General features: G+C 61.7%; 53 protein-coding genes (1 of these 53 cut by a window edge). 30 read left to right on the top strand and 23 right to left on the bottom strand.

From position 1 onward, the window contains the following. Positions 1-480: the 5' portion of a hydroxymethylpyrimidine/phosphomethylpyrimidine kinase gene (locus tag AD666_RS11330; RefSeq protein WP_053151740.1), read on the bottom strand. It extends 318 nt beyond the left edge of the window; 480 of the gene's 798 nt are visible here — the first part of the coding sequence; it begins with the start codon at positions 478-480; its stop codon lies off the left edge, out of view. 314 nt (positions 481-794) lie between these two features. Between AD666_RS11330 and AD666_RS11325 the strand changes: the two genes are divergently transcribed. From AD666_RS11325 to AD666_RS11310, 4 genes are all read left to right on the top strand, one after another. Next, positions 795-3,173, top strand: coding sequence for a hybrid sensor histidine kinase/response regulator (locus AD666_RS11325; protein WP_053151738.1), 2,379 nt, complete (start codon positions 795-797; stop codon positions 3,171-3,173). A 74-nt stretch (positions 3,174-3,247) separates the two neighbouring features. Then, positions 3,248-4,897: an acyl-CoA dehydrogenase family protein gene (locus tag AD666_RS11320; protein WP_053151736.1), complete on the top strand. Its 1,650-nt coding sequence runs from the start codon at positions 3,248-3,250 to the stop codon at positions 4,895-4,897. A 183-nt stretch (positions 4,898-5,080) separates the two neighbouring features. Beyond that, complete coding sequence (amn, locus tag AD666_RS11315; protein ID WP_172679621.1) at positions 5,081-6,580, top strand: AMP nucleosidase; 1,500 nt, start codon at positions 5,081-5,083, stop codon at positions 6,578-6,580. Positions 6,581-6,725: 145 nt separating this feature from the next. Further along, on the top strand, positions 6,726-7,292 hold the full coding sequence (locus tag AD666_RS11310; RefSeq protein ID WP_172679623.1) for a pseudouridine synthase: 567 nt from the start codon (positions 6,726-6,728) through the stop codon (positions 7,290-7,292). On the opposite strand, the gene AD666_RS11305 is transcribed toward AD666_RS11310, so the two are convergent. Both AD666_RS11305 and AD666_RS11300 read right to left on the bottom strand, forming a co-directional pair. Further along, the gene (locus AD666_RS11305) at positions 7,287-7,496 is read right to left on the bottom strand and encodes a DUF2788 domain-containing protein (RefSeq protein ID WP_039594082.1); all 210 of its coding nucleotides are present in this window, start codon (positions 7,494-7,496) and stop codon (positions 7,287-7,289) included. The two genes, AD666_RS11310 and AD666_RS11305, sit on opposite strands and share 6 nt — an antisense overlap. Before the next feature lie 216 nt (positions 7,497-7,712). Continuing rightward, entirely contained in the window at positions 7,713-8,192 is a 480-nt protein-coding gene (locus tag AD666_RS11300; RefSeq protein WP_053151732.1) for an Lrp/AsnC family transcriptional regulator, read from the bottom strand. 408 nt (positions 8,193-8,600) lie between these two features. Here AD666_RS11300 and AD666_RS11295 point away from each other — a divergent pair, with 408 nt between their 5' ends. Continuing rightward, positions 8,601-9,644, top strand: a complete 1,044-nt coding sequence (locus tag AD666_RS11295) for a DUF6515 family protein (RefSeq protein WP_053151730.1) — start codon at positions 8,601-8,603, stop codon at positions 9,642-9,644. A 25-nt stretch (positions 9,645-9,669) separates the two neighbouring features. Here the strand turns inward: AD666_RS11295 and AD666_RS11290 are convergent, their stop codons facing one another. Further along, positions 9,670-10,566 carry a cation diffusion facilitator family transporter gene (locus tag AD666_RS11290; protein WP_053151728.1) on the bottom strand — a complete coding sequence of 299 codons (897 nt, stop codon included), beginning with the start codon at positions 10,564-10,566 and terminating at the stop codon, positions 9,670-9,672. A 28-nt stretch (positions 10,567-10,594) separates the two neighbouring features. Then, positions 10,595-11,014, bottom strand: a complete 420-nt coding sequence (locus tag AD666_RS11285; protein ID WP_053151726.1) for a hypothetical protein — start codon at positions 11,012-11,014, stop codon at positions 10,595-10,597. Positions 11,015-11,269: 255 nt separating this feature from the next. Here AD666_RS11285 and hrpB point away from each other — a divergent pair, with 255 nt between their 5' ends. Continuing rightward, the gene (gene hrpB / locus AD666_RS11280) at positions 11,270-13,786 is read left to right on the top strand and encodes an ATP-dependent helicase HrpB (RefSeq protein ID WP_053151724.1); all 2,517 of its coding nucleotides are present in this window, start codon (positions 11,270-11,272) and stop codon (positions 13,784-13,786) included. Between the two features lie 122 nt (positions 13,787-13,908). Here the strand turns inward: hrpB and AD666_RS11275 are convergent, their stop codons facing one another. Continuing rightward, positions 13,909-14,988, bottom strand: coding sequence for an endonuclease/exonuclease/phosphatase family protein (locus tag AD666_RS11275; RefSeq protein WP_053151722.1), 1,080 nt, complete (start codon positions 14,986-14,988; stop codon positions 13,909-13,911). Beyond that, positions 14,985-15,644 carry a YciC family protein gene (locus AD666_RS11270; protein ID WP_053151720.1) on the bottom strand — a complete coding sequence of 220 codons (660 nt, stop codon included), beginning with the start codon at positions 15,642-15,644 and terminating at the stop codon, positions 14,985-14,987. The genes AD666_RS11275 and AD666_RS11270 overlap by 4 nt, the downstream gene beginning before the upstream one ends. A gap of 177 nt (positions 15,645-15,821) precedes the next feature. Between AD666_RS11270 and AD666_RS11265 the strand changes: the two genes are divergently transcribed. From AD666_RS11265 to AD666_RS11245, 5 genes are all read left to right on the top strand, one after another. After that, positions 15,822-16,583 (top strand): DUF2076 domain-containing protein, encoded by a 762-nt coding sequence (locus tag AD666_RS11265; RefSeq protein ID WP_053151718.1) that lies wholly within the window; start codon positions 15,822-15,824, stop codon positions 16,581-16,583. A 140-nt stretch (positions 16,584-16,723) separates the two neighbouring features. Then, positions 16,724-17,203, top strand: a complete 480-nt coding sequence (locus AD666_RS11260; protein ID WP_053151716.1) for an NYN domain-containing protein — start codon at positions 16,724-16,726, stop codon at positions 17,201-17,203. 23 nt (positions 17,204-17,226) lie between these two features. Continuing rightward, positions 17,227-17,838: a PolC-type DNA polymerase III gene (locus tag AD666_RS11255; RefSeq protein WP_053151713.1), complete on the top strand. Its 612-nt coding sequence runs from the start codon at positions 17,227-17,229 to the stop codon at positions 17,836-17,838. 220 nt (positions 17,839-18,058) lie between these two features. Further along, a complete protein-coding gene (gene yedA / locus AD666_RS11250; RefSeq protein ID WP_053151711.1) occupies positions 18,059-18,952 on the top strand; it encodes a drug/metabolite exporter YedA in 894 nt (297 codons plus the stop codon). Positions 18,953-19,009: 57 nt separating this feature from the next. Beyond that, a complete protein-coding gene (locus AD666_RS11245; protein ID WP_053151709.1) occupies positions 19,010-20,347 on the top strand; it encodes a DEAD/DEAH box helicase in 1,338 nt (445 codons plus the stop codon). A 40-nt stretch (positions 20,348-20,387) separates the two neighbouring features. Here AD666_RS11245 and AD666_RS11240 read toward each other — a convergent pair whose 3' ends face one another. Beyond that, the gene (locus tag AD666_RS11240; protein ID WP_053151707.1) at positions 20,388-21,629 is read right to left on the bottom strand and encodes a TIGR03862 family flavoprotein; all 1,242 of its coding nucleotides are present in this window, start codon (positions 21,627-21,629) and stop codon (positions 20,388-20,390) included. A gap of 278 nt (positions 21,630-21,907) precedes the next feature. After that, positions 21,908-22,828, bottom strand: coding sequence for a histone deacetylase (locus AD666_RS11235; protein ID WP_053151705.1), 921 nt, complete (start codon positions 22,826-22,828; stop codon positions 21,908-21,910). A 72-nt stretch (positions 22,829-22,900) separates the two neighbouring features. Here AD666_RS11235 and AD666_RS11230 point away from each other — a divergent pair, with 72 nt between their 5' ends. The 3 genes from AD666_RS11230 (at position 22,901) to AD666_RS11220 (ending at position 25,034) form a co-directional block, all read left to right on the top strand. Further along, positions 22,901-23,470, top strand: a complete 570-nt coding sequence (locus tag AD666_RS11230) for a GNAT family N-acetyltransferase (RefSeq protein WP_053151703.1) — start codon at positions 22,901-22,903, stop codon at positions 23,468-23,470. A gap of 104 nt (positions 23,471-23,574) precedes the next feature. After that, positions 23,575-24,444: an acyl-CoA thioesterase II gene (gene tesB, locus AD666_RS11225; RefSeq protein WP_053151701.1), complete on the top strand. Its 870-nt coding sequence runs from the start codon at positions 23,575-23,577 to the stop codon at positions 24,442-24,444. After that, entirely contained in the window at positions 24,441-25,034 is a 594-nt protein-coding gene (locus AD666_RS11220; protein WP_053151699.1) for an HAD family hydrolase, read from the top strand. Before tesB ends, AD666_RS11220 begins: the two co-directional genes overlap by 4 nt. 57 nt (positions 25,035-25,091) lie before the next feature. Here AD666_RS11220 and AD666_RS11215 read toward each other — a convergent pair whose 3' ends face one another. Further along, a complete protein-coding gene (locus tag AD666_RS11215; RefSeq protein ID WP_053151696.1) occupies positions 25,092-26,039 on the bottom strand; it encodes a hypothetical protein in 948 nt (315 codons plus the stop codon). After that, positions 26,040-26,924 carry a neutral zinc metallopeptidase gene (locus tag AD666_RS11210; protein WP_053151694.1) on the bottom strand — a complete coding sequence of 295 codons (885 nt, stop codon included), beginning with the start codon at positions 26,922-26,924 and terminating at the stop codon, positions 26,040-26,042. It abuts the gene before it with no gap. Positions 26,925-27,121: 197 nt separating this feature from the next. Here AD666_RS11210 and AD666_RS11205 point away from each other — a divergent pair, with 197 nt between their 5' ends. Next, complete coding sequence (locus tag AD666_RS11205) at positions 27,122-28,000, top strand: DMT family transporter (protein ID WP_053151692.1); 879 nt, start codon at positions 27,122-27,124, stop codon at positions 27,998-28,000. An 86-nt stretch (positions 28,001-28,086) separates the two neighbouring features. On the opposite strand, the gene AD666_RS11200 is transcribed toward AD666_RS11205, so the two are convergent. Continuing rightward, a complete protein-coding gene (locus AD666_RS11200) occupies positions 28,087-29,424 on the bottom strand; it encodes an MFS transporter (RefSeq protein WP_053151690.1) in 1,338 nt (445 codons plus the stop codon). Between the two features lie 272 nt (positions 29,425-29,696). Here AD666_RS11200 and quiC point away from each other — a divergent pair, with 272 nt between their 5' ends. Both quiC and AD666_RS11190 read left to right on the top strand, forming a co-directional pair. Then, a complete protein-coding gene (gene quiC / locus AD666_RS11195) occupies positions 29,697-31,598 on the top strand; it encodes a 3-dehydroshikimate dehydratase QuiC (protein WP_053151688.1) in 1,902 nt (633 codons plus the stop codon). Between the two features lie 102 nt (positions 31,599-31,700). Continuing rightward, positions 31,701-32,378, top strand: coding sequence for a TetR/AcrR family transcriptional regulator (locus AD666_RS11190; protein ID WP_053151686.1), 678 nt, complete (start codon positions 31,701-31,703; stop codon positions 32,376-32,378). Between the two features lie 116 nt (positions 32,379-32,494). On the opposite strand, the gene AD666_RS11185 is transcribed toward AD666_RS11190, so the two are convergent. The 4 genes from AD666_RS11185 to AD666_RS11170 form a co-directional block, all read right to left on the bottom strand. After that, complete coding sequence (locus tag AD666_RS11185; RefSeq protein WP_053151963.1) at positions 32,495-33,346, bottom strand: shikimate dehydrogenase; 852 nt, start codon at positions 33,344-33,346, stop codon at positions 32,495-32,497. 5 nt (positions 33,347-33,351) lie between these two features. After that, on the bottom strand, positions 33,352-33,792 hold the full coding sequence (gene aroQ / locus AD666_RS11180) for a type II 3-dehydroquinate dehydratase (protein ID WP_053151684.1): 441 nt from the start codon (positions 33,790-33,792) through the stop codon (positions 33,352-33,354). A 191-nt stretch (positions 33,793-33,983) separates the two neighbouring features. Continuing rightward, positions 33,984-35,063 carry a tRNA (uridine(54)-C5)-methyltransferase TrmA gene (gene trmA, locus AD666_RS11175; protein ID WP_053151682.1) on the bottom strand — a complete coding sequence of 360 codons (1,080 nt, stop codon included), beginning with the start codon at positions 35,061-35,063 and terminating at the stop codon, positions 33,984-33,986. Beyond that, positions 35,060-36,355 (bottom strand): NCS2 family permease, encoded by a 1,296-nt coding sequence (locus AD666_RS11170; RefSeq protein ID WP_053151680.1) that lies wholly within the window; start codon positions 36,353-36,355, stop codon positions 35,060-35,062. The genes trmA and AD666_RS11170 overlap by 4 nt, the downstream gene beginning before the upstream one ends. Before the next feature lie 203 nt (positions 36,356-36,558). Here AD666_RS11170 and AD666_RS11165 point away from each other — a divergent pair, with 203 nt between their 5' ends. Then, positions 36,559-37,014, top strand: a complete 456-nt coding sequence (locus AD666_RS11165) for a DUF4879 domain-containing protein (protein ID WP_053151677.1) — start codon at positions 36,559-36,561, stop codon at positions 37,012-37,014. Positions 37,015-37,086: 72 nt separating this feature from the next. After that, positions 37,087-37,653: a DJ-1 family glyoxalase III gene (locus AD666_RS11160; protein ID WP_053151675.1), complete on the top strand. Its 567-nt coding sequence runs from the start codon at positions 37,087-37,089 to the stop codon at positions 37,651-37,653. 6 nt (positions 37,654-37,659) lie between these two features. On the opposite strand, the gene AD666_RS11155 is transcribed toward AD666_RS11160, so the two are convergent. Together AD666_RS11155 and AD666_RS11150 are read right to left on the bottom strand one after the other, a co-directional pair. Beyond that, positions 37,660-37,947 carry a HigA family addiction module antitoxin gene (locus AD666_RS11155; protein ID WP_053151673.1) on the bottom strand — a complete coding sequence of 96 codons (288 nt, stop codon included), beginning with the start codon at positions 37,945-37,947 and terminating at the stop codon, positions 37,660-37,662. Between the two features lie 15 nt (positions 37,948-37,962). After that, on the bottom strand, positions 37,963-38,241 hold the full coding sequence (locus AD666_RS11150) for a type II toxin-antitoxin system RelE/ParE family toxin (RefSeq protein WP_053151961.1): 279 nt from the start codon (positions 38,239-38,241) through the stop codon (positions 37,963-37,965). Between the two features lie 204 nt (positions 38,242-38,445). Between AD666_RS11150 and AD666_RS11145 the strand changes: the two genes are divergently transcribed. Genes AD666_RS11145 through AD666_RS11135 form a run of 3 tightly spaced genes read left to right on the top strand, consistent with a single transcriptional unit; the run spans position 38,446 to position 42,160 of the window. Next, a complete protein-coding gene (locus tag AD666_RS11145) occupies positions 38,446-38,976 on the top strand; it encodes a (2Fe-2S)-binding protein (protein ID WP_053151671.1) in 531 nt (176 codons plus the stop codon). Continuing rightward, positions 38,973-39,962, top strand: a complete 990-nt coding sequence (locus AD666_RS11140) for a xanthine dehydrogenase family protein subunit M (RefSeq protein WP_053151669.1) — start codon at positions 38,973-38,975, stop codon at positions 39,960-39,962. Before AD666_RS11145 ends, AD666_RS11140 begins: the two co-directional genes overlap by 4 nt. Then, entirely contained in the window at positions 39,962-42,160 is a 2,199-nt protein-coding gene (locus tag AD666_RS11135; RefSeq protein ID WP_053151667.1) for a xanthine dehydrogenase family protein molybdopterin-binding subunit, read from the top strand. The genes AD666_RS11140 and AD666_RS11135 overlap by 1 nt, the downstream gene beginning before the upstream one ends. On the opposite strand, the gene AD666_RS11130 is transcribed toward AD666_RS11135, so the two are convergent. Further along, positions 42,157-43,392, bottom strand: coding sequence for an MFS transporter (locus AD666_RS11130; protein ID WP_053151665.1), 1,236 nt, complete (start codon positions 43,390-43,392; stop codon positions 42,157-42,159). The genes AD666_RS11135 and AD666_RS11130 overlap by 4 nt on opposite strands. A 477-nt stretch (positions 43,393-43,869) precedes the next feature. Between AD666_RS11130 and AD666_RS11125 the strand changes: the two genes are divergently transcribed. From AD666_RS11125 to AD666_RS25960, 3 genes are read left to right on the top strand one after another with little or no spacing between them, the layout of a single operon-like run. Continuing rightward, positions 43,870-45,309, top strand: coding sequence for a cytochrome ubiquinol oxidase subunit I (locus tag AD666_RS11125; protein WP_053151663.1), 1,440 nt, complete (start codon positions 43,870-43,872; stop codon positions 45,307-45,309). Between the two features lie 3 nt (positions 45,310-45,312). Continuing rightward, positions 45,313-46,320 (top strand): cytochrome d ubiquinol oxidase subunit II, encoded by a 1,008-nt coding sequence (gene cydB, locus AD666_RS11120; protein ID WP_053151661.1) that lies wholly within the window; start codon positions 45,313-45,315, stop codon positions 46,318-46,320. A 21-nt stretch (positions 46,321-46,341) separates the two neighbouring features. Beyond that, on the top strand, positions 46,342-46,506 hold the full coding sequence (locus AD666_RS25960; RefSeq protein WP_082339747.1) for a DUF2474 domain-containing protein: 165 nt from the start codon (positions 46,342-46,344) through the stop codon (positions 46,504-46,506). A 148-nt stretch (positions 46,507-46,654) separates the two neighbouring features. On the opposite strand, the gene AD666_RS11115 is transcribed toward AD666_RS25960, so the two are convergent. Continuing rightward, complete coding sequence (locus tag AD666_RS11115) at positions 46,655-47,779, bottom strand: methyltransferase (RefSeq protein ID WP_053151659.1); 1,125 nt, start codon at positions 47,777-47,779, stop codon at positions 46,655-46,657. Between the two features lie 181 nt (positions 47,780-47,960). Then, positions 47,961-48,674: an autoinducer binding domain-containing protein gene (locus AD666_RS11110; protein ID WP_053151657.1), complete on the bottom strand. Its 714-nt coding sequence runs from the start codon at positions 48,672-48,674 to the stop codon at positions 47,961-47,963. Between the two features lie 292 nt (positions 48,675-48,966). On the opposite strand from AD666_RS11110, the gene AD666_RS11105 reads away from it, so the two are divergent. Beyond that, positions 48,967-49,743, top strand: a complete 777-nt coding sequence (locus AD666_RS11105; RefSeq protein ID WP_053151655.1) for a ferredoxin--NADP reductase — start codon at positions 48,967-48,969, stop codon at positions 49,741-49,743. A 40-nt stretch (positions 49,744-49,783) separates the two neighbouring features. Here AD666_RS11105 and mscL read toward each other — a convergent pair whose 3' ends face one another. Then, entirely contained in the window at positions 49,784-50,197 is a 414-nt protein-coding gene (gene mscL / locus AD666_RS11100; RefSeq protein WP_053151653.1) for a large-conductance mechanosensitive channel protein MscL, read from the bottom strand. 283 nt (positions 50,198-50,480) lie between these two features. Here mscL and AD666_RS11095 point away from each other — a divergent pair, with 283 nt between their 5' ends. The 3 genes from AD666_RS11095 (at position 50,481) to radA (ending at position 54,166) form a co-directional block, all read left to right on the top strand. After that, complete coding sequence (locus AD666_RS11095; RefSeq protein WP_053151651.1) at positions 50,481-52,022, top strand: catalase; 1,542 nt, start codon at positions 50,481-50,483, stop codon at positions 52,020-52,022. Positions 52,023-52,204: 182 nt separating this feature from the next. Continuing rightward, entirely contained in the window at positions 52,205-52,756 is a 552-nt protein-coding gene (locus AD666_RS11090; protein ID WP_053151649.1) for an ankyrin repeat domain-containing protein, read from the top strand. Between the two features lie 42 nt (positions 52,757-52,798). Beyond that, on the top strand, positions 52,799-54,166 hold the full coding sequence (radA, locus tag AD666_RS11085; RefSeq protein ID WP_053151648.1) for a DNA repair protein RadA: 1,368 nt from the start codon (positions 52,799-52,801) through the stop codon (positions 54,164-54,166). Between the two features lie 55 nt (positions 54,167-54,221). Here the strand turns inward: radA and AD666_RS11080 are convergent, their stop codons facing one another. Continuing rightward, positions 54,222-54,578: a PilZ domain-containing protein gene (locus tag AD666_RS11080; protein WP_053151646.1), complete on the bottom strand. Its 357-nt coding sequence runs from the start codon at positions 54,576-54,578 to the stop codon at positions 54,222-54,224. A 159-nt stretch (positions 54,579-54,737) separates the two neighbouring features. On the opposite strand from AD666_RS11080, the gene AD666_RS11075 reads away from it, so the two are divergent. Further along, on the top strand, positions 54,738-56,365 hold a 1,628-nt coding region (locus AD666_RS11075), incomplete at its 3' end, for a carbon starvation CstA family protein (protein ID WP_053151644.1).

Below are 56,365 nucleotides of genomic sequence, written 5' to 3'. Positions count from 1 at the left end.
TTCATCGGCGCTGCCTTCGGGCAGTTCAGCGAGGATGCGGGCTTCGGGCAGGTTGGGGGTCGCAATGATCGAAAGGGGCAGCAAGCGTTCGCGCATGGCGTAGCCGACTTCATCCTTGCCCAGCCGTCCGCCACCGCCAGCGCGCAGTACCGGATCGCAGACCATGGGCAGGTGCGGGTGGGCCAGGAGCAGTTCGACCACCGTGTCGACCATTTCCAGTGAACCGAGCATGCCCAGCTTGACCGCCGCCACCGGCGAATCGTTGAGCACGGCATTGGCTTGCGCCAGGACCCACTCCCGATCGAGGACGCGGAAATCGCTCACGTTCACTGTGTCTTGCACGGTCAACGCGGTAACGGCCGGGGCGGCATGGCAACCCTGGGCGAGCAGGGCTTCGATATCTGCCTGCAAGCCGGCGCCACCACTGGGATCGTGGCCGGAGAGACAGAGGACAACGGGGCGAGAGCTGTAGGTATTCATGGTGCGCGAGCTTACCACCAAACCTGCCGCTGGAGCGTAAGCGAAGTCAATTGTGGAGTGAGCTTCGCTCCCACAGAAAGATCGCTTGGTGCAGCCAGTTTTTTATCTGACCAAGGCAACAGCTCTATCTCAATGCTTGGCGCTGAAACGCCCGTTCTAGAGCGCTCCGCAAGAAAAAATTTCCGTGGTGCAAGTTGGCCATCAACGGCTATGCTAAATATGGATCCAACTCATAACAGGTAATGCCGGTTTTACGTCTACTCAGGGAATGGGGGGCTTCCTGACTCAACCGGACAGGCCACGCTGGGGCTTAAATGCGCTATTTGCTGATGTTTCTATTGTGCTTGTCCCCTTTGGCAAGCGCCCTCGAATTCGATGAATTCACCCAAAGCCTGCCCCTGGGCCAAGCCTTGCAAGTGTTCGAAGATGTGGACGGCACGGCCACCATTGACGATGTCGTGACCCAGGCCGTCGCCCGCCAATTCAAGCCCCATGGCAAGGACACGCTGAACGCCGGTTATTCACGTTCGGCGTTCTGGCTAAAAATCGACTTGCACTACCGCCCCGGCAATTCGGATGCCCAGCGTACCTGGCTGCTGGAACTGGCGTATCCGCCGCTGGACCACCTCGACCTGTATCTGCCGGACGCCACGGGCGCGTATCGTCTGGCTCGCCGGACGGGCGATGCGTTGCCGTTCGCCGCCCGTGAAATTCGCCAGAACAATTACCTGTTCAGCCTGGACTTCAAGCCCGATCAACGCCAGACCGTCTATTTGCGCTTGCAAAGCCAGGGCTCGATCCAGGCACCGCTGACGCTGTGGTCCAGCACCGCCTATCTCGAACAGCAGCCGTTGCGTTTGTACGTGCTGGGAATCATTTATGGCGTGCTGCTGGGCATGCTGGTTTACAACCTGTTCATTTATCTAAGCGTGCGCGATACCAGTTATCTCTATTACATCGTCTATATTGCCTCGTTCGGCTTGTATCAGCTGTCGGTCAACGGGGCCGCGGTGGAATATTTCTGGCCGGACAGCCCATGGTGGGCCAATGCCGCGACGCCGTTTTTCATCGGTTGCGCGGGCCTGTTCGGCAGCCAGTTTGCCCGCAGCTTCCTGCAAACCGCACAACACAGTCGCTGGCTGGACCGATTACTCCTGGTATTGATTGCCTACAGTGCAGTGGTGGTGGGCCTGTCGTTGATGACCAGCTACGCCCTGGCGCTGCGCCTGGCGACGGCGCTGGCGCTGATGTTTACCGTGGTGGTTTTCGCTGCCGGGTTGTTTGCCTGGTGGCGAGGGTTGCGGGTCGCGCGTTATTTCATCATTGCCTGGTCGGCGTTTTTGCTGGGAGGCGCGGTCAACACGCTGATGGTGCTTGGTTATCTGCCGAACGTCTTCCTGACCATGTACGCCAGCCAGATTGGCTCGGCCATCGAGGTGGCCCTGCTGTCCCTGGCTCTGGCGGACCGCATCAATGCCATGCGTGAACAACAGGCCCAGACCCTTTTCGACGCCGGGCAGAAGCTGGAGGTGCTCAACCAGCAACTGGCCCAGGGCAACAAACTCAAGGACGAATTCCTTGCCACCCTGACCCATGAACTGCGCACGCCCATGAACGGTGTGATCGGCTCTCTGGAGTTGATGGAAACCGTCGAAATGAATGAAGAACTGATCCAGTATCAACAGACCGCCGCCGGTTCGGCGCGGGACATGATGCGCATGGTCAACGGCATGCTCACGCTCACCGAGCTGCAGGCAGGCAAGCTCAAGGTGGCTGCGGCGCCGTTTAGCCTGCGAGGGATGATCGATGCCTTGCAGATGCAGTTCGGCGGTAACGCGGCGGTCAAGGGGCTGGATTTCAGGGTGGATGTGGCATCCGACCTGGCGGACCGCCTGTTGGGCGACAGCGGCAAGCTGGCGCAATGCCTGGAATGCCTGTTGGACAATGCCATCAAGTTCACGCGGGTGGGCGGCCTTGCGCTGCGGGTCAGCGGCAGGCCGATGGGGCTTGATCGGTGGGGGCTGTCCTTCGCGGTGATCGATACCGGCATTGGCTTCACCGATCTGGGAGAGGCGACCTTGTACCAGCGGTTTTTCCAGCTCGACGGATCGATGACCCGCGAGTTCGGTGGCCTCGGTGTGGGCCTGGCGATTTGTCGGCAATTGGTGGAGTTGCTCGGTGGCCGCTTGACCCATACCTCTGAGCCCGGGCGCGGCAGCCGTTTCCAGCTGGACGTCGAGTTCGAGACGGCATCGCCCGTGCCCGCGCCGTTTTCGTTCGACACGCGGGAAGAGACGCGTCGACCCCAGGACTGTACGGTGCTGCTGGCCGATGACAACAGCGTCGATCAGTTGGTCATGCGCGGCATGTTGCTCAAGCTTGGCTATCGAGTGCGTACGGCTGACAACGGTCACGCGGCGCTGGAACTGTTGCAGCAGGACAGCTTTGACGCGGTGCTGCTCGACTGCCAGTCGCCTCCGTTGGACGGCGTGGCGATCTGTTGCCGGATTCGCACCCTGGCCGGATGTGAAGATGTGCCGGTGTTGGTGGTCAGTTCGAACCTTGAACCGACTTACTGTCCGTCCGGCGCCTTGATCGATTACCTGAGCAAACCCGTGAAATTCGAAGTGTTGCAAACGATTCTGCAGCGACGGGTACTGTGTCCGAAGCAGGGTGAAAGCGCCGACATTTAGGCGCATATGACACTTTGTTCGGCCTGGAGGCGGTGCTTAACTGAATCCCTGCTGGCCGACCGAGGAGCCCTGTCATGAACCTGCACCAGTTTGCCGAAACCCACGACGTCACCAATCAGCCACCGTCCCTGGATGGCGCCAACCTGTACCGCATCGACCTGCCGCTGCAGCAATGGTCGCAACGCTTTGGCGCGGGCTGGGCACAGGAGCGGATCGATGAATATGGTGCATTGGCCGGCGGGCCACTGATGGAGGCGGGGTTCCTGGCCAACCAGAACAAGCCGGTGTTTTCCAGTCATGACCGCTATGGGCATCGGATCGACCTGGTGGAATTTCATCCGGCCTATCACCAACTGATGCGCACCGCCGTCGAGCATGGCCTGCCAAGCCTGCCGTGGGCCCATCCGCAACCCGGCGCTCATGTCGCCCGGGCCTCGATGACTTATCTGCACAGCCAGGCCGAAGCGGGCACCGGCTGCCCTCTGACCATGACCTTCGCCAGCGTGCCGGCGCTACGCCTGCAACCGGACCTGGCCGAGCGCTGGCTGCCCAAGGTGCTCGCCACTGAGTATGACCCACGCAACGTCGGCGTGGCTCATAAGGCCGGGGTCACCCTCGGCATGGCGATGACCGAGAAGCAGGGTGGCACCGATGTGCGCGCCAATACCACCAAGGCCTATCCGGTGGGCGCCCGTGGTCCGGGTCAGGCTTATGAATTGGTGGGCCATAAGTGGTTCTGTTCGGCGCCGATGTGCGATGCCTTCCTGACCCTGGCGCAGACCGACAAGGGCCTGACCTGTTTCCTGCTGCCGCGCCATCGCCCGGATGACACCCGCAACCAGTTCTACATTCAACGGCTCAAGAACAAGCTGGGCAACTGTTCCAATGCGTCGAGCGAAGTCGAGTTTCGCGGCGCGCTGGCCTGGATGGTCGGTGAAGAAGGGCGGGGCGTGCCGACCATCATCGAGATGGTCGCCATGACCCGTTTTGATTGCATGGTGGGTTCCAGCGCCCTGATGCGTCAGGCCCTGACCCAGGCCAGCCACCACTGCGCGCATCGCAAGGTCGGTGGCAAGGTGTTGAGCGAACAGCCGCTGATGCAAAACGTACTGGCGGACCTTGCTCTGGAAAGCGAAGCCGCCCTGGCACTGAGCCTGCGCATGGGCCGGGCGCTGGATCACTTGAGTGACGAACACGAGGCCAGGTTCGCCCGGCTGGTGACGGCGGTGGGCAAATACTGGATCTGCAAGCGCGCCCCCGCCATGATCAACGAAGCCGCCGAGTGCATGGGCGGTGCCGGTTACGTCGAAGACAGCATCCTGCCGCGCCTGTACCGGGAAGCACCGGTCAACTCGACGTGGGAAGGCTCCGGCAACGTGCAATGCCTGGATGTATTGCGGGCCCTGTCCAAGGAGCCGGGCGTGCTTGAGGTGCTGTTCAGCGAACTGGGCGACGGCCACGGCGACAAGCGCCTGGCTGCCCATATCGAGGGACTGCGCACGGCATTCAAGGACACCGACGACATCCAGTACCGTGCCCGACAATTGACCGAGGACATTGCCGTCGGCCTGCAAGCCAAGCTGTTGCTTGAAGCGGGTAACAACGATGTCAGCGACGCCTTTATCGCCAGCCGCCTCGGCTCGACCGGCCGGGTCTATGGTGCGTTGCCTCGTGGGCTGAATGTCGAGGCCATCGTGACGCGCTCTACGCCGCAGGATTTCTGAATAGCCTGCAACTTGCACTGAACCTCCTGTGGGAGCGGGCTTGCCCGCAAAAGCGTCGGCACATCCTGCCCCTTCATAACACCGCCTTCGCGAGCAAGCCCGCTCCCACAGGGGATCTCCTGGGGCTTGGGATTAATAACAGCCATTACGCCACTGTTCCCGTAAGACGACGATGCAGGCAAGATGAAGGCCTGCAAGTCAGAACACAGGAAGCTGATCGTGACCGAAGCGTTTATTGTCGTTCAAACCGCCGAGCAAGCCGTAGATCGGCTCGCGGCCCTGCACGAGCGTGCGACCACCGCGCTGAACCAGGCGCTCATGCGTTATCTCAAGGACCGTATCGAACCGAGTGCCGAGCAACGGGCGTTGTTTCGTTACCCGGCCCTGCGTCTGACCTATCACTGCCATGGCGAAGTCCCGCAGACCACCCGCGCCTATGCCAAGGTCCAGTTGCCGGGCACTTACTGCGTCACCGTCACCCATCCTGCCGCGTTCCGTAAATACCTGCTGGAACAACTGGTCCCGCTGATGCACGACTTCACGGTTACCGTGGAAGTCGGCGTCAGCGAGCAAAATATTCCGTATCCGTACGTGGTGGAGCAGGGCGACGAGCTGGCCGGCTCCGGCGTGACGGCGGCGGTGCTGGCGCGGGTTTTCCCCAGCACCGACCTGTCGGCCGCCACCGATGGCATCGCCGACGGCCTGTACGATTGGGAAAACACCGACCCACTGCCCCTGGCGCTGTTCGATGCCGCCCGCGTGGACTTTTCCCTGCGCCGGCTGGTGCATTACACCGGCAGCGACTGGCGTCATGTGCAGCCGTGGATCCTGCTGACTAACTATCACCGCTATGTCGACCAGTTCATCGTCCATGGCCTGGAGCAGTTGCGCAGCGATCCGCGTTTTGTGCGCATGGTCCTGCCGGGCAACGTGATCATCGACAAGCATATGGATCACAGCGAAGCCTCGGCCATCGCCGCCGGCGTGGTCTGGCACCGCTACCAGATGCCGGCCTATCACCTGCAGGCCAGCGACGGCCACGGCGTGACCCTGGTGAACATCGGCGTCGGTCCGTCCAACGCCAAGAACATCACCGACCACCTGGCGGTGCTGCGTCCTCATTGCTGGCTGATGATCGGCCACTGCGGCGGGTTGCGGCAGTCCCAGACCATCGGCGACTACGTGCTCGCCCACGCCTACATGCGCCGCGATGGCATTCTCGACCGGGTGGTGCCGCCGAACATTCCGATCCCTGCCCTGGCGGAGGTGCAGTTGGCGTTGCAACAGGCGGCGGCGAACATCACTGGCGAAAAGGGCGACGAGCTGAAGAAGCGTCTGCGCACCGGCACCGTGCTGACCTACGATGATCGCAACTGGGAGCTGCGCTGGGCCCAGGAGCGGCCGTTGATCAACCTGTCCCGCGCCGTAGCGGTGGACATGGAAAGCGGCACCATCGCCGCCCAGGGTTATCGCCTGCGGGTGCCTTATGGCACGCTGCTGTGCGTGTCGGACAAACCGCTGCACAGCGAGATCAAGCTGCCGGGCTCGGCCAACGCTTTTTATGAGCGTGCGGTCAACCAGCACTTGAAGATCGGCATCGAGGCGCTGGACCTGTTGCGTACCGAACTCACCTCGCTGCACTCGCGCAAACTGCGCAGTTTCGACGAGCCGCCGTTCCGCTGACATCGTTCGGGCGGTGGTTATTTAACGGTCGGGCCACTAGCATGGTCGGCCCTGACCGTTAGATGTTGTGTTTGCCATGGCCCGTCCTCCACGTCCCGCTTCCCGCCGCCCTGGTGTGAAGTCTCCTGCATTCGCTCCGCGCCGGGTGGCCAAGGCCCCGCCGGCCGAGCCGCGGCTGATTCTGTTCAACAAACCCTTCGATGTACTGACGCAGTTCAGCGACGGTGAGGGGCGGGCAACGCTCAAGGACTTCATCGATGTGCCAGGCATCTACCCGGCCGGGCGGCTGGATCGCGACAGTGAAGGACTGCTGTTGCTGACCAACGACGGGCAATTGCAGGCCCGCATCGCCGACCCCAAGCACAAACTGGCCAAGACCTATTGGGTGCAGGTGGAAGGCGAGCCGAGTGCCGAACAGTTGCAGCGGCTGCGCGATGGCGTGGAACTGAATGACGGCATGACGTTGCCGGCCGAGGCTCGCCAGTTGGACGAACCGCAACTCTGGCCGCGTAATCCGCCGGTGCGCTTTCGCAAGAGCGTGCCCACGAGCTGGCTGGAACTGGTCATCCGTGAAGGGCGCAACCGTCAGGTGCGGCGCATGACCGCCGCGGTGGGCTTGCCGACGCTGCGGCTGGTGCGGGTCAGGATTGGCGACTGGACGATCGAAGGGCTCGATCAGGGCCAGTGGAAGGAAGTGCCGGCGCGCTTATAGCGTCCCGGACTCGATCAGGCCGATCACCACGCTCTTGATGATGAACGCCGCCACGCCAAGGCCCAGCACAAAAAACAGGATGAACGAGCCGAAACGCCCGGCCTTGGATTTCTTCGCCAGGTCCCAGACGATGAAGCCCATGAAAATGATCAGGATGCTGACCAGGCCGGTCATCATCCACTCTTCGAAAACAGCAGGATCCATCGAAACACTCCGGCGCAGACGGGTTGAAAAGGCCGGGCGAGTATACGGCATGGGGGAAGGCCGAGGGGCTGGCCTGCGGCGGTGTGTCGCAGCTTTTCATCGCGGACTCTGTGGGAGCCGAGCTTGCTCGCGATGGCGGCCTTACTGTCGACTATGATTTGGCTGATCCACCGCCATCGCGAGCAAGCTCGGCTCCCACGAGGTTGCTGGGGGCTTTCAGCCGCGCAGATGAGTCAGTGGCAACTCGGTGCTGTTGAGCACTTGGTTAAGCACGAAGCTCGAACGCACGCTGGTGACGCCGTCGATTCGGGTCAGGTGTCCCAGCAGCAGTTTCTGGTAATGGTCCATGTCGGGCACCACGACCTTGAGCTGGTAGTCCGCGTCCATCCCCGTCACCAGGCTGCACTCCAGCACTTGCGGCAGGTTGCGGATGGCTGCCTCGAAATTCTCGAAGCGCTCGGGCGTGTGACGGTCCATGCCGATGAGTACGTAGGCCGTCAGGCTCAGGCCAAGCATCTTGCGATCGAGCAGAGCGACCTGCCGGGAAATGTACCCGTCGTCCTCCAGTTGCTTGACCCGGCGCGAGCAGGGGGAAGGGGACAGGCCGATGCGTTCGGCCAGTTCCTGGTTGGAGATCCGCGCGTCGCGCTGCAATTCCGCCAAAATACTCAGGTCGTAACGGTCGAGTTTGCTCATCGGTCGGGCCTTTATTCTGTTAATTGCGGTGGATTATCCATCCTGAGTTAAAAATTGCGCAAGTAGTGTTTATTCGAGCAATCTTCGCAATCATCTGTCGGCTCTGCAGCCTTATGCTTACCACCAAGATCACTGCTCGGACAAACAGTCCAATGCAGCCCGCCCGATCAGGCCGGCTGCGGTCGCGGCACCCACAGGTGTCTGGCAGGCCCCCGAGCTGCACGTTGTCCAGAAGACGGCGTGAGGTGAGCCGACGTCAAAAGCGTCGCGCACGGACGAAATTCTCGAGGGGAGGCCGACGGGCCTCCCTTTTTTAATGCCTGCAAAAAAACCGAGTAATCTGTAGCAGAACCGGCCTGGGCTTTTCTCAGTCTTATCGTCAGGCCTTGAACCGTCGTGAGGAATAACATGAAGTCGCGCATCTGGCGTTTGGCAGGTGTTGGTCTGTTGTGGGCAAGTGTCAGTGCGCAAGGGATGGCCGATGATCAACAGAATCGTGGCGGCGGCCCGGAAGGTGGGCGTGGCTATGATCAGCGAGGCGGGGATCAGCGAGGCGGCAATGGTCAGGGGCACGCCGATCAACCCCGGCCGCAGCATAACGAACGAAACAACGAAATTATCCGCGGTGACAACAGCCGCCAGTTCGAGCCTGGCGCCCAGCGCCAGGGCGGACAGCCTTACTACAGTCCGCCCAAGGACCCCAACGGCGCAGGTCGACCTCCTCACCAACCGGGCAATAACCTGCCGATCCAGGGGCGGCCCGACAGCGTGACCCAGACGCAGGAACCCCAACCGGGTTACTACCGCGATATCCCGCGTCGCAGCGAAGGCTACCCGAGCAGGCCACGGCCCGACTATAACAACCGCCCCGACAACCGCCCCGACCAGTACTGGCCCGGTCGGCCGGACGGTCACGGCAATGGTTGGGGGCCGGGGCCGCAATATCGTCCGGGGTATGTGATCGACCGTTTTCCAGAGCGCCATTATCGAGTGCCCTATCGTGGCGAGGATTATTTCTACTCGGGCGGCTACTGGTATCGTCCGCAGGGGCCGCGCTACATCGTGGTGCAGCCGCCACGGGGGATTCGTACCCGTTACTTGCCCGATTACGCACGGGAAGTGTGGATTGGCAGCTCGCTGTTTTTCCTCGCCGCCGGGGCCTATTACATTTACGAGGCCAGCACCCGGGATTACGTCGTGGTCGATGCGCCAATCGCCAACCCGCAGCCTCAACCCCAGGGTAACGGTTTCGATGTGGTGGCCTATCCGGCCAATGGCCAGTCTCCCGAGCAGGTCAACCAGGATGGCTACGATTGCTATCGTTGGGCGGTGCAGCAGAGCGGTTTCGACCCGCGCAACTACACCTATCCGCCGGCGCCGGAAGTGGTACAGACCTACCGCCAGGCTCAGGGGAGTTGCCTGAGTAGCCGAGGGTATCAGGTGAGTTACTGAGGTCTGTTTGTTCAGTCGATGAGGCTCACCCGCCCCTGGCGCCCTTGACCACCTCCGATGGATCGGCATGCACCAGTACTTCGGCCTTTGGATAGGCCTGGTGGATGGCGTCGGCGGCCTGGTCGCTGATGCCATGGGCCACCGACAGGCTCAGCTCGCCAGGCAATTCCAAGTGCAATTGCACAAACCAATGGTTGCCGGAGATCCGCGTGCGCAGGTCATGGGCACCGAGCACACCAGGTACCGCGCAAGCCAGTGCCAGCATGTGCTGGCTGACGTCGGGCGGTAATTCCTCGTCCATCAGCACGGCGAAGCTTTCCCGGGCGATCTGAATGGCGCTCCACAAAATGTACGCGGCGATACCCAGGCCGAACCAGGCATCGACCTGGAACCAGCCGAACCCGGCCAGAACCAGGGCTACCAGGATGCTGCCGTTGAGCAGCAGGTCGGAGCGGTAATGCAGCGAGTCGGCGCGTACGGCATTGGAGCCGGTGGCGCGGATAACCCGGTGCTGCAATGCCAGCAGCGCCAGCGTCAACACCAGGGAAAATACGATCACACCGACACTCAGCCAAGGCGCCTGCACCGCAACCGGTTCTTTCAAGCGTTCAAACGCCTGCAACGCGATCAATATTGCACTGCCAGCGATGAACAACGCCTGGGCCATGCCGGCCAGGGACTCGGCCTTGCCGTGCCCGTAGCGGTGGTCGTCGTCGGCGGGGCGCAGGGCGTAATGCACCGCCAGCAGATTGAGCAGCGACGTGACGCCGTCCAATGCCGAGTCGGTCAGGCCGGCGAGCATGCTCACCGAACCGCTCAACCACCAGGCCAGAGCCTTGGCGACGATGAGGATCAGCGCCACGGCCACCGAGGCACGGGTGGCCAGGCGCAGCAGACGAGCATGTTCGGCGCTGGTGGTCATGGCGCGGTCGTTCCTTCGGCGGCGCCCTTCATGCGGCAGGTTTGAGACCGAAGGCGGCCAGTTGCTGGGCGCTGCCCTTGTGCTGGATCAGCCGTGGGTCGTCCAGCGGGAAGCTGCGGCCCAGTTCGCTTTCCAGGATCGCTTGCAGCTTATGGTTGTCGACACTGCCGTCGGCGTTGATGGCCGGCTTGAGTTTCTCCGGGGCAATCTGGGCGCTCTTGCCCGGTTCGAAATAGATGGCGCCGGTGGCGAAGTCCACGGCGAACGCGATCAGGCCGGGAATGATGTAGAACAGCAGCCCGACGGCATCGAGCGCGGCGATCGCCGGGTCGATCTTGCCATCGATCTGCCCACGGCGATCGGGGTAGAAGATCGAGCCGCAGGCACTGAGCTGGGTCAGCAGGGTGGCGACCAGGACGCCGCCGATCACGCGAAATGGCATACGCATAACAATCTCCCGAGCAGGTAAAGGCGTTGCTGGTTGGAGTCCAGACCACGCGAAACAGTTCGCCGTTATACTCGGCCCTCTGTTCTGGAGCTAGTGGCCTGTGTGGCTAATTCGTGCACTCAACTTCGGCGCCAGAACTTGCCAGACTGCGTTGCCAATCCTCGCCGTAGCGGGCTACGACTCGTCATGGCGCCTTGCCTGACAAGCCCTGGCACTCGAAGTTGAGTACTCGAATTAACCGTACAGGCCACCCGCATGATTTCTTTACCGATCGATGAAATTTTACCTGCCTTGCGTCAAGCCTTGGTCTCACGCCACGAAGCCGTGCTCGAAGCACCTCCCGGCGCCGGTAAAACCACCCGGGTCCCCTTGGCCCTGCTGAACGAAGCCTGGTTGGCCGGGCAGACCATCCTGATGCTTGAGCCCCGGCGCCTGGCGGCACGGGCGGCGGCCGAGCGGCTGGCCAGTGAGCTGGGAGAAAAAGTCGGACAAACCGTGGGCTATCGGATTCGCCTCGACAGCAAGGTCGGCCCGGATACCCGTATCGAAGTGGTCACCGAAGGCATCCTCACCCGCCGCCTGCAGGACGATCCGGCGCTGGAAGGCGTGGGATTGGTGATTTTCGATGAGTTCCACGAGCGAAGTCTCGACGCCGATCTGGCCTTGGCCTTGAGCCTCAACGGTCGGGAGCTGTTTCGCGAAGATCAGCCGCTGAAGATCCTGCTGATGTCCGCCACCCTCGAAGGCGAGCGCCTGGCCGGGCTGCTGGGCGATGCGCCGATCCTGCGCAGCCAGGGGCGGATGTTTCCCGTGACGGTGCGTTGGGGGCGTCCGTTTCAGCCCGGCGAGTTCATCGAGCCGCGACTGGTGCAGACGGTACTGGAAGCGTTGCACGATGAAACCGGCAGCGTGCTGGTGTTCCTGCCGGGCCAGGCGGAGATCCGCCGTGTCCATCAACAACTGGCCGATGCCTTGGGCGAAAACAGCGATGTGTTGCTGTGCCCGCTGCACGGCGAACTGGACCTCGCGGCTCAGCGCGCCGCCATCGACCCGGCGCCCCCTGGTCGGCGCAAAGTGGTGCTGGCGACCAACATCGCCGAAACCAGCCTGACCATCGACGGCGTCCGGGTGGTGGTGGATGCCGGCCTGGCCCGCGTGCCGCGTTTCGATCCGGGCAGCGGCATGACCCGTCTCGATACCCAGCGTATCTCTCGGGCCAGCGCCACGCAGAGGGCCGGTCGGGCCGGGCGGCTGGAGCCGGGGGTGTGTTATCGATTGTGGTCCGAGGACCAGCATGAGCAACTGGCCGCTTACGGCAGCGCGGAAATGCTCTCGGCGGATCTGGCCGGGTTGGCCTTGCAGCTGGGACGTTGGGGCGTGACGCCGCAGCAACTGGTCTGGCTCGACGTGCCGCCGCCCGCCGCTTATGCCCAGGCCCAGGATTTGTTGCAACGTCTGGGCGCCCTGGATGGCGAGCAACTGACGCGTCACGGCCAGGCCATGGCCGAGTTGCCAGCGCACCCGCGAATCGCTCATCTGCTTCTGCGTGGCCAGGCATTGGGGCTGGCGGAGATGGCGTGCAACGTCGCGGCATTATTGGGCGAGCGGGATATTCTCCGGGGCGCGGGAGCGGACCTGCACAGCCGCCTGGCCTTGCTGTCCGGCGAGGAGCGGGCGGCACGCGGTGCTCAGGGCGGCGTGCAGCGGGCTCGGCAACTGGCCCGGCAGTATCGGGGCTACTTGCGAGGCAAGGCCGAAGCTGCGGTGAACGATCCCGATCATCCCCGCTGGCTCGGTGCATTATTGGCCCTGGCTTATCCGGATCGCGTGGCTCAGCAGCGACGGCCTGGTGGCGCGGAATATCGTCTGGCCAATGGTCGTGCGGCGTTGTTCGCCGAGGCCGACAGCCTGATGAAACAAGCGTGGCTGGTGATCGCAGATCTTGGCAGCCGCCAGGGGCAGCGGGAAGAACGGATCTACCTGGCGACGGATTTCGACCCGGCGCTGTTCGATTCGGTGCTGGCCGAGCAAGTGCATACGGTGGATCAGCTGGACTGGGACGAGCGCGAAGGCGTGCTTCGGGCCGAGCGCCAGCGCAAGGTCGGCGAACTGGTGCTCAGCCGTGAGCCGTTGACCGGCCTGGACGAATCGGCCCGCAGTCAGGCGCTGGTAAACCTGGTGCGACGCAAGGGACTGGAGCTGTTGCCCTGGACCCCGGAACTGCGCCAATGGCAAGCGCGAGTGGCGCTGCTGCGCGCACTGGACCTGGAGGCCAAGGGCGAGAGCGAATGGCCCGACGTCAGCGACGCGACGCTGCTCGATCGCCTGGAGCACTGGTTGATGCCCTACCTGGGACGGGTGTCGCGGCTCAGTCATTTTGCCAGCCTGGACTTGTCGAGCATCGTTCGCAATCTGCTGCCCTGGCCCTTGCCGCAACGGCTGGATGAGCTGGCGCCGCAGCACGTGAGCGTACCCTCGGGCTCGTCGATTCGCCTGGACTACAGCGAGCATCCGCCGGTTCTTGCCGTGCGCTTGCAAGAGCTGTTCGGCCTGGCCGACACCCCGCGCATCGCCGGCGGGCGCCAGGTGGTCAAGCTGCACCTGTTGTCTCCGGCCCGCCGCCCGGTGCAGGTGACCCAGGACCTGGCGAACTTCTGGCGCAGCACCTATGCCGAGGTGAAGAAGGATTTGAAAGGGCGATATCCCAAGCATTACTGGCCGGACGATCCGCTGGTGGCGGAGGCGACGGCGCGGGTGAAGCCGCGTAAGTGAAGTCCTGATCTTAAATGTAAACCCTGTGGGAGCGAGCCTGCTCGCGATAGCGGTGTGTCAGTCGACATCAATGTTGCTGGTCTACCGCAATCGCGAACAGGCTCGCTCCCACAGGTGTCCGGCTATGGCGTAACGGGCAGCAGGAACCGCGCAATCACCGGCAAATGATCGGAGATCCGCAACGTGTCGTCTTGCCGCACCTGAGCCTCGACCCGTTTGATTCGGGGGCTGTAGAACAGGTAGTCGACGGTGCGGTCGGGGCCGTTGAGGCCGGGGTCGTTCGGGTAGTGGGTCAGCCAGTGCTTGCGGTCGATGCCGCTGGCCTCGTTGTTGGTGGGGATCATCGGGTACTTGTCCCACAGCAGATGCAACGGGCTGTCGGCGGAGTAGGGCGTGCGCTGCTCGGCGGGCAGGCGCAGGTACTGGCCCAGGGGCAGGAGGTTGAAGTCGCCGCCGATCAGCCAGGGCGTGCCGGCGGATTCGAGTTTGTCCAGGGCCTTGGCGACGGCGGTGACTTGCCGGGGCAGGGTTTCATCCGGCTCGGCAGCCCGCTCCAGATGGGTATTGAGGATCGCCAGCCGGCCGCCATCGCTCAGGGGCAGGTAGCTCACCAGCAAAGCGTTTCTCGGCTGGAACTGGCGACTGATGAAATTGGCCTTGGCCACCGGCAGTTGCACCCGTTCGGCCTGGTCGATGCGGTAGCGGCTCAGCGTTGCCAGTTGTCTACCGACACTGCCGAAAATGTGCGGGTCGGGGATGAAGTCGGCTTTCCAATCGAAGGCGCTGGTGCTGCATGGATAGAGGTCGGCGAGCCGTTCCTGCAACAGCTTGAGCTGGTTCTGGTAGTCGCTGGCCTTGGCGCCGTTGTCCAGCTCCTGGAGCAGGACAATGTCCGGTTGCTCGTCGCGAATGACCCGTGCCACTTCGTCGAGGCTGAAGGCCATGTCTTCCAGGGTCGGGCTTTCATCGTCGCCCTGGGCCAGGTCGTGCCAGAACACGTAGCGTTTGCCGGCCAGGAACTGCACGTTCCAGGTCATCACTTTCAAGGCCTGGCCGGGCATCAGCGGTGCGGCGTTGGCAGCGCAACTGACCGGCGCTGCTTCCCGGGCCTGTGGACGCCAGGTCAGGCCATAGATCGCCAGGGCGGCCAGGCAGAGGATCGCCAACAGGCCCAGCAAGGTGTTGCGCAGAAAACCGGTCATGGCTCGGGCTTTTCCGTGATCAACATGAAGATCCGGTACAGCACCACGCTGGTGAACAGTTGCAGGAAGCTGTGGACGCTGTCGATCAACAAGCCGATCGCCGGATTCTGAGGGGCCGGATACAACGAGACGCTGGCGCCCTTGAGCAGCCATAGCGGGCCCATCACGCCGAGGATGCATAACAGGATCCGCCAGAAACGACCGCGACTCATGCGCAGGCTTTCCTTCATCGCCGCCAGGGGCGTCAGGCCCCTGAGCACCAGCAGGTATTCACTGAACGCCAGGGTCACCATCAACCAAAGGCCAGGCAGCAGGTACAACGAGATACCCAGCAGGATCAACAGTGTGTTGAGGGCCGTCAGCACGGCGAAGCGTGGCCACAGGGTCAGGGCGGCGGCCAGCAGGTCGCGGGTGCGCGGCGATTCGCCGCGACTGCGGGCATCGAGAAACAGGATCAGCGCAGCGGTGTACAGCGGGTACACCAGCAGGCCGACGACCAAGCTGTAGCCAGGAAAACCGTCGGGGCCGACGGCACTGTCCACGCCTTGCTGCAACAGCGCCTCGAGTATCACCAGGGGCAGGCACAACTGGGCGATCCGGCCCAGATGGCGCTTGAAGAAATACAAAGAGTCGCGCAGCACGTCGAACGGATTCATGAGTCGGTATCGCAGTTCCAGAAGCGGTCCGACACTTTAACCGATCAGGCGCCCGCACGAGCAAACGTAAACATCAGGTAAAGAACATTGAAACCTTCCCGGCGAGCCCCATTACTGTCAGGCGCCGGTGCTTCGGGACCGGCATGTTTTTCTACCCGGCAATCTGATGAGGTCGCCATGAACAGCGAAGAACAAACCCTTATCGATGGACTGTTTTCACGGCTGCAACAGGCCGAAAAGGACTCAGCCCCGCGCGATGCCCAGGCCGAGGCGCGGATCAAGGAACACTTGGCCAACCAGCCTGCGGCGGGCTATTTCATGGCCCAGGCGATCCTGGTACAGGAGGCGGCGATCAAGCGCCTCGACGAGCAGAACAGGCAACTGACCCAGCAAATCGAGCAGTTGCAGGCTGACCTGCAAAGCGCTCGCAATCAGGCTCCGGCCGCGAGCGGTGGTGGTTTTCTCTCAAGTATCTTCGGCGGCAGCAACCGGGATACGCGGCCGACAGCAGCTCCGAGCGCTCCGGCCTCCAGCGGCGGCTGGCGGGAATCGGTGCGGCCTTCTTCTTTCGGCGCTGCGCCGGCCCAGCAAGGTTCTGGCGCGCCCCCCGCGGGTTACGGCGCACCGCTACAGCAGGCCCCGGCGGCCAGCAGTTTTCTGGGCGGCGCCTTGAAAACCGCAGCCGGTGTAGCCGGTGGCGTGATGCTGGCGCAGGGCATCAGCAGCCTGTTCCACAGCAGCCAACAGCCCCAGGAAATCGTCGAGATCCTCCGAGAAGAGCCGGCGCAGCCGGTCAATGATGCCGCTGACAACGGCGGCTGGGGCGATCACCAGCAAGTGGCCGACAACAATGCCTTCGGCAGCGACCAGGGCGGCTTCGACGACGCCGACTACAGCGACAATTCTTCCTTCTTTGGCGACGACGATTCCTACGTCTGAGCCTGCCATTCGTCCGGGGCGCGAGGCGCCTCGGACCGATTATTCGCGGAACGATCCACTGGGCTGGCATACTGGGCGCCTTTTCGGGGCCGGTGGCCTGACCCAGAGCCTGCGCGCTTGTGCATTCAAGAGGAACCGCGGTGAAGAAAATCGCAGTGTTCGCCGATGTCCAGAACCTCTATTACACCGTGCGCCAGGCTTATGGTTGTCACTTCAACTACGCGGCGCTGTGGGCCGATGTCAGCAAGCAGGGGCAGATCGTCGAGGCTTATGCCTATGCCATCGACCGCGGCGACAGCAAGCAGCAGCAATTCCAGCAGATCCTGCGCAACCTGGGATTCACTGTGAAGCTCAAGCCCTACATTCAGCGCAGCGATGGCTCGGCCAAAGGTGATTGGGACGTGGGTATCACGCTCGACATCATGGACGCCGCCGATCATGTCGACGAAGTGGTATTGGCTTCCGGTGATGGCGATTTCGACATGTTGCTCGAGCGCATCATCGCCAAGCACGGTGTACAGGCGGTGGCTTACGGCGTGCCGGGGCTGACCGCCAACTCGCTGATCCGCGCCGCCAGTCGCTACGTGCCCATCGAAGGCGCGCTGCTGCTCAAGAATTGATCGTTTACGGAGTTCAGACAAGTTTGGAACGCATCGCAGTCATCGACTTTGAAACCACCGGCATCACCCCCAGCAGCAGTTGTCGGGCCACGGAAATCGCCGTGGTGATCCTCGAGCGTGGGCAGATTGTCGACCGTTACCAGAGCCTGATGAATGCCGGCGTGCGCGTGCCTGCCTTCATCGAGCAACTGACCGGCATCAGCAACGCCATGCTGCGCAGCGCTCCCCCGGCCGAGCGGGTGATGAACGAGGTCAATGAATTCGTCGGCATCACGCCGCTGCTGGCCCATAACGCCGCGTTCGACCAGAAGTTCTGGGATTTCGAACTGGGTCGCATCAAGCGTACCCGGCTGCAGAATTTTGCCTGTTCGCTGCTGCTGGCGCGGCGCCTGATGCCGGCCGCACCCAACCACAAGCTCGGCACCCTCAACACCTACGCCGGTCTGCCCCATACCGGCCAGGCCCACCGGGCCATGGCCGACGCCGAAATGGCCGCCAACCTAACGGCGCACCTGGCATCCGAACTGCGGCAAACGCATGGGGTGCAGGCGTTGTCCCATGATTTGCTGTGCAGTTTGCAGAAAGTGCCGGCGGCAAAGATCGGCGAGCACCTCAAGCGGTATCGCGAAGGCTGAATACCATCGCGAACTCCCGCAGTTTTGGTTTGCAGTGAGTCTGCTATTTGTCATTGTCCTCCAATTGCCCCAGCGGCACCCACCTTTCAATGGTGGTGGACAGGCCCATCGAAGGCTTGCTGAAAAGTGTATGGGCCGGATAAACAGGTTTTGTAGCTTATTTTCCGTTCGTCGCTTTTTTAGAATAGCGTCTCTCCATTGTCCTGATTTCGAGCTGACCATGTCTGGCCCACGCCGTTTTCCTTTGCCGTTGATCGCTGCTTTTTTCGCCTTGTATGTCATCTGGGGGTCCACCTACCTGGTGATTCGCATCGGTGTCGAGCATTGGCCGCCGTTGTTGCTGGCGGGCATTCGTTTCGTGATGGCCGGCTCGCTGATGTATGGCTTTTTGCGCTGGCGTGGCGCGCCGGCACCGACCTGGGCGCAATGGAAGGCCGCTGGGCTCATCGGTGTGTTGTTGCTCAGTTTTGGTAACGGCGCGGTGAGCGTCGCGGAACACACTGGCGTGGCATCCGGCGTGGCGGCGCTGGCGGTGGCGACGGTGCCTTTGTTTACCTTGCTCTGTGGTTACTTCTGGGGCGCGCGCAATACGCGTCTGGAATGGGCGGGGATTGTGTTGGGGCTGATCGGCATCGCCATGCTCAACCTGGGCTCCAACCTGCAATCCAGCCCCCTGGGTGCGACCTTGCTGATATTCGCGGCGGCCTCCTGGGCCTTCGGCTCCGTACTGAGCAAGCACCTGCCGCTGCCGGCGGGCGCCATGGCCAGTGCCGTAGAGATGCTGGTGGGCGGTGTGGTGTTATTGATCGGCAGCTTCGCCAGTGGCGAGCACCTGGAACGCATGCCTGCGTTCGAAGGCTGGTTCGCCCTGGCTTATCTGACCTTCTTCGGTTCGATCATTGCCTTCAATGCCTACATGTACCTGCTCAAGCATGTGCGTCCGGCGGCGGCCACCAGTTATGCCTACGTCAACCCGGCGGTAGCGGTGTTGCTGGGGATCGTGTTCGCCGGTGAAACCATCGGTGTCGAAGAGGCCCTGGCGATGCTGGTCATCATCAGTGCCGTGGTGTTGATCGGGCTGCCCCAGTGGCGCAAGCCCAAGCCCGTGGCCTGATTTGAGGTAAACTGCCGCGCATTGCACACCTTGCGCTGATTTTCCTACGGTATTCCCATGACTTTCGCCACCCTTGGCCTGATCGAACCTTTGCTGCGCGCCCTCGAGACGCTCGGCTACCAGACCCCGACCCCGGTGCAGGCCCAGGCCATGCCTGCGGTGCTGGCCGGTCGCGACCTGATGGCCGCGGCCCAGACCGGCACCGGCAAGACCGCCGGGTTCGCGGTGCCGTTGTTGCAGTTGCTGACCACCGAAGGGCCGAAGGTCGCTTCCAATTCCGTACGGGCGCTGATCCTGGTACCGACCCGTGAACTGGCCGAGCAGGTTCATGAAAGCGTACGCCAATACGCACAGCACCTGCCGTTGAGTACTTACGCGGTGTACGGCGGCGTCAGCATCAATCCGCAGATGATGAAGCTGCGCAAGGGCGTTGACCTGCTGGTCGCCACGCCGGGCCGCCTGCTCGACCTGTTTCGGCAGAACGCCCTGAAGTTCAACCAGTTGCAGACCCTGGTGCTGGACGAAGCCGACCGCATGCTCGATCTGGGCTTCTCCGAGGAACTGGCGAATATCTACAAGGCGCTGCCGAAAAAGCGCCAGACGCTGCTGTTCTCTGCCACCTTCTCCGACGCGATCCGCTTGCTGGCCGGACAGATGCTCAACGATCCGCTGAGCATCGAAGTCAGTCCGCGCAACGTGGCCGCCAACACCGTCAAGCAATGGGTGGTGACGGTGGACAAGAAGCGCAAGCCGGAATTGTTCGTGCATTTGATGCGCAAGAACAAATGGAAACAGGTGCTGGTTTTCGCCAAGACCCGCAACGGCGTCGATGCGCTGGTGGAAAAACTCCAGGGCCTGGGCGTCAACGCCGACGGCATCCACGGCGACAAGCCCCAGGCCACCCGGCAACGCGCACTGGACCGTTTCAAGGTTGGTGAAATCCAGATCCTGGTGGCCACTGACGTCGCCGCCCGTGGGCTGGACATCGAAGACTTGCCGCTGGTGGTGAACTTCGATCTGCCCATCGTTGCCGAGGATTACATCCACCGTATCGGCCGTACCGGCCGGGCGGGTTCCACCGGCGAAGCCATTTCCCTGGTCTGCGCCGATGAAGTGAACCTGCTGTCCGCCATCGAAATGCTGACCCGCAAGACCTTGCCGCGGCAGATGGAACAGGATTTCGAGCCTGAGCACCGCGTGCCCGATACCGATGCCAGCGGTCAGGTCATCAAAAAACCGAAAAAGCCGAAGAAACCCAAGGCGTCGGGCGGTGGCGGCAAGCGCAACCTGGGCAAATGGGTGGACAGCGGGGACTCGGCGCCGGTTGAACCTTCGATCAAGCCTGTGCGAAAAGTGCCGGTGTTCAATACCGGGCCGCGTAAGCGTAAGCCTTGATGTGCTTCGTCTGGTAGATCGCGATAGGTGCGCCGCGGTTTCAATCCGTGCGCTGTAGCCACTCCAACATCCCCAGCCCCGCCGCCCGCCCGCTGGCAAAACACGCGGTCAGCAGATAACCACCGGTCGGCGCTTCCCAGTCCAGCATTTCCCCGGCGCAGAACACGCCGGGTATTTGCTTGAGCATCAGGCGTGTGTCCAAGGCTTCGAAAACCACGCCGCCGGCGCTGCTGATGGCTTCGTCCAATGGGCGGGTTTTCACCAGAGTGATCGGCAATGCCTTGATCGCCCGGGCCAGCTGCGTCGGGTCCGTGAAACAGTTGGCGGATGTCTGCTCTCGTAACAACGCAGCCTTGACCCCATCGATCCCCAATTGGCTGTGCAGGTGCTTGGCCATCGAGCGTGAGCCGCGAGGCTTGTTCAAGGCCTGGAGAACTTTATCCACAGGCCGGCCCGGCAACAGATCCACGTGAACCGTCGCACGGCCATCTCGGTTGATGGCCTCGCGAATCGGTGCCGACAGGGCATAGATCAGGCTGCCCTCCAGGCCGGTAGCGGTCAGCACGCATTCGCCGAGGCGTGGCACGTCATCGTTGAGGCCGATGGCAATGTTTTTCAATGGGGCGCCAGCAAATTTGCTGATCATCAGATCGCTCCAGCCCGGCACGTCGAACCCGCAGTTGCTGGGTTGCAACGGCGCCAGGGCGACGCCGCGTTGTTCCAGGGGCAGCATCCAGGCGCCGTCGGAGCCCAGGCGCGACCAACTGCCACCGCCCAATGCCAGCAACGTCGCGTCGGGCCGCCGCGTGATTTCGCCGTCCGGGCTGTCGATTCGCAGGCTACCGTCGGGGTTCCAGCCCTGCCAGCGATGGCGTGTATGAATTGCCACACTCGCATCCCGCAGCCGTTTGAGCCAGGCGCGTAGCAATGGGGCGGCTTTCATGTCGGTAGGGAATACTCTCCCCGAGCTGCCGACAAACGTATCGATGCCCAGGTCGTGGATCCATGTGCATAACTCATCGGCGCCGAAGGCTCGCAGCAGTGGAGCGAGGTTCGGTGCGCGTTCGGCGTAGCGGGACAGGAACGCCGGGAAGGGTTCCGAATGGGTGATGTTCATGCCGCCGACACCGGCCAACAGAAATTTCCTGCCCACTGACGGCATGCCGTCGTACAAATCGACCCGGACCCGGGCCTGGCTCAAGACTTCCGCTGCCATGAGGCCGGCAGGGCCGCCGCCGATGATGGCGATGGTTGGAGTGGCGGGTGGGACGGTCGAGGTCATGGCGTGGACTGCTGGGACGAGGATAAGCGCGGCATTCTATCAGCACAGATATTGTGGGAGCGGGCTTGCTCGCGAAAGCGGTGCCTCAGTCTACATCTTCGTTAACGGACACACCGCTTTCGCGAGCAAGCCCGTTCCCACACGGATGGAGGTGTTCTAGAGCTGTGATTAAAAAACAACCAAGGCCCTGCAAGCTATAGCCGGCCTGGGCTCCAGACCGTTTCGCTCAGGTTATCCACAGCCCGCTCCACAGTCATTGTGGGTAACGCACCCAGGTTTCAATGACAACCTGATGACACCCAGACCCTTTGTGCGCTGTGGTGCAGGATCCCGTGACGTCGGGCGAGGGCCTTGCGGTCCTTGCTGTAGCCGCCGCCGATCACCCCGACTACAGGAATGTCGCGGCTCAGGCAGTGGCGCATGACGCTTTCATCCCGGGCAGCGAGGCCTTCATCGGTGAGCTTCAGGTAGCCGAGGGCGTCGTCCTTGTGCACATCGACCCCCGCGTCGTAGAGCACCAGGTCCGGTTGATAGAGCGGCAGCAGGTAGTTGAGGGCATCGTCCACCACCTTCAGGTAAGCGGCATCCGTCATGCCCATCGGCAGTGGGATGTCCCAGTCGCTTTGGGCCTTGCGTGCAGGAAAATTCTTTTCGCAATGCAGGGAAACTGTCACTGCATCCGGAGTGTCATGGAGTATTCGGGCCGTTCCGTCACCCTGGTGCACGTCGCAATCAAAAATCAGCACCCGGGAAACGCGGCCGCAGGCCAGAAAATACCGGCTGATGACCGCCAGATCGTTGAAGATGCAGAACCCGGCAGGATGGTCGAAATGGGCGTGATGGGTGCCGCCGGCCAGATGGCAGGCCAGCCCGTGTTGCAGCGCCTGCTCGGCTGCCAGCAGCGAACCGCCCACGGCGCGTACCGTGCGGCGGGCCAGGGCTTCGCTCCAGGGCAGGCCGAGCCGCCGTTGGTCTTCCCGAGACAACTCGCCCCCCATGTAGCGTTCGATATAGGCGCGGTCATGGGCCAGGGCCAGGATCTCGGGCGAGCACAGAGAAGGGCGCAACAGGTCCGCGTCACGGGTCAGCCCGCTGTCCACCAAGTGATCGCGCAGCAGACGGAATTTGTCCATGGGGAAACGGTGGTCCGCCGGGAATTCGGGGCTGTAGTCTTCGTGGTAGATAAGCGGTAGCGGCATGGTGATTTCAGCGGCAATTGAGCAGTGAATCCTACCAGCGATGTAGACTTTGGGGATGGAAAGGGAGTGAAGATGGAGCTGATACTTGAACTGGAAAGCCCGCGCCTATTGTTGCGGCAATGGCGCGACGAGGATCTGCCGGAGTTCGCGGCCATGTCGGCCGATCCGCAGGTAATGCGTTATTTCCCCGCGCCCCTGAGTCGACTGGAAAGCGCCGCGCTGATCGGGCGTGTGCGAGGTCATTTCGCCGAGCACGGCTTTGGGTTGTGGGCGCTGGAGCGCAAGGATACCGGTGCCTTTATCGGGTTCACCGGCCTGGGCGTGGTCGGGTTCGACGCCCATTTCACGCCTGCCATCGAGATTGGCTGGCGTCTGGCCCGGGAGCATTGGGGCCTGGGCTATGCCAGTGAGGCGGCGTGGACGGCGCTGCGGTGCGGGTTCGACCGCCTGGGGCTGGAGGAAGTGGTGGCGTTTACCGCCGTCGATAACCAGCCATCGCAAAAAGTCATGCAGGCCATCGGCATGCACCATGACCCGGCCGACGATTTCGAGCATCCAAAACTCGCGGTCGATCATCCATTGCGTCACCATGTGCTCTACCGCATCAATCGTGAGCAGTGGCTGGAAACCCTGCACGGTTAGCCGACACGGACGTTTACAATGCCCGCCAGAGTGGCCCGGGCCAACAATCGATCCGCCGCCGCAGCACCGACTGCGCGGTATGTGCTGTGTGAGGAAAGTCTTAAATGAGCCACGTGTTGGAAGATCTGGTCGACCTGCTGACCCTGGAACCGATAGAAGAGAACCTGTTCCGTGGTCGTAGCCAGGACCTGGGGTTCCGCCAGTTGTTCGGCGGCCAAGTGTTGGGCCAATCGCTGTCGGCGGCCAGCCAGACCGTGGAAGAGGCGCGTCATGTACATTCGTTGCATGGGTACTTCCTGCGCCCGGGTGATGCCGCGCTGCCGGTGGTCTACCAGGTGGATCGGGTGCGTGATGGCGGCAGCTTCAGTACTCGGCGGGTCACCGCGATCCAGAAAGGCCATCCGATCTTTACGTGCAGCGCGTCGTTCCAGTACGACGAGCAGGGTTTCGAGCACCAAAGCGCCATGCCCCAGGTTGTCGGGCCGGAGAACCTGCCGTCCGAGCTGGAGCTGACCCAGCAGCGGGCGCACCTGTTGCCCGAGCACATGCGCGAAAAACTGCTGTGCCCCAAGCCGATCGAGGTGCGCCCGGTCACGGAAAAGGACCCCTACAACCCGCTGCCGGCCGATCCGATCAAATACGTGTGGTTCCGCGCCGATGGCGCCCTGGCGGATTCGCCGGCCCTGCATAAGTACCTGTTGGCCTATGCGTCGGACTTCGGTCTGCTGACCACCTCGATGCTGCCTCACGGCAAATCGGTGTGGCACAAGGACATGCAAGTTGCCAGCCTTGATCACGCCTTGTGGTTCCACGCCGACCTGCGCGCCGATGACTGGCTGCTTTACGCCATGGACAGCCCTTGGGCCGGTAATTCCCGCGGGTTTTCCCGTGGCAGTGTGTTCAACCGCGCCGGGCAACTGGTGGCGTCGGTGACTCAGGAAGGGCTGATCCGCCATCGCAAGGATTGGGCATGAGCCTGACGGATGTACGGCATTGGGTATTCGACATGGATGGTACGCTGACCATCGCCGTGCATGATTTCGCGGCGATCCGCGTGGCCCTGGCGATCCCGCCCGAAGATGACATCCTGACCCACCTGGCAGCGTTGCCGGCAGACGAAGCGGCGGCCAAGCATGCCTGGCTGCTGGAGCACGAGCGCGACCTGGCCCTCGGTTCCCGGCCCGCACCCGGTGCCGTCGAGTTGGTGCGCGAACTGGCCGGGCGTGGTGACCGTCTGGGGATCCTGACCCGCAACGCACGGGAGCTGGCCCATGTGACCCTCGAAGCCATCGGCCTGGCGGATTGTTTCGCCGTGGAGGACGTGCTCGGCCGTGACGAAGCGCCGCCCAAACCGCATCCCGGTGGCCTGCTGAAACTGGCCGAAGCTTGGAATGTGGCGCCCGAGTCGATGGTGATGGTGGGCGACTACCGCTTCGACCTGGACTGTGGTCGTGCGGCCGGCGCACGGACGGTGCTGGTCAACCTGCCGGACAATCCATGGCCGGAGCTGACGGACTGGCATGCGCGCGATTGTGTTGAGTTGCGGCGGATGCTTTTGGCTTGAAGTGGTATTTGGCGGGATGGTTCCATCGCGAGCAGGCCTGCCCAGTCGACACAAGGTTCATTGACCAAACAAAACCTTCAATCCCTCGGCCGAGTTGAACATCCCATCCCCATCATGCCCCACCCCGGGCACTTCGATCAGCCGCTGGTTCAGGCCAACGGGATGACGTCGGGTCAGATAGTCGAAGAAGAAGTGCCCGCGCAGCAGGCGATACGGGCCCTGGGTCTGGGCCTCGCAGCCTTTGTCCAGCGCCGGATGCTCCGGGTCGGTGTCCTGCTGTCCCAGCAGATAGACAATGTCGCGCTTGATGTAGTGCTCTTCCAGCTGGGCGGGCGTTTGCCCGGCGGCATAGGCGGGCAGGTTCTGGAGGCCATATTTCCACTGGTCGAAACTGGGGCAACTGGCGGGGGCGAAGGCCATGGGCCGTTGCGCATCGAAATAGGCATAGGAAGACGGGTTGGCGACGACGAAGCGCGGAGGAATCCGGAACGGCCCCCGGGCGAGCAGGGCGTAGCGCTGGACCACCTGGGCCCCGCCGGAATGACCTGCGATGACGATCTCCTTCACGTCGGGAAACTGCTGCCGGTCACTGACCCGGGCCATGATCTCGTCGAGTACCTGGAAGGAACTCAGCGGATGCGGTCCTGTGGACAAGCCGCCGGCCATCCATTCATTGCCTTGCCAGCGCAGGAGTTCGGCGGGCAGTTGGTGGCGCAGCACATCCTGTTCGTTGAGAAACTGCGGGGCGATGATCAAGGTCGTGGCCAGTTGCCCGGCCTGCCCGGCGGCTTTTTCGGCGCTGTGCAGATAGGTCTCGGCATTGCGCAGCCGACCGTGGAGGATGATCAGCACCCGTTGGATAGAGGCAGGAGGCGGTCCCACGGCCACGGCCATGGCGCCGCCCTTGAGTTGCAGTCGTCCTTGGGCGACGACGGCCACACCCTGTTCGCTTGCCTGAGCGAAGGTGCCGCACAGCACCAGCGCGATCACCGCTGCCCACTTCATCTACAGGTTTTTCGCCGCGAAGGTGTCGCACTGGCTGACCTGGCCCTGGGCGAACCCGGCCTTGAACCAGCGCACCCGCTGCGCCGATGAGCCATGGGTGAAGGAGTCCGGTACCACGCGGCCCTGGCCCTGTTGCTGCAAGCGGTCGTCGCCGATGGCATTGGCGGCGTTCAAGGCTTCTTCCACGTCACCCGGCTCCAGCCAGTTCAAGCGTTTCTGCGCATGGTTGGCCCAGACACCCGCCAGGCAATCGGCCTGCAATTCCTGGCGCACCAGCAGACCGCCGTCGCCTTCCATCTGTCGACCTTGCTGGCGAGCCTCCTGGATTTTTGCTGAGACGCCAAGCAGCGTCTGCACGTGGTGTCCGACTTCATGGGCGATGACGTAGGCCTGGGCGAAGTCGCCGGCGGCGGCGAAGCGTTGGGACATTTCCTGGAAGAAACTCATGTCCAGGTAAACCTGCCGGTCCGCGGGGCAATAGAACGGGCCGGTTGCCGAAGACGCCAGGCCGCACGCGGAGTTGACCCGACCGCTGAACAGCACCAGTTTGGGTTGCTGATACTGCCGTCCGGCTTGTTGGAATACCTGGCCCCAGGTGTCTTCGGTGTCGCCAAGGATCGAGCGCACGAATTCGGCCTGTTCATCGTTCGCGGGCGGGGCCTGGCGGGTCTGAGAGGAAGGGGGAGCGCTCTGGTCCATCTGTCCGGCGAGTTGTCCGAGAATCTGCATGGGGTCCTGGCCGGTGATCCAGCCGATGCCGACGATCAGCAGGACGGCCGTCAGGCTCAGTCCCTTGCCACCGCCGAAACGCATTCCGCCTGAGCTGCCCCCATCACCACGGGCGTCCACCACGTTGTCACTGCGGCGACCTTTTTTCCATAGCATGTGGGAATCCTCTGAATTGACCGTGTGAAGAGTGTTGTCCCTTGGCAAGATTGCCGCCAGTTCTCCTCTGAGCTTTCAGGCAATAGTTACCGATTTTGGTTCATCGACCACGAATCCGTCAGCGCGTCCGGATTTTGCATTAGACTTCGTTCGATCACTTGGCGACCTGTCAGGTGGGCAGGTTTCGGGATTTTTACATGACTGTCAGCACCCCGCTTTCCGGCGTCAACCAAGCCTTCAAGGGCATCCTGCTGATTGTCTTCGCGACGTTCCTCTTTTCCAGTCACGACGCTTTGTCGAAATACCTCTCGGGTTTCTATCCGATCATCATGGTGGTGTGGGCCCGTTATGTGGTGCATACGCTACTGATGGCGGGCATTTTCCTGCCCCGTTCCGGGTTGCGGGTGCTGCGTACCAAGCGCCCGCTGTGGCAACTGGCGCGGGCGTTGTGCCTGTTGGGCACCAGCCTGTTCTTCACCACGGCGCTGATGTATATCCCGTTGGCCGAGGCCACGGCGGTCAATTTCCTGGCTCCCGTGCTGGTCACCGCGCTGTCCGTGCCACTGCTTGGTGAGCAGGTGACACGGGGGCAATGGGTGGCGGTGATCTTCGGCTTCATCGGGGTGTTGATCATTGTCCATCCCGGCGGAGACCTGTTCACGCCTGCAGTGTTGCTGCCGTTCTGTTCGGCGCTGTTTTTCTGTTTCTATCAGTTGCTCACGCGCAAGCTCAGTGAGATCGACAGCCCGACCACCAGCAATTTTTTCGCTGGCCTGTGCAATACCTTGGTGATGAGCGCGCTGGTGCCGTTCTTCTGGCAAGTGCCCAGCCTGGTCCATGGCGCGATGATGCTGGCGTTGGGGGCCTGCGGGATGACGGCGCACTTGATGCTGACCCAGGCGTTCCGCTTTGCCGCCCCGGCGCTGCTGGCACCGTTCGGCTATTGTCAGATCGTGTTTGCCGGGTTGCTGGGGTGGTTGCTGTTCAGCCACACGCCGACAGTGACCACGGTGCTGGGTATCGTGCTGATTTGCTTGAGCGGATTGGCCGCCGCGTGGCAGCAGCGGCGGGCCTGATGGCTGGCAATACACGCCCCTGTGGCGAGGGATATAAATCCCCCGCCATAAAAAAGTGCCAGCCTTGATCGTTCGGATGTAGGGAATCAGTTTTCCAGTGTCGGAACCTTGCGCGGCGCCATGAAGTACATCCAGGTCAGGGCGATGAAGTACATGGCCGGGATCAGGGTGAACAGCACGGTGTAGTTATTGTTGGTCACGGTCAGGATGTGGCCCACCAGCTGGGTCATGAACATCCCGCCGATGGCCGCGCACATGCCGCCGAAGCCGAACACCGTGCTCATCATGTGCTTGGGCGTGTAGTCCATCACCAGGCTCCAGATATTCGCAGTCCAGGCCTGATGCGCGCCGATGGCCAGGGAGATCGCGAACACCGCCATCCACAGGTTGCTGGCACCGGCGGCCAGGATGACGCCGATGATGCAGCAGGCGAACAGCAGCATCGAGACCAGCCGCGCCTTGATCGGGTTGAGACCGCGACCGATCAGGAACGAAGAGAGGATGCCGCCGCCCACGCTGCCGACGTCGGCGGTGAGGTAGATGATGATCAGCGGGATGCCCATCTGGGTCACGTTGATGCCCAGGTTGTATTGCTGGTTCAGGAACGGGGGCAGCCAGTAGAGGTAGAACCAGAACACCGGTGCTGTGATCGAATAGGCCAGGGCGAAGGCCCAGGTGCCGCGCATGCGCAGGATCCGGGAGAAGGGCACGCGGGTCTGGTCCGGTTCGCTTTCACGCTGTATGTAATCCAGTTCCGATTGTTTGACGGTGGGATGGTCTTCCGGGTTGAAGTATTTCAGGCCCCAGAACAGCAACCAGATCCCGCCCAGCGCGGCCATGCACAGGAACGCAGCCTGCCAGCCCCACACCTGAAGAACCAGAGGCAACAGCATCGGCGTGAACATCGCGCCGACGTTGGTCCCGGCGTTGAAAATGCCCGTGGCCACGGCCCGTTCGCCCGCCGGGAACCACAGCCGCGTGGTCTTCACACAGGCGGGGTAATTGGCGGCTTCGGTCAGGCCCAGGATGAAGCGGCAGACCATGAAGCCCACTGCCGACGTGGCCAGGCCATGGGCACCGGTCGCCAGGCTCCAGAGCAGCACGGCACAGAAGAAGACGCGTTTGACGCCGATCCGGTCGATCAGCCGTCCTTGCAGCACGAAGCCAACCGCATAGCCGACCTGGAACCAGAAGTTGATGTTGGCGTAGTCCATCGCCGTCCAGCTCATTTCCTTGGCGAGGATGGGCTGCATGACACCCAGGGCGGCACGGTCGATGTAGTTCAGGGTGGTGGCGAAGAACACCAGTGCGAGCATGCCCCAACGGGTCTTGCCCACGGCCATGGCGCCGCGGATTTTGTCGCCGATGCCGCCAGTGGTGGCACCCATGCCGGGCGTCAGGGGAGAGCTTTGGGAAAGATTCATAACGTGTACCCGTTTTTGAAATTCTTATGGGTGATCGGGGGGGCATCCATTGGTGTCGGTGGTTTGGCCTGCATCAATGTGGGGCCGATGGTGCGCAGTGGACAAAAAATCGTCAATTCGGCATTCGGCCTTTATGTTCGATAATCGCCCAAAAAAACTAACTGGGTGGTACATATTAAATTGCCCAAAGAAACCGGCAACCCAATAATCGGCTCAATCTTTCAAAAGCGGCGCACCTTCTGTAGCCGATGCCTGTCCCGGGAGCCGAAGTCATGCAGCGTTCCATTGCCACCGTATCCTTGAGCGGTACCCTGCCGGAAAAACTCGAAGCCATTGCCGCCGCCGGTTTCGACGGCGTGGAAATCTTCGAGAACGATCTTCTCTATTACGACGGCAGCCCTCGGGAAATCCGGCAGATGTGCGCCGATCTAGGCATCGCCATTACGTTGTTTCAGCCGTTCCGTGATTTCGAAGGCTGCCGTCGCGATCGCCTGGCGCGCAACCTGGAGCGGGCCGAACGCAAGTTCGATCTGATGCAGGAGCTGGGCACCGACCTGGTGCTGGTGTGCAGCAACGCCTCGGCCGACGGCATGGGCGACGAGCGGATTCTGGTGGATGATCTGCGGTTGCTGGCCGAACGGGCCGGTGCTCGTGGCTTGCGCATTGGCTACGAGGCCCTGGCCTGGGGGCGGCACGTCAATACGTATCAGCAGGTCTGGAATATCGTGCGCCAGGCCGATCATCCCAGCCTCGGGGTGTTGCTCGACAGTTTCCACACCTTATCGCTCAAGGGCGATCCGAGCGCCATCGCTGACATTCCGGGCGAGAAAATCTTCTTCGTGCAGATGGCCGACGCGCCGATCCTGGCCATGGATGTGCTGGAGTGGAGCCGGCATTTCCGCTGTTTCCCGGGGCAGGGCGAGTTCGACTTGCCGGGCTTTCTGGCGCCGATCATCAAGAGCGGTTATACCGGGCCGCTGTCGCTGGAAATCTTCAACGACGGTTTTCGCGCCGCCCCTCCACGGGCCAATGCCGCCGACGGGCTGCGCTCGTTGTTGTATCTGGAAGAAAAGACCCGCCAGCGCCTGGCCGAAGAAGCCGCGCCTGCGACCAACACCGATATCCTGTTTGCCACGTCGCCGGCCAGTGAATACCACGGCATCGAGTTTCTCGAGTTCGCCGTGGACGACAGCCTGGGCGCCAAGCTCTCTCACTGGCTGGAGCGACTGGGGTTCGTCAAGGCCGGCGAGCATCGCTCCAAGAACGTGAGCCTGCTGCGCCAGGGCGATATCAATCTGATCCTCAACTGCGAACCCTATTCCTTTGCCCACAGCTTCTTCGAAGCCCACGGACCGTCGCTGTGCGCCACCGCCGTGCGGGTCAAGAGCAGCGCCAGCGCCCTGGAACGGGCCGTGGCCTACAAGGGCCAGCCCTACCGCGGGTTGGTGGGGCCCAACGAACTGGAGCTGGCGGCGGTGCGCGCCCCGGACGGCAGCCTGATCTACCTGGTGGACCAGGAGGCCGACGTTTATGGCACCGATTTCAACTTGCAGCCCGGCGCGGTCATCGGGGCCGGCCTCAAGCGCATCGACCACATGGCCATGGCGCTACCGGCCGACAGCCTGGACAGTTGGGTGCTGTTCTACAAGAGCTTGCTGGATTTCGAGGCCGACGACGAAGTGGTGCTGCCTGATCCGTATGGCTTGGTAAAGAGCCGGGCCCTGCGCAGCCGTTGCAGTTCGATCCGCTTGCCCCTGAATATTTCCGAGAACCGCAACACCGCAATCTCACACGCACTGTCGAGTTATCGCGGTTCCGGCGTGCATCACATCGCTTTCGATTGTGATGACATCTTTGCCCAGGTCAGCCGCGCCAAGGAGGCCGGCGTGCCGTTGCTGGATATTCCGCTCAACTACTACGACGATCTGGCCGCGCGTTTCGACTTCGATGACGAGTTCCTTAGCGAGCTGGCCTACTTCAACGTGCTGTACGACCGTGACGCTCAGGGCGGTGAATTGTTTCACGTCTACACTGAGCCATTCGAAGGGCGGTTTTTCTTCGAGGTCATTCAACGCAAGAACGGCTATGCCGGGTACGGCGCGGCCAACGTCGCGGTGCGGCTGGCGGCCATGGCGAAGTCTCGCAGCGGCGGTTTGCGGCACGCCAAGTTGTAGATAAATCGTAAACGCGGCGGTAAACGGCGACCCCGTGGCTTCCTTCACTGCACGGCGCGGCCCATAATCGCCAGCCTGTGCAGTGATGGCCGTGAGCCCGCAATGACTATGAATCCAGAACTGTCCGCCGCCGTCGACGAACCTGTCGCCGCGCCGCGCAAGAGTCGCAAGAACAACCCGGAGAAAACCCGGGAGAACATTCTTCAGGAAGCCATCGTCGAGTTCGTCCAGCAAGGCCTGGCCGGTGCCCGGGTCGACGCCATCGCCGAGCGCATCCACACTTCAAAGCGTATGATCTACTACTACTTCGGCAGCAAGGAGCAGTTGTACATCGAGGTACTGGAAAAACTCTACGGCGATATCCGTAACACCGAGAGCCGCCTGCACCTGGCGGAACTGGCACCGGTCGACGCGATCCGGCGCCTGGTGGAGTTCACCTTCGACCACCATGACCGAAACGTGGATTTCGTGCGCATCGTCTGCATCGAGAACATCCACAACGCCGAGTACGTGAAGCAGTCAGGTGCGATCAAGGCGATGACCAGCACCATCCTCGATTCGCTGGGTGTGATTTTGCGTCGGGGCGCCGAAGAGGGCGTGTTCCGCGCCGGCCTCGAGCCCTTGGATGTGCATTTGCTGATCAGTTCGTTCTGCTTCTATCGGGTTTCCAACCGCCAGACGTTCGGTGAAATTTTCCAGATCGACTTCTCGGATGAAGCGGTCAAGCGGCGGCATCGCGAGATGGTCTGCGAGTCGGTGTTGCGTTACCTGCAAGCCTGAACGCAGCCCCTGTGGGAGCGGGCTTGTTCGCGAATGCGATCTGACAGTCAACCTCTATGGCAACTGTGCGGGCCCCTTCGCGAGCAAGCCCGCTCCCACAGGGAAGCGTTTTCAATTCAGTGGTTCATGCTCTGAAAATGCGTCAGCATCCGCTGCACATCCGGTGCTACGCCGCTGAACAGTTCAAATGCCTTCACCGCCTGGAACACCGCCATGTGGCCGCCGTCCAGGGTGCGACAACCCAGGGTCCGGGCGTTACGCAGCAGTTCGGTTTCCAGCGGGAAGTAGACGATTTCGGCCACCCATAATTCGCCCCGCAACAACTCGACCGGCACCGGCATGCCGGGCAGCTTGGCCATGCCCATGGGGGTGGTGTTCACCAGCCCGTCCGCCTCGGCCATGGCGCTGGCAAGATCATGCCCGGCCCTGGCGCGGCCCGCTCCGAAATGCTGGTTCAGATTGTTCGCCAGCGCCTCGGCACGGCTGACCTCGACATCAAAGATGCTCAGTGTCTGTATGTTTTCTGCCAACAATGCGTGGGCAACGGCTGCACCAGCGCCACCGGCGCCCATCTGGACCACATGCCTGCGCGAAACATCGCTCAGCCCACGACGAAAGCCCTCGGCGAACCCCAGGCAGTCGGTGTTATGACCGACGCGTTTGCCATCCTTGAGCACGACGGTATTCACCGCACCGATGCCGCGGGCCTCGGGGGACAGCTCATCCAACAACGGAATAATCGCCTGCTTGCAGGGGAAGGTGATGTTCAGGCCGGTGAAGCTCATGTGCTCGGCGGCTTTCAGTAAGTCGGGCAGGGCGCTGCTGTCGAGTTTCAACATATCGAGGTCGATCAGACGATAGAGGTAGCGCATGCCTTGGGCATCCCCCTCGTGTTCATGAAGGGCGGGCGTTCGCGATGCCTGGATGCCCGCACCGATCAGGCCGGCAAGCACAGTGGTTTTCGACATGCTCATCAACCCTTCAACCGCTGACTGAAATGTTCGAGGGCCAGGCGATAGCCATGGCTGCCAAAGCCGCACATCACGCCGACGGCGACGGATGAAACGAAGGAGTGATGACGAAACGTTTCGCGCGCGTGGACGTTCGACAGATGAACCTCGATCACCGGCACTTCGCTTGCCACCAGTGCATCGCGGATCGCCACCGATGTGTGGGTCCAGGCCGCCGGGTTGATGACGATACCGGCGCAGCGGCCGCGGGCGCCGTGAATCCAGTCGATCAGTTCGCTTTCCTGGTTGGTCTGGCGAAATTCTACCGTGAGGCCGAGTTCTTCGGCCGTTCGACCGCACAGCGCCGAGATGTCCGCCAGGGTTTCATGGCCATAAGTCGCCGGCTCGCGGCTGCCGAGCAGGTTGAGGTTCGGGCCGTTGAGCACCAGAACGATTGGAGGCATTGCCGTTTCTCCACAATTTTATTATTGGCGTCGGCTGGTTCCAGCCGGTGGAGATAAATTGTACTAGATGGTTAATTTGGTCAAACGAAGCCGACGCCGTCGGCCATTAAGTGTTCGATGATCGAACGACGGCTCGCACTGGAGCATAGGAATGGAGCGCAGTGGCCAGGGATGGCCCTGGCCACAAAGGACTAACGCCGGGTCAACAACACCCCGGATTCCATATGATGGGTCCAGGGGAATTGGTCGAACAACGCACAGCGCGTGATGCGGTGGGTGTCGTGCAGTTGCGCGATGTTGGCGGCGAGGGTTTCCGGATTGCAGGAAATGTACAGGATGTTGTCGAAACGCCGGGTCAGCTCGCAGGTGTCCGGATCCATGCCAGCGCGGGGCGGGTCGACGAAGACGCTGCCGAACTCGTAGCTTTTCAGGTCGATGCCTTGCAAGCGGCGGAACGGACGGACTTCGTTCAGGGCCTCGGTCAGTTCTTCGGCCGACAGGCGCACCAGCGTGACGTTATCCACCGCGTTTTCGCTGAGGTTGCTCAGCGCCGCGTTCACCGAGGTCTTGCTGATTTCGGTCGCCAGGACTTTACGTACCCGGGTCGCCAGGGGCAGGGTGAAGTTGCCGTTGCCGCAATACAGCTCCAGCAGGTCATCGCTACGATCACCCAGCGCTTCGTAAGCCCAGTTGAGCATTTTCTGGTTCACCGTGCCGTTGGGCTGGGTGAAGGCGCCTTCCGGCTGGCGGTAGCTGAAGGTGCGGCCGCCGACTTCGAGTTTTTCCACCACATAATCGTGGCCGATCACTTCACGCTTGCCCTTGGAGCGGCCGATGATGTGCACGCCCAGGTCACTCGCCAGCTTCGAGGCGGCAGCGTGCCAGTGCTCATCCAGCGGGCGGTGATAACACAGGGTGATCATCGCGTCGCCGGCCAGGGTGGTCAGGAATTCCACCTGGAACAGCTTGTGACTCAGCGGCGCGCTGGCCTGCCAGGCTGCCTTGAGCTGCGGCATCAACTGGTTGATGCGCAGGCTGGCGATGGGGAATTGCTCGATGAGAATCGGCGTGCGCTTGTCGTCCTGGGAAAACATCGCGTAATGCCGCTCGCCGGCCTCGCGCCACAGGCGGAATTCGGCCCGCAGGCGAAAGTGCTCCAGTGGCGAGTCGAAGACGTCAGGCTGTGGTGCATCGAACGGAGCCAAGAGGTCGCGCAAGCGTGCGACCTTGTCCTGGAGCTGGGCGGCGTAGGCCTGGGAATCGAAAGTCATGCGTTGAACCAACCCAACTTGATCACGAACAGAATCGACAGGATGACCAGCGCCGGGTTCAGCTCACGGCCACGGCCGGACACCAGTTTGATGGCGGTCCAGGCGATGAAGCCGAAGGCGATACCATTGGCGATGGAATAAGTGAATGGCATCGCCAGGGCGGTGATCACGACCGGGGCGGCGACGGTGATGTCGTCCCAGTCGATTTCCGCCAGGCCCGAGGTCATCAGCACGGCGACGAACAGCAGAGCCGGCGCGGTGGCGAAGGCCGGGACGCTGGCGGCCAGTGGCGAGAAGAACAACGCCAGCAGGAACAGGAACGCCACGACGATGGCCGTCAGGCCGGTACGGCCGCCGGCGCTGACGCCCGCCGCCGATTCGATGTAGCTGGTGGTGGTGGACGTGCCCAGCAGCGAGCCGGCCATGGCGGCGGTGCTGTCGGCGATCAGCGCACGGCCCATCTTCGGCATGTGTCCGTCCTTGCCCATCAGCCCGGCGCGCTTGGCAACGCCGATCAGTGTGCCGGAATTGTCGAACAGGTCGACGAAAAGGAAGGCGAAGATCACGCTCACCAGGCCGATGTCCAGGGCGCCCTTGATGTCCAACTGCAGGAAGGTCGGGGCCAGGGACGGTGGCGTCGAAAGAATGCCGCCGAACGGGGTGAAGCCCATCAGGATAGAGACGACCGTGACCGCCAGGATGCCGATCAGCACCGCGCCGCGCACTTTTAGTGCTTCCAGGGCAACGATCAGGACGAAGCCGAGGGTCGCGAGGATCGGCGCCGGTTGTTTCAAGTCGCCGAGGCCGACCATGGTCGCCGGGTTCTTCACCACGATGCCGGCGTTATTCAGGGCGATCAGCGCCAGGAACAGGCCGATACCGGCGGCAATGGCCGAGCGCAGGGGCAGCGGGATGCTGTTGATGATCCACTCGCGGATACGAAAGATCGACAACAGGAAGAACAGCACGGCGGACACGAACACCGCCCCCAGCGCCACTTGCCAGGTATGGCCCATGTGCAGGACCACGGTGTAGGTGAAGAAGGCGTTCAGGCCCATGCCCGGTGCGAGTGCGATCGGGTAGTTGGCGATCAGGCCCATCACCGTGGAGCCGATGGCCGCCGCCAGGCAGGTGGCGACGAACACCGCGCCCTTGTCCATGCCGGTTTCGCCGAGAATGCTCGGGTTGACGAACAAAATGTAGGCCATGGCCAGGAACGTCGTGACGCCCGCCAGGATCTCGGTCCGCACGTTGGTGTTGTGTGCCTTGAGTTGAAACAGCCTTTCCAGCATGTCTGCTCCCCGTGGCGCGCCGGGCGCCGTGAATGTATCGACTCAAACAGCAAAGCACAGTGCGCCAGCGGCGCCCGGAATTTACTGTGAGTCGGAAAAAGCCGCGCATCATACCAGTAGCATGGCGTTGTGGCTGCGATCGTCGCCGATGTTTTGCCCAGGCAACAACTGGGCCATACTGCGTGCGGTCTTGGGAGGTCTCTATGTATTGCAGGAAAAAAACGCTGGCGGTTGTCGTGGGCTGGATGTTGGGCCTTTGTTTGCCCTGGCAGGCTGCCAATGCCGCGTCAGCCGCGCCCTTGAGCGAGGTCAAGGTGCTCAAGGTCGAATCGCCGGCCTGCGGCTTCGAAGACATTGCCCAAGGGCAGGCCCAGACCCGTTGCGACCACAGTGGTCCGAATATCAAGGTCTACGTACTGGAAGTCGGCTACGGCCGCGAGCCCCACGTCACGCTGGACGGTTTCGAGGTCGATGGCACCCGCTCGCCGGTCTGTGCGTACAGCAACGGCAATCTCAACGACTGCTCCACCCAGACCCGGGTGGTCGGCTATCTGTACATCTTCGACCTGAAGGGCAAGCAGGAGGGCACCTTCAGCTTCAGCAACGTCTCGATCAATGCCCCGGGCAATCGCATGTCGACCCAGTTGTACATCAAATAAGCCGCGCAACCGGCAGGACGCGATCCGGCAAACCTGTCTAGGCTTTCAGAAGTCATGCAGCGGAGAGTCACCATGATTCCTGGAACCAAGATTGCCCGAGCCCTGATTGCCGTCGCCGAAGGGGTCGACGACCTGCAAGCCGTCACCCTGATCGATGTGCTGCGTCGGGCTCAGGTCGAAGTGGTTGTGGCGAGCATCGAAGGACGTCGCATGCTTACCTGCGCCCGCGGCACCCGGTTGACCGCCGATGGCATGCTGGTGGATGTGCTGGCGCAGGATTTCGACCTCATCGTCCTGCCCGGCGGCATCATCGGCGCCCAGCACCTGGCGGCTCATCAACCGTTGCAGCAATTGATCAAGGATCAGGCCGCCGCTGGTCGCTACTTCGCTGCCATCTCCGAAGCCCCAGCGCTGGCGTTGCAAGCATTCGGCGTACTGCGCCAGCGACGCATGACCTGCCTGCCCGCGGTGAGTCAGCAACTTTCCGGCTGCACCTTCGTCGACCAACCAGTGGTGGTGGATGGCAACTGCATTACCGCCCAAGGCTCGGCCGCCGCCCTGGCATTCGCCCTGACGCTGGTGGAACAACTCAGCGGCAAGGGGGTGAGGGCTGTGGTGGCGGCGGAGTTGCTGGCCTGACAGCGATCAGGCGTGCTGGAGGAACGGTTCGATATAGGGTTGTTCGCGCTGTTCGGCTTGCCACAAGTCATAGTCGGTCTGGACGCCCAGCCAAACCCTGGCCTTGCCAATCCCGGCACGCTCAAGGCGCACCGCCAGATCAGGGCTGATTGGCGCATGGCCGTGCAGTACCCGCGAAAGGTGAGGCCGGGCGAAGCCGAGGTGTCGTGCCAGCTCCGTGACTGTGATGCCTAATTCAGGCAACACGTCCACCAGCAGCGTTTCGCCAGGGTGTGGCGGATTGTGCATGGGCATGTTCCAGCCTCCTGATCAGTGGTAATCCAGATAATCGACCAGTTCGATATCGGATCCGATGAAGCGAAAAATAATTCGCCAGTTGCCCGACACGCTCAGTGACCAGTATTCGGTGAGTTCCCCTCTGAGTGGATGCAGTCGCCACCCAGGGATATCCAAGTCGTTCGGGACCTGTGCCCTGTCCATGAACTGGAGTATGCGAGCCAGGCGTTTTCCATGGTCAGCCCGGATGCCACGGGTCGAACCCGTTTCATAAAAGATCCTGAGGCCTTTGTGCTGGAAGGATTTAATCATGGAATTGAGTGTAAGGCGATACATTACACTTGGTGCGGTATCTATATACCGCTCGCGCCCGAAAGATTTGTGCGTTCTGCGCTTGGTAGGGCTTTTTCACATGCGCCGCATTTACCTTGAACGCTCTCCCTCACCCTGAAGTCGTACCCCTTATGACGGCGGTTTCCGAAAACGCCGCGTGTACGACCAACCGTGAGGTGTTCCATGAGCGCGACCCTGTCCGAAGCGACGCCGGTGTCCTTCGTCCACCATCCGATTCGCCTGACGCTCAACGGTCAGTTGCGTGAGTTGCAGGTGTTGCCCTGGACCACGCTGCTGGACTTGTTGCGCGAGCAGTTGGATCTGGTGGGCAGTAAGAAAGGCTGTGACCACGGTCAGTGCGGGGCCTGCACGGTGCTGCGCGACGGCAAGCGGATCAACGCCTGCCTGACCCTGGCGGTGATGTGCGATGGTGCTGTATTGACCACTGTTGAAGGCCTGGCCGACGGCGACCGACTGCATCCCATGCAGCAGGCGTTCATCAAGCATGACGCTTTCCAATGCGGCTATTGCACGCCGGGGCAGATCTGTTCAGCGGTAGCGCTGGCCCATGAGGGCAGGGCGCAGACCCGTGAGCAAATCAGCGAACTGATGAGCGGCAACCTGTGCCGGTGTGGCGCCTATAACAACATCCGTGACGCCATCGAAGAAGCCTTGCCGCTCTGCCGACAGCCAGAGCAGGGAGGTGACCAGTGAATCCCTTTCAATACAGTAAGCCCGACACCGTGCAGGCGGCCATCGACCTGTCCAGTCCGACGTCACGCTTCATTGCCGGTGGCACGAATCTGCTGGACTTGATGAAAGAAAACCTCACCCGCCCCGAACACCTGATCGACATCACCGGACTGCCCCTGGCGGATCTCAGCGAAACCCCGTCCGGCGGGGTGATGATCGGTGCCCTTGTGAGCAATGCCGACCTGGCCTGGCACCCCTGGATCGAACGTCGCTATCCGCTGTTGTCCCAAGCCATCCTGGCGGGCGCTTCGCCGCAGTTGCGCAACATGGCCAGCACCGGCGGCAACCTGCTGCAACGTACGCGTTGTTACTACTTCTACGATGCCAACGTGCCGTGTAACAAGCGTCGGCCCGGCAGCGGCTGCCCGGCCCGGGACGGATTGAACCGGATCCACGCGATTTTCGGTGCCAGCGAGTACTGTGTCGCGACCCATCCCTCGGACATGTGCGTAGCCCTCGCGGCCCTTGAAGCCGTGGTCCATGTTCTGGGCCGGGGCGGGGCGCGGACCATCGAATTTGCGGACTTTCATCGTCTGCCTGGCGACGCGCCGGAGCGGGACAATCAACTGGCCGATGACGAACTGGTGACGGCCATCGAGTTGCCCGCTCCCGGTTTTGCCGACCACAGCCATTACTTGAAGATCCGGGATCGGGCGTCGTACGCCTTTGCACTGGTTTCGGTGGCGGTGGCGCTGGAACTGGACGGACCGACGATCCGTGAGGCGCGCCTGGTCCTGGGGGGCGTGGCCCACAAGCCCTGGCGCGACCGGGCGGTGGAAAGTTGGTTGAGCGGCCGGACCGTCAGCCGCGAGACGTTCACGGCCGCCGCCGATGCGCTGTTGCAGAACGCCGAGCCGTTGGCACACAACGGTTTCAAGGTTCGTCTGGCGCGCCGGGCGATCGTCCGGGCCTTGAGCGATGCCGCACTGGCGGGAGGGAATGCCTGATGAACATTGCAAAATCCATAGGACAACCGCTGGATCGGGTCGATGGTCTGCTCAAGGTGACAGGCCAGGCCCGTTATGCCGCTGAATATCCCGCAGACGGCTTGTTGCATGGCAGCGTCGTGTCGGCGCCTATCGCCTGTGGCCGTGTGTTGCGCATCGATGCGACCAAGGCATTGGCGTTGCCGGGTGTGGTCGCGGTGATCGATCACACCAACCGTCCCAGGATCGCCAGCTACGACGAACCCTACCAGGACGCCGATGCGGCGGAAGGTTCGCCGTTCCGGCCGCTGTACAACGACCAGATTCTCTACAGCGGGCAGCCGCTGGCCCTGGTGGTTGCGCAAAACCTTGAGCTTGCCCGCTATGCCGGTTCGCTCATTGAAATCGAATACGAAGCTCAGGACCATCAGACGGATCTGGCAATCCTGCAAAACGAAGCCCATCCGGCACCGGCCGAATTGCCTAAGCCTCGTGGGAATTTTCAGGGTGAGTACGCCAGTTCAGCGATCAGCGTGGATGTGTCCTACAGCACGCCGGTGGAACATCACAACCCGATGGAACCCCATGCGTCCACGGTGTTGTATCAAGCGGACGGCGGCCTGCACATCCACGACAAGACCCAGGGCGCGCAGAACTGCCAGGCTTACATTCAGAAAGTCTTTGGCCTTGAGAAAGAACAAGTGCGGGTGTTCGCCGCCTTCGTCGGCGGCGCCTTCGGTTCCGGCCTGCGGCCTCAATATCAGTTGCCCCTGGCAGTGATGGCCGCGCTGGCTCTCAAACGGTCCGTGCGGGTCAGCCTGACGCGTCAACAGATGTTCACCTTTGGCTATCGGCCTCGGACGTTCCAGCGCGTGCAATTAGGCGCGGCGGCCAATGGACGCTTGCTGGCGGTGGCGCACTCCGCCACTGGCCAGACGTCGCGCTTCGAAGATTTCACCGAGCACGTGGTGGAGTGGAGCGGCATGCTTTATCACTGCGACAACGTGCAACTGACTTACAAACTGGTGCCGCTGGACGTCTACACGCCCCTGGACATGCGGGCTCCCGGCGCCGCTCTGGGCTTGATCGGCCTGGAGTGCGCCATGGATGAACTGGCCTGTGCGCTGGCGATCGATCCGATCCAATTGCGCTTGATCAACTACGCCGAGCGCAACGAGAACGAAGGCAAGCCGTATTCCAGCAAGGCGCTGCGAGAGTGTTATGCCGAAGGCGCCCAGCGCTTCGGCTGGGACAAGCGCAACCCCGAACCGCGCAGCATGCGCTCCGGTCGGCAGTTGGTCGGTTGGGGGATGGCGGGAGGCGTGTGGGAAGCCATGCAACAGAAGGCCAGTGCCCGTGCATCGCTGGATGCCAACGGTAAGCTGACGGTCAGCAGCGCCACCACGGACATCGGTACCGGCACCTATACGGTCATGACTCAGATTGCCGCCGGGACGTGCGGGGTTTCCCTGGACGACGTCACGTTTGTCCTGGGCGACTCTTCACTGCCGACTGCGCCATTGCAGGGCGGCTCATTCACCGTTTCATCGGTGGGCACTGCCGTGCAGCAAGCCTGTGAGGCGCTGAACGAGAAGCTGCTGGCCGTGGCCCGGCAGACCTGCCCGGCCTTCGCGGGTGCGACCCTGGAGCAAGTGACCTTCGCAGACGGCCAACTGTGGTCAGGCGATGAAAGCGTACCGCTGGCGCACTTATCGCAAAGCAGTGGCGAGACGCCGTTGCAGGCTGAAGTGAGTGCCGGGCCTGACAAAAAACGCGAGGCCTATGCCACGGCAACGCATTCAGCCGTATTCGTCGAGGTGCTGGTGGACGAAGACCTGGGCACCGTGAAGGTCAATCGAGTGGTCAGCGCGATTGCCGCTGGGAGGGTGATCAACCCGAAAACCGCCCGCAGCCAGATCCTCGGTGGCGTGGTCTGGGGCATCGGCATGGCTCTGCACGAAGAGACTCTGACCGACCACGCCCTGGGTCGGCACATGAACCACAACCTGGCCGAATACCATGTGCCGGTCAACGCCGATATCGGCGACATTGAGGTGATTTTCGTCGAGGAAGATGATGAGATCGTCAACGCCCTGGGCTCCAAGGGCGTTGGTGAGATCGGCATCGTGGGGGTGGCAGCGGCCGTGGCGAATGCGATCTATCACGCCACTGGCAAGCGGGTGCGGGAGTTCCCCATAACCCTCGACAAGTTGATCTAGGCTTTCGCGGCGACCGGTTCGTGCATCCGGTCGCGGTTGGCCAGGGTCGGGAACAACTTGATCCAGGCCCCGGTCACCAGCAGCGTGCCCACACCGCCCATGACCACCGCCGGCACGGTGCCGAACCAATGGGCGGTCAGGCCCGATTCGAATTCGCCCAACTGGTTCGAGGCGCCGATGAACAGGCCGTTCACCGCGCTGACCCGGCCGCGCATTTCATCCGGGGTTTCCAATTGCACGAAAGAAGCGCGGATCACCATGCTGATCATGTCCGCCGCGCCCAGCACCACCAGCACCGCCAGGGAAAACCAGAAGGATGTGGAAAGACCGAACGCAATGGTGGCGACGCCGAACACCCCCACGGCAGTGAACATCACCCGGCCCACGTTGCGCTCCACGGCGAAACGCGCCAGCCACAACGACATCAGCAAGGCGCCCACCGCTGGGGCCGAACGCAACAGGCCCAGCCCCCAGGGGCCGGTGAGCAGGATGTCCTTGGCGAACACCGGCAACAGCGCCGTCGCCCCGCCCAGCAGCACCGCGAACAGGTCCAGGGAAATGGCCCCGAGGATGTCCGGGCGGCTGCGAATGAAGCGTATCCCGGCCAGCAGCGAATCGAGAGTGGCCTTGCCTTTGTTCAGCGGAGTCTGGCGAGCGGGCAGGTTGAGCATCAGGCAACAGGCGATGAGGTAGAGCGCCACGGTCGGTCCATAGACCCAGACACTGCCGAAGGCATAGAGCAGCCCGCCGAGAGCAGGGGCGACGATGGTGGCCGATTGCTGGGCCGATTGCGCGGCGGCCACGGCACGGGGAAATAGTTCGGCGGGCACGATGCTGGGCAACAACGCCTGGGTGGTGGGCATTTCGAAAGAGCGGGCGGCACCCAGCAGGAACGCCAGAATGAAGATCATCTCGCGGGTGACCTGATCGGTGGCGCTGCCGATGACCAGCGCCAGGGCGATCATCGCCTGCATCGACTGGCAGATTGCCGCGACCTTGCGCCGGTCATAGCGGTCGGCCACGTGGCCGGTGTGGAGCATGAACAACACCCGCGGTGCGAACTCCACCAAACCCACGAGCCCCAGGTCCAGGACATTGCCGGTCAACTGGTAGAGGTTCCAGCCGATGGCGACGGTGAGCATCTGGAAACCGCTGGCGGTAAAGATCCGGGCCAGCCAGAAGGCGATGAAAGGGCGGTGGTGACGGAGCAGCAGCGGCGCTTGGCTGGGCATCTATGATGGGTCCGGTAGTGAGGGCATCGAGATTATCACCGAGCTGCGATGGGAGGTACGATCACTGGAAAAATAGTTAGCCAAACATCGATTTGGGCACCCGTGGGAGCAAAGCTTGCTCGCGATAGCGGTAGGCCAGCCAACAGGGTTGTCGACTGAGCTGCCGTAATCGCGAGCAAGCTTTGCTCCCACAGTCATTACCCGCAACCTTATCTTCCATTGGGCTTTCCTATTGCTGAACCGACTGAGACAACCTGTCACGCGGCAAAAGACCACGCCGTTCATCGGCGGGAATGCGACTACTCTTTGATCAAAGCTTGATCCAGATCAACACCACCTCAAGGTGTTGGGCTGGCCAGACACCTGCGTTGTGAAGGTTATTAAAAAGAACGATTTGAAATGCATCGCACTCCATATCCGTGGGGGTCGTGATGCAGGCCCCGCCCGCAGCCGGTTTTACCTGACAGAGGAAGACTTATGTTCGGTTTGGAGGCGCTCGATCTCGCCCGGATCCAGTTCGCATTCACCATTTCGTTCCACATCCTGTTCCCGGCCATCACCATCGGCCTGGCGAGTTACCTGGCGGTGCTCGAAGGCCTGTGGCTCAAGACCCGCGATGACACCTACCGCGACCTGTACCACTTCTGGTCGAAGATCTTTGCCGTCAACTTCGGCATGGGCGTGGTATCCGGACTGGTCATGGCTTATCAATTCGGCACCAACTGGAGCCGGTTCTCGGACTTCGCCGGTGCGGTCACCGGGCCGCTGCTGACCTACGAAGTGCTCACGGCATTCTTCCTCGAAGCGGGCTTCCTGGGCGTGATGCTGTTCGGCTGGAATCGCGTCGGCCGTGGCCTGCATTTCTTTTCCACGGTGATGGTGGCGATCGGCACGCTGATCTCCACCTTCTGGATCCTGTCCTCCAACAGTTGGATGCAGACGCCGCAGGGATACGAAATCGTCGATGGCCGGGTGATTCCGGTGGACTGGCTGGCGGTGGTGTTCAACCCGTCATTCCCTTACCGCCTGCTGCACATGTCCACGGCGGCGTTCGTTGCCACGGCATTTTTCGTCGGCTCCTCGGCGGCCTGGCATTTGCTGCGCGGCCGCGATAACCCGGCCATTCGCCGCATGCTGTCGATGGCGATGTGGATGGCTTTGCTGGTGGCGCCAATCCAGGCGGTCATCGGTGACTTCCACGGGCTCAACACCCTCAAGCATCAACCGGCGAAGATCGCGGCCATCGAAGGCCACTGGGAGAACGTCGGCAATGAGCCAACCCCGCTGATCCTGTTCGGCTGGCCGGACATGAAGGAAGAACGGACCAAGTTCGCGGTAGAGATTCCCTACCTGGGCAGCTTGATCCTGACCCACAGCCTGGACAAGCAGGTGCCGGCCCTCAAGGAGTTCCCGCCTGAGGATCGACCGAATTCAACCATCGTGTTCTGGTCGTTCCGGGTCATGGTGGGACTTGGGCTGCTGATGATCTTCACCGGTCTGTGCAGCTTGTGGCTGCGTCGCAACGACCGGATCTTCCAGTCGCGTCCGTTTCTGCATCTGGTGTTGTGGATGGGGCCATCCGGGTTGGTCGCGATCCTGGCCGGCTGGTTCACCACCGAAATCGGCCGCCAGCCATGGGTGGTCTATGGCTTGATGCGCACGGCCGATGCTTCGTCCGGTCACAGCTTCGCCCAGATGAGCATCACCCTGGTGCTGTTCGTGGTGGTGTACTTCGCGCTGTTCGGTGCCGGCCTGAGCTACATGATGCGTCTGGTACGCAAGGGCCCGGTGGCCCACGAAGCCGAGCCGACCGATGGCGGCCCGGGCCAGAAACGCACCCCGGCCCGTCCGTTGTCGGCGGCCAACGAAGGCGCCGACGAAGCCGACCACAACGACCGCTCGAACAAGGGGAATTGAGTCATGGGTATTGATCTTCCGCTGATCTGGGCCGTGGTCATCATCTTCGGCATCATGATGTACGTGATCATGGACGGCTTCGACCTGGGGATCGGCATTCTCTTCCCCTTCATCAAGGGCGAGCGCGACCGCGATGTGATGATGAACACCGTGGCGCCGGTCTGGGACGGTAACGAAACCTGGCTGGTGCTGGGCGGTGCAGGTCTGTTCGGGGCGTTCCCGCTGGCTTATTCGGTGGTGCTCTCGGCGTTGTACCTGCCGTTGATCCTGATGCTCATCGGCCTGATCTTCCGGGGCGTTGCCTTCGAGTTCCGCTTCAAGGCCAAGGCCGACAAGCGACACCTCTGGGACAAGGCCTTCATCGGCGGCTCGCTGGCGGCCACCTTCTTCCAGGGGGTAGCGCTGGGCGCATTCATCGACGGCTTCGAGGTGGTCAATCGTCAGTATGCCGGGGGCTCCCTGGACTGGTTCACGCCGTTCACCGTGTTCTGCGGCCTGGCACTGATCGCTGCCTATGCCTTGCTCGGTTGCACCTGGCTGATCATGAAGACCGAAGGCAAGCTGCAGGAACAGATGCACGACCTGGCGCGGCCGCTGGCGTTCGTGGTGCTGGCGGTGATCGGTATCGTCAGCATCTGGACGCCGCTGGCCCACGCCGACATCGCGGCCCGCTGGTTCACCCTGCCGAACCTGTTCTGGTTCCTGCCAGTGCCGATCCTGGTGCTGGTAACCATGTACGGGCTGTTCCGCGCCGTGGCCCGCAACGCCAACTACACGCCGTTCATCCTGACCCTCGTACTGATCTTCCTCGGCTACAGCGGCCTGGGCATCAGCCTGTGGCCGAACATTGTGCCGCCGTCCATCTCGATCTGGGACGCGTCGTCACCGCCCCAGAGCCAGGGGTTCATGCTGGTGGGCACGTTGTTCATCATTCCGTTGATCCTGGTGTACACCTTCTGGAGCTACTACGTGTTCCGGGGCAAGGTGACCCATGATGACGGTTACCATTGATTGACCTGCGAGGTGCCGAGAATGGCCAAGCCAGACTTGAAAGAAATCGAGGCCGCCGAAAAAAAGCCGCTCTGGCAACGGCTTGGCTGGCTCGCGGGTATCTGGGCGGGGAGTGTGCTGGCGCTGTTTATCGTCGCCAGCCTGATGCGCATGTTCATGAACGCTGCGGGCCTGACCACTCATTGATTTCTCTGTGGAAGCAAGACCCGTGGGGCAAAGCCTGTGGGAGCAAGGCTTGCCCGCGATGAAGACAACGCGGTCTCTGAAGAACCAAGGTGCTTGCATCGCGAGCAAGCTTTGCTCCCACAGAGGACGATCTCCCACGGAGGACGATCTACTTACGGGCTTTGAGAATCACGAATTTCGGCGTCGCGGCCACTTGCTCGACACCCCGGAACAGCCGCGCCAGTTTGCTGTGATAGCCCAGGTGGCGGTTGCCGACGATGTACAGCGCGCCGCCGACCACTAACGCCTCGCGAGCCTGCTGGAACATCCGCCAGGCCAGGAAGTCGCCCACGACCTGTTGTTGATGGAAGGGGGGATTGCACAGCACCACGTCCAATGACTGCGCAGCTTGCCCGGCCAGGCCGTCACCGGCCCGCACGGTCACCTCGCGCTCGCCCAGGGCCGCCCGCCAGTTCTCTGCGGCCGATTGCACGGCCATGTAGGATTCATCCACCAGTGTGTAGTGGGCCTGTGGGTTCTGCAGGGCGCTGGCAATCGCCAGCACGCCGTTGCCGCAACCCAGGTCCGCGACTTGGGCTGCTCCCAGGTTCTTCGGCAGATGCGGCAGGAACGCCCGGGTGCCGATGTCCAATCCTTCCCGGCAGAACACGTTGGCATGATTGAGCAGTTCGATCTGCGGCTCGTCCAGTCGGTAGCGGGTAGGGTAGGGCGATACTGCCGGCGCCCTGTCGGCAGGCGTGGCGACCAGCAGGCGTGCTTTTTTCACTGCCAGGGAGGCCTGCACCGGGCCGATGTAGCGTTCCAACAGATCACCCGCCGCCCGAGGCAGGTGCTTGACCATGGCCCCTGCAATCACCTGAGCCCCTGGCGCCAACTGGCCTTGCAGGCGGATCAGTTGCTCTTCCAGCAGGGCGAGGGTTTTAGGCACCTTGATCAGGACCCTGTCGAAGGGGCCGGTCAGCGGCTCGCTGGCCGGCAAGGTCGGCACCGTATCGAAGGGGCGCCCGTTGCGCACCAGGTTCTTTTCCAGTGCCTGCAAGGCCAGGAACGAGTCGCTGCTGCTGATGACCTCAACGTGACCGGCCAGGCTGGCTGCCAGGGCGCCAAATCCATCGTTAAGGATCAGGATCCGGGTATTCGTGGTCGGCTGTTGTTCGGCCAGGTAGGCGAGCAGGTATTCATCGGCTGCGTCGAAGGCTTGCAGGGGTTCGTTCTGCTGTTCGGGCTGGCGGATCAAGTCGAGCTGGGCGAAGGGGCTGTCAAGCAGGGGCATGGCTGGGGACTCTGGCAATCGACGGATGTCCCGCTGCCCTGGGGCAGGTGTTCGCAGCGGGACCGCCTGAATGAACAGCGTCGCGTGCTAAGCGCGTCATCATTCAAGTGGAACCGTGAATGTTACGTTTTTTCGCCGTGCAATACTCGTGGGTTTTCAAGGCCGATGGCGTAGGCCGCTATCAGATCACGTGAATGTGCGCCGCCTTGGCAACGGCTGAGATCTTATTGTTGACGTTCAGTTTTCGCATGCAACTGCACACATGGAAATTCACCGTGCGTTCGGAAAGACAAAGGATCCTGCCCACCTCCGACGCGGTCTTCCCTTCGGCGGACCATTTGAGCACTTCGATCTCTCTGGGGGATAAATGACATTTTTGTGTCATTTCGGTCGCGTCGAACATCTTCTTGCTCGCCAGTGCATGCAACCGCTGGCTGGCGAAAATGGCGTAGCCCAGATTCCCGTAATGCTCTTCTATATCGATGGGGCAGTCGGTCCGGGCGAGGCTGAACAGGCTGCAATAGATGCCTTGTTCGTCATGAATGGATTGGGTCCAGCCGTACCTGAGGCCTTGTCGGTTAAGTTCTTCCCATAACTTGGGCGTCTGGGCAAAGAGGGTTTCGTCCCAGAGAATGGGGAGTGGCGATTGATTGCAGTGTGCTACTACAGGGTCCTTCGAAGCATACCCGTTCTGTTCATATAATCTGTCCCATCCATAAGGGTAATTATTCAGGTTTACCTTGTTGGTATGGTTGTTGGGGCTGCCGAGATAAGCGGCAAATGCACAAAATTCAAATCCCTGATTATTAAAGAAATTCAAGACCAGGCGATAGGCTGTATGCAGGTCTTTTTCGCAGGATAACTTCCTCAACTGTAAGTCCTTCCACTTGTCCATCACAATCTCCTGAGTTGACATTCAGCTGCGTGGATCCAATTTGTGGTGCGAAGGAATAGTGTAGGACTTTTCCCGATTTGTAGTTAGATTTTTTGTTGTTGCTTGCGGCGAGCTACATTGGATAAAAAACTTTGAATCATTGTTACTGCTACAGCAGTCGTCTGTTTGTATAACTTTTGTATGAGTCATAGCATCGAATCACCATGCCATGACTCAATGCCACTACTCTCTGTCGGTGGTTAGCTCGCCCACTTTGCGGGACACTGTGGTTTCTTGTTCCCTGGAGTGGCTCATGACCGACAGCGCAGAGAAGTTCACCCGCCAGACCCTGCTGGAGGTGCGACCAGTAACGCCTCATCTGTTCACCTTGCGGACGTCTCGGGATCGCGGTTTCCGTTTCACGGCAGGTCAGTTCGCCCGGCTGGGGGTCGTCAAGGATGATGGAAGTACCGTCTGGCGCGCCTATTCCATGGTTTCTTCGCCATTCGATGACTATCTAGAATTTTTTTCCATCGTCGTTCCGGACGGGGAATTCACCAGCGAACTCAGCCGCCTGCAACCGGGCGACAGCCTGTTGTTGGAGCGTCAGGCCTTTGGCTATCTGACATTGGACCGTTTTGCGGACGGCAGGGATCTGTGGCTATTGTCCACCGGGACGGGAGTGGCGCCGTTTCTTTCGATTCTCCAGGATTTCGAGGTATGGGAGAGGTTCGAACGGATTGTTCTGGTGTATAGCGTCCGCGAAGCACGGGAGCTGGCGTATCAGGACCTGATCGATGGTCTGGCCCGGCGTGATTACCTGGCCGAGCATGCGCACAAGTTTCGTTTCATCGCGACGGTGACCCGTGAGCAGCATCCTGGCGCGCTCAATGGGCGCATCACCACGCTGATTGAAAACGGCGAACTGGAGCGGGCGGCTGGCATCACGCTGGTGCCGGAGCATTCGCGGGTCATGCTGTGTGGCAACCCGCAGATGATCGACGACACGCGCAAGCTGCTCAAGGCCCGCGGACTGCAATTGAGCCTTACCCGGCGACCGGGCCAGGTGGCAGTGGAAAACTACTGGTAGGAAAAGGGCGTCGCAAGACGCCGTATTCGACGTGAATTGATCACTGCCTTTCGTTCTGCGCCTTGAGCAGGTCGCGGATTTCGGTCAGCAACTGTTCTTCTTTGGTCGGAACCGGCGGTGCGCTGGGCGCCACGGCCTCTTCGCGTTTGAGACGGTTGATGGCTTTGACGCCCAGGAAAATTGCGAAGGCCACAATCAGGAAGTCCACCGTGGTCTGGATGAACTTGCCGTAGGCCAGCACCACCGCCGGAGTATCGCCCTGGGCGGCCTTGAGTGTGATTGCCAGGTCGCTGAAATCCACTCCGCCGATCAGCAGGCCGATGGGCGGCATCACCACATCGCCGACAAATGAAGAGACAATTTTTCCGAACGCAGCCCCGATGATGATCCCGACGGCCATGTCGACGACATTGCCTTTGACCGCGAAGGCCTTGAATTCGCTTAGCATGCCCATGAGTAATTCCTTGTGACAGATGAGATTGAATGGCAGTGTAATTCAGCCAGGCGCGCCCCGCTCGACACGCCTGCTTACAAAACGCCTCCTTATCGACCCGGGGCCTGTCTAAAAGTTTACAAAGTGCCATCAATCGCGCGTGCTACACGCATTCCAGCCCACTCACCAATAACGTTTTTTCTATCACGGCGGTATGGCATTTCTATTTAGGTTTTGCTTTTTCGGGCACTAGCCTCTGAAAAGCGCACATGGATGCGCTCTATAACATCAGAGGAAAAATCCGATGAATACTTCCCTTGGCGGCGGAACGCTTTCGCCCCGTCGCGCCCTTTTCGCACTGACCGCTGGCCTGTTGTCCTTCTCTGTCAATGCTGCCACCCTGACCCGGGATAACGGGGCTGCGGTTGGCGATAACCAGAACTCGCAGACGGCAGGTCCCAACGGTCCGACCCTGCTGCAAGACGTGCAGTTGATCCAGAAACTCCAGCGCTTCGACCGTGAACGCATTCCCGAACGTGTGGTACATGCCCGTGGCACTGGCGCCCATGGCACTTTCACGGTGTCCAACGACCTCAGTGATCTGACCAAGGCGAAGGTCTTCGCGGCAGGCCAGACCACGCCGGTGTTCGTTCGCTTTTCGGCCGTGGTGCATGGCAATCATTCCCCGGAAACTCTGCGCGATCCTCGTGGCTTCGCTACCAAATTCTACACGGCGGACGGTAACTGGGACTTGGTTGGGAATAACTTCCCGACCTTTTTTATTCGCGATGCCATCAAGTTTCCCGATATGGTCCACGCGTTCAAACCCGACCCTCGGACCAACCTGGATGATGACGCTCGTCGATTCGACTTCTTCTCCCATGTGCCAGAGGCGACGCGAACCCTGACCGAGCTGTATTCAAATTCCGGCACTCCGGCCAGTTATCGCGAAATGGATGGCAATGGCGTACACGCTTACAAACTGGTGAATGCCAAGGGCGACGTTCATTACGTCAAGTTTCACTGGAAAAGTTTGCAGGGGTTGAAAAACCTCGATCCGAAAGAAGTGGTGAAAGTTCAGGGGCAAGATTACAGCCATATGACCAATGATTTGGTCAGTCATATCAATAAGGGGGACTTTCCGAAGTGGGACCTCTACGTTCAGGTTCTCAAGCCGGAGGAGTTGTCCCGGTTCGATTTCGACCCGCTGGACGCGACCAAGATTTGGCCGGGTGTGCCTGAGCGCAAAGTCGGACAAATGGTTTTGAACCGTAACCCGGCCAATGTCTTCCAGGAAACCGAACAAGTGGCAATGGCGCCGGCCAACCTGGTGCCTGGCATCGAGCCTTCCGAGGATCGTCTGTTGCAGGGGCGTGTGTTCTCCTATGCCGACACGCAGATGTACCGGGTAGGCGCCAATGCATTGCAGTTGCCGATCAACGCGCCCAAGGTCGCGGTGAACAACGGTAACCAGGACGGCGCGATGAACCTCGGCAGCACCAGCACCGGCGTCAACTATCAACCCAGCCGCCTGATGCCTCGTGACGAGCAGTCTTCGGCGCGCTACAGCCAGACCGCGCTGACCGGCAGCACCCAGCAGGCGAAGATCCAGCGTGAGCAGAACTTCAAGCAGGCCGGTGACCTCTATCGCTCGTTCAACCAGAAAGAGCGCAATGACCTGATCGAAAGCTTCGGTGGGTCGCTGGCGACTACCGATGATGAGAGCAAGCACATCATCCTGTCCTTCCTCTACAAGGCCGATCCTGAGTACGGCACTGGCGTGGCCCGTGTCGCCAAGGGCGATCTGGCGCGGGTCAAGGCGTTGGCGGAAAAGCTGACCGACTGATCCACCGGTAGCAGGGGTAGACCCAGTGGGAGCGAGCCTGTCCGCGATGCGGTGGATCAGTCAGTGACGATGTCGGCTGATAGCCCGCTATCGCGAGCAGGCTCGCTTCTACATGGGCTTTGGTGATCTTGGGGTTGGTGTACACCACCGACTTCCTGTGAGACTGCACCTAAGGAGATGTCATGAAGGGTAGATTTCTATTGCCGATAGTTGCGATCTGGTCGACGGTCGCGCTCGCCGACCAGCCAGTACCTGCCGACCCGGCTGCCGTACAGGAACAACTGCATAACTATTATTTCGACGCCGCCCGCCGGGGCGATATGGAGATGCTCGATACCTTCATCGAGGCGGGTTATTCGCTCGACACCCAGGATGAAAAAGGCTACACCGCACTGATTCTGGCGGCTTATCACGGCCAGGGGCCGGCGGTGGAACGGCTGCTGGCCGCCGGGGCAAATGCCTGTGCCCAGGACAAGCGCGGTAACACGGCGCTGATGGGGGCCATTTTCAAGGGCGAAGTGCAGATCGCCCGTCGTTTGATGTCAACCGATTGCAGTCCCGACCAGCGCAACGCTGCCGGGCAGACTGCGGCGATGTATGCCGGCCTGTTCAAGCGTGCCGAGCTGCTCGACGCCTTGAAGGCCAAGGGCGCCGACCTGCAAGCGACGGACCCGCTGGGCAATACCGCGGCGGATCTGGCCAAGGGTGAAATCAGAATGCCGGCCCCTCGTTGACCTCTGCCTGGGCTATCATCGCGGTTTTTCCCGGGGGTTCAGATGGCCAAGGCAAAGCGCATGTACGGCTGCACCGAGTGCGGCTCGACCTTTCCCAAATGGGCCGGCCAGTGCAGTGAATGCGGCGCCTGGAACACCCTGACCGAAACCATGGTGGAAAGCGGCGGGGCGGCGGCACCCACCGGTCGTACCGGGTGGGCCGGCCAGCAGGCGCAGATCAAGACCCTGGCCGAAGTCAGCGTTGAGGAAATCCCGCGTTTCTCCACCGCGTCCGGCGAGTTGGACCGCGTATTGGGTGGCGGCCTGGTGGACGGTTCGGTGGTGTTGATCGGCGGGGATCCGGGCATCGGCAAATCCACCATCCTGCTGCAAACCTTGTGCAACATCGCCACCCGGATGCCGGCGCTGTACGTCACGGGCGAGGAGTCGCAGCAACAGGTCGCCATGCGCGCCCGGCGCCTGGGATTGCCCCAGGATCAACTGCGGGTCATGACCGAAACCTGCATTGAAACCATCATCGCCACGGCCCGCCTGGAAAAGCCCAAAGTGATGGTGATCGACTCGATCCAGACGATTTTCACCGAGCAACTGCAATCGGCACCGGGCGGCGTCTCCCAGGTGCGTGAAAGCGCGGCGCTGCTGGTGCGTTATGCCAAGCAGAGTGGCACGGCGATTTTCCTGGTGGGCCACGTCACCAAGGAGGGCGCGTTGGCGGGCCCGCGAGTGCTGGAGCACATGGTAGACACCGTGTTGTATTTCGAGGGTGAGTCCGATGGTCGTCTGCGTTTATTACGGGCGGTGAAAAACCGCTTCGGCGCGGTCAACGAACTGGGGGTGTTCGGCATGACCGACAGGGGGCTTAAAGAAGTCTCCAACCCTTCGGCGATTTTTCTGACTCGTGCCCAGGAAGAAGTGCCGGGCAGTGTAGTCATGGCCACTTGGGAAGGTACCCGTCCAATGCTGGTGGAGGTGCAGGCACTGGTGGACGACAGTCACTTGGCGAACCCGCGCCGCGTCACCCTGGGGCTGGATCAGAACCGACTCGCCATGTTGCTGGCTGTCCTGCATCGACACGGGGGGATCCCGACCCACGACCAAGACGTTTTCCTCAACGTGGTGGGCGGTGTGAAAGTGCTGGAAACCGCCTCCGACCTGGCGCTGATGGCGGCGGTGATGTCCAGCTTGCGCAATCGACCGCTACCCCATGACCTGCTGGTGTTCGGTGAAGTGGGGCTGTCGGGCGAAGTGCGGCCGGTGCCCAGTGGTCAGGAGCGACTCAAGGAAGCGGCCAAGCATGGCTTCAAACGGGCGATCGTGCCCAAGGGCAACGCACCGAAGGAAGCGCCACAGGGTTTGCAGATCATTGCCGTGACACGCCTGGAGCAGGCGCTGGATGCGCTGTTCGAATGATACCCGCGCTGTGGAAAGACCTGTGGGGGCAAGCCTGCTCCCACAAAGAGGCCGATCAAATCCGGATCAACGCCGCAAATTCCCGCTCCAGCTCCTCCTGATCGCCGAGGTTCAATTCCACGAACCGGCGCAGATAGGAAATGGAGTCCAGATCGATATGCTCACAGACGAAACCCAGGTGGCCATGGTCGTCGTGGGTGAGCCGGACTTCCATTTTTACCTCGACGTCCTTGCCCAGGTGGATATCGGCTTCGAAGGTTTTCTCGGGATCACCCAGCCAGGGTTCGGGTTTTTTGATCAGCAGACCTTTGAGAGACAGGTCCAGCAGCTCCACTGGCCATTTGTATGGCTTCTGGATCAGTTCGGTCCTGGCATGGAATTCGATTCGTACAAAGCGGCGGCGATCGCTCATTACGCTTTTCCCTCTGTAGATCCATTGACTATAGACCCCAACTGGCAGGGCATCGCCATCTTTCGCCCGCTGGCAGACGAATGTCGAGTATGGTCTTTGTCCGGGTTAGCGCTAAACTCCAGTGGCTTCTTTCTTGTCCACTCTGGCTGGAATATAAAAATGACAAACAATAATAGCCTGCTGCGCCATATTCCCTGGCTACTGCTGGCCGTCGTGGGAGCGTGTGCCCTGGGCGTCGTTGCATTGCGCCGAGGCGAGGCGATCAACGCCCTCTGGATCGTCGTCGCAGCCGTCGCGATCTACCTGGTCGCCTACCGCTACTACAGCCTCTTCATCGCCAACAACGTGATGCAACTCGATGCGCGCCGGGCCACGCCTGCCGTGCTCAACAACGATGGCCTGGACTACGTCCCGACCAACAAACACATCCTCTTCGGTCACCACTTCGCCGCCATTGCCGGCGCCGGACCATTGGTCGGGCCGGTCCTGGCCGCGCAGATGGGCTATTTGCCCGGTACGCTGTGGCTGATCGCCGGCGTGGTGCTGGCCGGTGCGGTGCAGGACTTCATGGTCCTGTTCCTCTCCACCCGCCGCAACGGTCGCTCCCTGGGCGACATGGTGCGCGAGGAAATGGGCCGCATCCCCGGTACCATCGCGCTGTTCGGCTGTTTCCTGATCATGATCATCATCCTCGCGGTGCTGGCGCTGATCGTGGTCAAAGCCCTGGCCGAGAGCCCGTGGGGGATCTTCACGGTGATGGCGACCATCCCGATCGCGATGTTCATGGGCATTTATATGCGCTACATCCGTCCGGGTCGCATTGGTGAGATCTCCCTCATCGGCGTGCTGTTGCTGCTGGGTTCGATCTGGCTGGGCGGGCAGGTGGCCGCCGATCCGGTCTGGGCCAAGGCCTTCACCTTTACCGGCGTGCAGATCACCTGGATGCTGATCGGCTACGGCTTTGTCGCGGCGGTGCTGCCGGTGTGGCTGATCCTGGCGCCGCGGGACTACCTGTCCACGTTCCTCAAGATCGGTACCATCGTCGCCCTGGCGATCGGCATCCTGATCACCATGCCCGAGCTGAAGATGCCGGCGCTGACCCAGTTCACCGACGGCACCGGCCCGGTGTGGAAGGGCGGGCTGTTCCCGTTCCTGTTCATCACCATCGCCTGTGGCGCGGTGTCGGGCTTCCATGCGCTGATTTCATCGGGCACCACGCCCAAGCTGCTGGATAACGAAGTCAACGCCCGTTATATCGGCTACGGCGGCATGCTCATGGAGTCCTTCGTGGCGATCATGGCCATGGTCGCCGCTTCGGTGATCGAGCCGGGCGTGTACTTTGCCATGAACAGCCCGGCGGCCATCGTCGGCACCGACGTGGTGGCCGTGGCGCAGACCGTCAGCAACTGGGGCTTTGCCATCACGCCGGACGCGTTGCAGGCGGTGGCCAAGGACATCGGCGAAACCACCATCCTGGCCCGCGCCGGCGGTGCGCCGACCCTGGCGGTGGGTATCGCGCAGATCCTGCACTCGGTGCTGCCGGGTGAGAACACCATGGCGTTCTGGTACCACTTCGCGATCCTGTTCGAAGCGCTGTTCATCCTCACCGCGGTGGACGCCGGCACCCGTGCCGGGCGGTTCATGCTGCAGGATTTGCTGGGCTCGTTCGTGCCGGCCCTCAAGCGCACCGAATCCTGGACCGCGAACCTGATCGCCACCGCCGGTTGCGTGGCACTGTGGGGCTACCTGCTGTACCAGGGCGTGATCGATCCGCTGGGTGGCATCAA

The organism is Pseudomonas sp. Pf153 (genome assembly GCF_001269775.1).
GTDB classification, from domain to species: domain Bacteria; phylum Pseudomonadota; class Gammaproteobacteria; order Pseudomonadales; family Pseudomonadaceae; genus Aquipseudomonas; species Aquipseudomonas uvaldensis.
The sequence above is the reverse complement of the archived record's forward strand: the minus strand, read 5'-3'. Positions and strand labels throughout refer to the sequence as shown.

Coding starts and splice junctions, on each gene's coding strand:
- trmA (WP_053151682.1), bottom strand. CDS start 35,063: ATGACTTTCGATTCCCAGGCCTACGCCGCCCAGCTCCAGGACAAGGTC.
- AD666_RS11090 (WP_053151649.1), top strand. CDS start 52,205: ATGAAGGGTAGATTTCTATTGCCGATAGTTGCGATCTGGTCGACGGTC.
- AD666_RS11170 (WP_053151680.1), bottom strand. CDS start 36,355: ATGCTGGAAAGGCTGTTTCAACTCAAGGCACACAACACCAACGTGCGG.
- AD666_RS11290 (WP_053151728.1), bottom strand. CDS start 10,566: ATGACCACCAGCGCCGAACATGCTCGTCTGCTGCGCCTGGCCACCCGT.
- AD666_RS11105 (WP_053151655.1), top strand. CDS start 48,967: ATGACCGACAGCGCAGAGAAGTTCACCCGCCAGACCCTGCTGGAGGTG.
- radA (WP_053151648.1), top strand. CDS start 52,799: ATGGCCAAGGCAAAGCGCATGTACGGCTGCACCGAGTGCGGCTCGACC.
- AD666_RS11160 (WP_053151675.1), top strand. CDS start 37,087: ATGATTCCTGGAACCAAGATTGCCCGAGCCCTGATTGCCGTCGCCGAA.
- AD666_RS11080 (WP_053151646.1), bottom strand. CDS start 54,578: ATGAGCGATCGCCGCCGCTTTGTACGAATCGAATTCCATGCCAGGACC.
- AD666_RS11095 (WP_053151651.1), top strand. CDS start 50,481: ATGAATACTTCCCTTGGCGGCGGAACGCTTTCGCCCCGTCGCGCCCTT.
- AD666_RS11200 (WP_053151690.1), bottom strand. CDS start 29,424: ATGAATCTTTCCCAAAGCTCTCCCCTGACGCCCGGCATGGGTGCCACC.
- AD666_RS11165 (WP_053151677.1), top strand. CDS start 36,559: ATGTATTGCAGGAAAAAAACGCTGGCGGTTGTCGTGGGCTGGATGTTG.
- AD666_RS11155 (WP_053151673.1), bottom strand. CDS start 37,947: ATGCCCATGCACAATCCGCCACACCCTGGCGAAACGCTGCTGGTGGAC.
- AD666_RS11215 (WP_053151696.1), bottom strand. CDS start 26,039: ATGAAGTGGGCAGCGGTGATCGCGCTGGTGCTGTGCGGCACCTTCGCT.
- AD666_RS11230 (WP_053151703.1), top strand. CDS start 22,901: ATGGAGCTGATACTTGAACTGGAAAGCCCGCGCCTATTGTTGCGGCAA.
- AD666_RS11150 (WP_053151961.1), bottom strand. CDS start 38,241: ATGATTAAATCCTTCCAGCACAAAGGCCTCAGGATCTTTTATGAAACG.
- AD666_RS11135 (WP_053151667.1), top strand. CDS start 39,962: ATGAACATTGCAAAATCCATAGGACAACCGCTGGATCGGGTCGATGGT.
- AD666_RS25960 (WP_082339747.1), top strand. CDS start 46,342: ATGGCCAAGCCAGACTTGAAAGAAATCGAGGCCGCCGAAAAAAAGCCG.
- aroQ (WP_053151684.1), bottom strand. CDS start 33,792: ATGCCTCCAATCGTTCTGGTGCTCAACGGCCCGAACCTCAACCTGCTC.
- AD666_RS11190 (WP_053151686.1), top strand. CDS start 31,701: ATGACTATGAATCCAGAACTGTCCGCCGCCGTCGACGAACCTGTCGCC.
- AD666_RS11240 (WP_053151707.1), bottom strand. CDS start 21,629: ATGACCTCGACCGTCCCACCCGCCACTCCAACCATCGCCATCATCGGC.
- yedA (WP_053151711.1), top strand. CDS start 18,059: ATGTCTGGCCCACGCCGTTTTCCTTTGCCGTTGATCGCTGCTTTTTTC.
- hrpB (WP_053151724.1), top strand. CDS start 11,270: ATGATTTCTTTACCGATCGATGAAATTTTACCTGCCTTGCGTCAAGCC.
- AD666_RS11245 (WP_053151709.1), top strand. CDS start 19,010: ATGACTTTCGCCACCCTTGGCCTGATCGAACCTTTGCTGCGCGCCCTC.
- AD666_RS11205 (WP_053151692.1), top strand. CDS start 27,122: ATGACTGTCAGCACCCCGCTTTCCGGCGTCAACCAAGCCTTCAAGGGC.
- tesB (WP_053151701.1), top strand. CDS start 23,575: ATGAGCCACGTGTTGGAAGATCTGGTCGACCTGCTGACCCTGGAACCG.
- AD666_RS11115 (WP_053151659.1), bottom strand. CDS start 47,779: ATGCCCCTGCTTGACAGCCCCTTCGCCCAGCTCGACTTGATCCGCCAG.
- AD666_RS11265 (WP_053151718.1), top strand. CDS start 15,822: ATGAACAGCGAAGAACAAACCCTTATCGATGGACTGTTTTCACGGCTG.
- AD666_RS11285 (WP_053151726.1), bottom strand. CDS start 11,014: ATGCGTATGCCATTTCGCGTGATCGGCGGCGTCCTGGTCGCCACCCTG.
- AD666_RS11320 (WP_053151736.1), top strand. CDS start 3,248: ATGAACCTGCACCAGTTTGCCGAAACCCACGACGTCACCAATCAGCCA.
- AD666_RS11300 (WP_053151732.1), bottom strand. CDS start 8,192: ATGAGCAAACTCGACCGTTACGACCTGAGTATTTTGGCGGAATTGCAG.
- mscL (WP_053151653.1), bottom strand. CDS start 50,197: ATGGGCATGCTAAGCGAATTCAAGGCCTTCGCGGTCAAAGGCAATGTC.
- AD666_RS11270 (WP_053151720.1), bottom strand. CDS start 15,644: ATGAATCCGTTCGACGTGCTGCGCGACTCTTTGTATTTCTTCAAGCGC.
- AD666_RS11220 (WP_053151699.1), top strand. CDS start 24,441: ATGAGCCTGACGGATGTACGGCATTGGGTATTCGACATGGATGGTACG.
- AD666_RS11295 (WP_053151730.1), top strand. CDS start 8,601: ATGAAGTCGCGCATCTGGCGTTTGGCAGGTGTTGGTCTGTTGTGGGCA.
- quiC (WP_053151688.1), top strand. CDS start 29,697: ATGCAGCGTTCCATTGCCACCGTATCCTTGAGCGGTACCCTGCCGGAA.
- amn (WP_172679621.1), top strand. CDS start 5,081: ATGAAGGCCTGCAAGTCAGAACACAGGAAGCTGATCGTGACCGAAGCG.
- AD666_RS11275 (WP_053151722.1), bottom strand. CDS start 14,988: ATGACCGGTTTTCTGCGCAACACCTTGCTGGGCCTGTTGGCGATCCTC.
- AD666_RS11305 (WP_039594082.1), bottom strand. CDS start 7,496: ATGGATCCTGCTGTTTTCGAAGAGTGGATGATGACCGGCCTGGTCAGC.
- AD666_RS11130 (WP_053151665.1), bottom strand. CDS start 43,392: ATGCCCAGCCAAGCGCCGCTGCTGCTCCGTCACCACCGCCCTTTCATC.
- AD666_RS11325 (WP_053151738.1), top strand. CDS start 795: ATGCGCTATTTGCTGATGTTTCTATTGTGCTTGTCCCCTTTGGCAAGC.
- AD666_RS11235 (WP_053151705.1), bottom strand. CDS start 22,828: ATGCCGCTACCGCTTATCTACCACGAAGACTACAGCCCCGAATTCCCG.
- AD666_RS11145 (WP_053151671.1), top strand. CDS start 38,446: ATGAGCGCGACCCTGTCCGAAGCGACGCCGGTGTCCTTCGTCCACCAT.
- AD666_RS11185 (WP_053151963.1), bottom strand. CDS start 33,346: ATGTCGAAAACCACTGTGCTTGCCGGCCTGATCGGTGCGGGCATCCAG.
- AD666_RS11110 (WP_053151657.1), bottom strand. CDS start 48,674: ATGGACAAGTGGAAGGACTTACAGTTGAGGAAGTTATCCTGCGAAAAA.
- cydB (WP_053151661.1), top strand. CDS start 45,313: ATGGGTATTGATCTTCCGCTGATCTGGGCCGTGGTCATCATCTTCGGC.
- AD666_RS11210 (WP_053151694.1), bottom strand. CDS start 26,924: ATGCTATGGAAAAAAGGTCGCCGCAGTGACAACGTGGTGGACGCCCGT.
- AD666_RS11125 (WP_053151663.1), top strand. CDS start 43,870: ATGTTCGGTTTGGAGGCGCTCGATCTCGCCCGGATCCAGTTCGCATTC.